We start from the raw sequence: 56,485 nt of genomic DNA, 5'->3' as shown, positions 1-56,485 counted from the left end.
CATCGCCGCCCTGTGCGCCCTCGCCGACGGCGAGTCCGAGCTCACCGGCATCGCCCATCTACGCGGCCACGAGACGGACCGCCTCGCCGCGCTCACCACCGAGATCACCCGTCTCGGCGGCATCTGCACCGAGACCGAGGACGGGCTGCGCATCACCGGGACCACGCTGCACGGCGGCACCTGGGAGTCCTACGCCGATCACCGGATGGCCACCGCCGGCGCGATCATCGGACTGGTGACCCCCGGCGTCGTGGTCGACGACATCGAGACGACGAGCAAGACGTTGCCGGACTTCCCCGGCATGTGGACAAAGATGATCGGACAGGAATGAGTTCGCCCGCCATGAGTCCACGGTTCGTTTCCCGCGGGGGTCGCCGTTGAGCCGGCGGGCCGACAACTACGACGAATCCGATGTCCGGGTCCGTCCGGGCAAGGGGACCCGACCCCGCACCAAACGCCGTCCCGCACACGACGACGCGGTCGAGGGCATGGTGGTCTCGAAGGACCGCGGGCGCTGGGGCGTCGTGCTCGGCGGCGATCCGTCACGACGCGTGGTCGCGATGCGGGCCCGCGAACTGGGCCGGACCCCGATCGTCGTCGGCGACGAGGTGGCGGTGGTCGGCGACCTGTCCGGCAAGCCGGACACCCTCGCCCGGATCGTGCGCGTGGCCGATCGCCGAACGGTGTTGCGCCGCACCGCCGATGACTCCGACCCGTACGAACGGATCGTGGTGGCCAACGCCGATCAGCTGCTCATCGTGACGGCGATGGCCGATCCGCCGCCGCGCACCGGCTTCGTCGAACGCGCGCTCGCCGCGGCCTACGCCGGCGGCCTGGAACCCATCCTGTGCCTGACCAAGTCCGACCTGGCCGACCCGACCGAGTTCACCGCGGCCTTCGCCGATCTCGACCTGCCGATCGTCCGGGCGGGACGAGACGATCCGCTCGACGAGATACTCGACGTCCTGCGCGGCCACATCACCGCACTCATCGGACACTCCGGCGTGGGCAAGTCGACCCTGGTGAATCGCCTTGTGCCCCAGGCAGATCGAGCGACCGGCGAGGTCTCCGGGGTCGGCAAGGGACGCCACACGTCGACGCAGTCGGTGGCGTTGCCACTACCGGGCGACGACGACGCACCGCTCGGCTGGGTGATCGACACCCCCGGCATCCGCTCGTTCGGCCTGGCCCACATGGGTCCCGACGACATCATCGCGGCGTTCGACGACCTCCGCGACGCCATCGAGGGATGCCCCAGGGGCTGTACGCATCTCGGTCCGCCCGCCGATCCCGAGTGCGCCCTCGACGAACTCGAGGGACACTCCTACCGGCGGGGCATGGCCGTACGCGGCCTGCTCGCCGCGGTCAGCGGCGGAACATCCGCCGACGACGCCGCTGCCGAGCCTGGCGAATCGCCGTCCTGAGACCACCCGTCCGCGGCATGCCCGCGAACCGCTTCTCCGACGCGGTCTCGGGCGCGTCGTCGGCGGTGGCCCACAGGAACCGGTCGGGCAACGCGAGCTTGTGGATGGTGCGCAGCGTCAGGAAGTACTGCTTCGCAAGCGATCCCGTGGTGTAGGGGATGTCGTACTTGTCGCACAGGGCGCGCACGCGCACCGCGATCTCGGCGTAGCGGTTGCTCGGAAGATCGGGGTACAGGTGGTGCTCGATCTGGTAGCAGAGGTTCCCGCTGAGGAAGGCGAGCGCGGGCCCGGCATCGAAGTTCGCCGTGCCCAGCATCTGGCGCAGGTACCACTGGCCCTGGGTCTCGTTCTCGATCGACTCCGAGGTGAACTTCTCCGCGCCGTCGGGGAAATGGCCGCAGAAGATGACCACGTACGCCCACAGGTTGCGGATGAGGTTCGCGGTCAGGTTCGCGGTCAGGGCGTGCCTGAAGTTCGGGCCGGACAGCGCCGGGAACAGCACGTAATCCTTCGCGACCTGCTTGGCGATCTTGCGGCCGAACTCCTTGATCTGCGGGATCGCTACCTCTTTGGGCTTCTCGCCCGCGATGACCTCTTTGAGCGCGAGGTCGTGCAGGCCGATGCCCCACTCGAAGGTCGCGGCCAGCATCACGTTGAAGAACGGCTGGAAGAGCCGGCGCGGCTCCCACGGCTCGTCGCGGGTCAGCCGCAGGATCTTGTAGCCCACGTCGTGATCCATCCCGACCACGTTCGTGTACTTGTGATGGATGTAGTTGTGGGAGTGCTTCCAGTGCGGCGAGGCGCACACCATGTCCCATTCCCAGGTGGTCGAGTGGACCTCCGGGTCGTTCATCCAGTCCCACTGCCCGTGCATCACATTGTGCCCGAGCTCCATGTTCTCGATGATCTTCGACAGGGCGAGGGCACCCGTGCCGAGAACCCAGAGCGGACGCGACCGGCTGCCGAGCAGCGCCAGACGCCCGGCCACCTCGAGCGCGCGGTGCGCGAGGATGGTGCGTCGCAGGTAGGTGACGTCGCGCATGCCGCGATCGGATTCGATCTCGCGGCGAAGTGCGTCGAGTTCGGCACCCAGCGCCTCCACGTCGGCGTCGGTCAGATGCGCGTACTCGTTGATGTCAGTGATCGCCATTGGGTTCCATTGTGCCGGACTGGTCGGATGAACGCCCGCGGACCGAGCACCGCCCGGCCCCGTCCGGGTCTGCGATCAGTGTAGTCCCGATCAGGCCGCGGCCTCGGTGTCGCGCGACGAGCGCAGCTCGGTGACCACGGCGCGACGGCCGCGGCTCGCCCGGCGTCGCTCGCGCAGGTTCGCCATCGCCGTGCGCAGGCCGCGGCGGCGGCCGGTGGCCTCGTCGATGGCCGACTGCAGGCGCGCGCCCTCCGGCAGGCCCTGCTTGAAGCGTCGCTCCGAGGCGGTCTCGGGCGCGTCGTCGGCGGTCGCCTTGAGGTACTTGTCCGGCAGCGACAGCTTGGCGATGGTGCGCCACGACTTGGCGTACTGCACGAGCAGCGGACCGGTGGTGTAGGGCAGGTCGTACTTGTCGCACAGGGCCCGCACGTGCTCGGAGATCTCGCGGTAACGATTGCTCGGCAGGTCCGGGTAGAGATGGTGCTCGATCTGGTACGACAGGTTACCGCTCAGGAAGGCGAGGATGAAGCCGCTGTTGAAGTTCGCGCTGCCGAGCATCTGACGCAGATACCACTCGGCCTGGGTCTCGTTGTCGACGTCCTGCTTGGTGAACTTCTCCGCGCCGTCGGGGAAATGCCCGCAGAAGATCACCGCGTTGGACCAGATGTTGCGGATGACGTTGCCGAGCATGTTGGCGGTGAACGTCTTGGCGAAGGCACGGCCGTAGCCCACCTTGTGGCCGGTGGTGGCCGCCACCAGCGTCGGGTACGCGAGGTAGTCCTTGGCCACCTGACGGCCGATCTTCGACAGAACCTGAGCCTTGTCGCGCTCGAACTCGGCCTGCTCCTCGGGGGTGCGGTTGCGCTTGAGAAGCTCGAGCTTCTGGATCGCCACACCGTACTGGAAGGCCAGCATCAGGATCGTGTTGTAGAGCAGGTTGCCGTAGTTGAACGGCCGCCACCGCTGGTCACGGGTGACGCGCAGCAGGCCGTACCCCACGTCGGCGTCCAGGCCCAGCACGTTGGTGTACTTGTGATGGATGTAGTTGTGGGTGTGCTTCCAGTGCGCCGACGGGTCGGTGTTGTCCCACTCCCACGTCGAGCTGTGCACCTCGGGATCGTTCATCCAGTCCCACTGGCCGTGCATCACGTTGTGGCCGAGTTCCATGTTCTCGACGATCTTTGCGAGCCCGAGCGCGGAGGCGCCCGCCCACCAGTACCTCTTCTTGGTCGAGCCGAAGAGCAGGGCACGGCCCAGGAGCTCCATGCCGCGCTGGAAGCGGATGGTGTTGCGCAGGTAACGGGCATCGCGCTCACCCCGGCTCGCCTCGATGTCGGCGCGGATGGCGTCGAGCTCGCGGCCGAGCTCCTCGATATCGGCGTCGGTCAGATGCGCGTACTCGGGGATGTCGGTGATCGCCATACGTGTATCCCTTCTGGCGGTGGTGTGGACTGCCGTGGGTGCCGGCCGTCATCAGGGGTGGAGACAAATCGGACGACCCGACGGCGCAGTGTCGGATTACTCACCCTTACGTCTGCGTAACTTACGCAAGCGTAGGTTACGTGGCGCGCGTGTGTCCAGCACCATCCCCCCGGTGAGGGCACGGAATTTCACGGGGATTTCACACGAACGGGCGAACCCCGGCGCGTCGATCTCGGTCAGCCGGCGTGGTCGGCCCGGTAGTCGTCGACGTACAGCTCGTAGCCGATGAGGTCCTCGTACACCCCGGCGGAACGGGCGGCGAGCTTCTGACGGCTCACCTCGCGGAAGCCCGCGGTCCGGGCCAGCTTCTTGCTACCGGTGTTGCTGTCGGCGGCGAACAGCGTCAGCCGCCGGAACCCGAACTTCTCGAAGGCGTACTGGACAGACGCCGGAAACGCTTCTCCCAGAACGCCTTTCCCGCGCGCGTCGGGATGGGTGTAGAAACCCGCCTCGGCGCCGGTCACCTCGTTGATGTGCAGCAGACTGATGTCACCGAGGTATTCGTCGGTCTCCCGGTCGGCGACGGCCCACGTGCAGCTGAGGCCCTGCGCTGCGGTCCACCACTTGCGCAGCCGTTCGGCGGCGGCGTGCTCGAGTTCCAGCGGATCGGGCCGGGCGAACAGGTACTTCCGCGAGATCGGGTCGTCGAGCGTCTCACGGATGCGCGGGTCGTCGTACTCGGCGAGCGGCCGCAACCGGAACCGCTCGGTCTCGAAGACGTCGGTGCGCCACCGAGTCCGTGGCTCACGCGGATCATCCGCCCGCAGCGACCCGACCCAGGCGTCCCGGATCTGCCCGCGCACCTCGACGCCGTCTGGCACCGCGGCGTCGAGCCGGAACCCGCAGGCGTGGGCGACGCGGAGTGCGTCGATGTTGCCCGCCACCGTCGTCCATCGGACGACCTCCTTGCCGGCCTCGGCAAAGGCGTGGTCGACGGCCAGCAGCACGGCTCGTTTCATCACGCCCCAACCACGGGCGTCGGGGTGGAGGTCGAAACTCAGCTGGGTCAGCGGGCCGGGCCCGGCGATGTCGACGGTTCCGACGAACCGACCGTCGAACTCGACGGCCCAGACCATCCGGTCACCGGCCGCCCAGGCCCGGGGCGCGTAGTCCAGGGCGAATCTCTCCGCTGCCGCGCGGCTGTAGGGTGCCGGGATCGGCGTCCACCGCATCATGGCCGGATCGGCCGCGAGTTCGACCATGCGGTCGAGGTCCCGGGGCTCGTGTGGCCGCAGTGTCACCCCGCCGTCGCTCAGGACGGGGATCTCGTCTGGGATCGGGACCGAGGCTTTCACGGGGTCAGGCCCTCACGCTCGGCCTCGACACCCGGCCGTGAGGCCGGTCGGACGGGTACCTGCGACTGTGACCACGCACGTATCCGAGCGTACCGGCTATGCCACGGGTGCGCCCTGGTCGCAGCGAAGTGGCAGGTCAGACGTCGAGGGTGCAGTCCCCGGCCGCCGCGCTGATGCACGTCTGGATGCGTTCGCCCTCGACGTGCTCAGCGCCGGTGCGCAGATCGCGGACGCAGCCCTTGTCGAGCATGACCACGCAGCTCTGGCAGATGCCCATGCGGCAGCCGAACGGCATGATCGCACCGGCCGCCTCCCCCGCCTCGAGAAGCGTGGTCGCACCGTCGACGGTGGCGGTCTTCTCCGACCGCTTGAAGGTCACGGTGCCGCCCTGGGCGCCGACCGCGCCGCGCTCGAGCGCGAAGCGCTCGATGTGCAGGCGGCCCTCGAGGCCCGCCTCGGAGTAGAGCTTGTTCAGTCCTTCGAGGAAACCGCCCGGACCGCAGGCCCACACCTCACGCTCACGCCAGTCCTCGCACAGGGTCGGCAGCACGTCCGGGGTGACCTTGCCCTGGGCCCGCGTGTACTGGACATGCAGGTCGATGAGGCCGGAGGCGGCCATCTCCTCGAGCTCCTGCGCGAACAGCAGGTCGGCGGGCGTCGGCGTCGAGTGGATCACCTTGATGTCGGTGCGCTGCCCGCGCTGACGGACCATGCGCAGCATCGAGATGATCGGGGTCAGGCCGCTGCCCGCTGTGGCGAACAGGATCTTCTCCGGCAACGGCTCGGGCAGCACGAACTCGCCCTGCGGCGCGGCGAGACGCACGACGGTCCCCGGCTTCAGGCCGTTGACGAGGTGCGTCGAGAGGAAGCCCTCGGGCATCGCCTTGACGGTGATCGCGATGGTCTTGTCATTGGCCGAGGTGTCGGGGGTCGAGGTCAGCGAATAGGAACGCCACGTCCAGCGGCCGTCCATGAGCACGCCGATGCCGACGTACTGGCCGGGCACGTAGTCGAAGGAGAAACCCCAGCCGGGACGGATCCGGATCGTCGCGGAGTCCTCGGTCTCCCGGGTGACCGAGATGACCTTGCCGCGCAGCTCGCGCGCCGACCACAGCGGGTTCGCCAGGTGCAGGTAGTCGTCGGGAAGCAACGGGGTGGTGATGCGGGTGAGCGCGGCACGTGCCCACTTCGCCCCGCGACTACGCGCCGCGACCCCGGCAACCGGTTCTTCGAATCGCTCGAGGAAACCCATCTGACAACCGCCTTCAACTCTGTTGTGTACTGCGGAGTCACCTTAACCTACGCAACCGTAGGTTAATGCCCGCAGTAATCCGGGTCACCTCCGCGCAGCACATTCGGGCACGGTTCGGTGCATCAGAGCAGTTCGAGCAGGAACGGCAGTTCCTGGGTGGCGTACCAGGCGAGGTCGAAGTCCTCGGCGTCGCCGACCGCGAGTTCGGCGTCGAGGTCGCCGAGATCGGCGGCGTCGATCACCACGACCGCGGCCCGCACCTTGTCCTCGGCTTCCTTGACGTCGACGTGCACCGACGCGATGGCCTTCAGCGGAACCGTCCCGGACACCTTCACCACGGCGTCGTCGAGATCGGGGCGCAGCGTCACCGCCGAGTCGTCGACGTCGGCGGCGATCACCACCCGGCGCGGCGGGAGGTCCGGCGTCAGGCCCGGCTTGGTGGTCTGCTCGTCGGCGGCGAGCTCCACCTCGGCGGCCTCGTCGCCGGGCTCGGGGGCCTCGCCGGCGAGCAACCGCAGCGATGCCCGCGCGGCCTCGCGCATGGCCACCTCCGAGAGCTCCTCGTCGTCGCCGGAGAGGAAGGACTCGCGCAGCGCCGGGGTCAATGCGAAGCCGGTCCCCCCGACCGGGCGGAACTCCCCGTCGGAGTTCAGCTGGATCAACATCGCCAACGTCGCCGGCAGATACACCCTCATTCGACTTCGCTCCCTTGCGCCTTCCACCGATACCCGCTCACCTTAGCCGCGCAACGCGGTCAATCGGAGGCGCGCAACTCCTCGTAGGACTCGACGGCGTAGTCGCCCAGGACCGGCAGGTCCGAGATGACGCCCCGGTCGGCGACGAAGGCGAAGTTCAACCGGTCGGCGTACTCGACGACGCTGACCGACAGCGCCCGCTGCGACACCAGGACGGGCACGTAGTACACCTCCCGCACCGGGACGCCGAGGACGAAGCGGTCGGCGACCGGCGCGGTGCTCATCGCCACCGGCACGTTGTAGGAACGGCTGTCGAGCGATCGGAAAGCGCGCGAGCTGATGTCGGCGAACGGGACGACGCCGAGTTCCGGGAACCACGGGCTCGGGCCGCTGCTCATCCGTCGCGACGACTGGGCGTAGCGGTCGGCCAGCCCGGCGACCTGCGCCAGGCGCACGGTCGGATTCGCCTCTCCCACCGGGAGATCGGTCACGAAGCTCGGTTTGGCGATGGGGATCCAGCTCGGCTCCGCCTCGGGATCGACCTCGACGCCCGGATCGCGCGCCGACAGGGGCACGACGACGCGCACGGTGTCCGCCGGGGTCGCAGCCACCGGGTCGACCGACAGCAGCCACCTGCGCATGACGCCGGTGATGATCGCGAGTTCCACGTCGATGACCGTGCAGTTGTGGTGTTCGGCGATCTTCGCGCACTCGCGGCGCGGCACCGACGCGGTGGTGAAACCACGAGTGGTGGTGCCCGCATTGTTGAGCGGACTGCGCGGCGCGGAATCGGTGAGCTGGCCGACCACGCCGCCGACCCGTCGCAGCGTGCCACCGACGACCGAACGCACCTCGGCGACCACGCCGTTGCCGTGCACCACCGTCTCCACCAGATCGCCGGGACGGGCCAGTGCCTCGGCGAGAGCCCCGATGACCAGGCTCGTGCCGCCCGGCGGGGACCCCGGCATCCACAGCTCCTCCGGCAGCACCTCCGGCTCCTCGGTGGTGTCGCAGATGACCTCGCTGATCTCCGGATGACCGTCGTGCTCGTCGATCAGGCAGCGGTGCGACTTGGTGAGGATCGCCAGACGGCCATCGGCCAGGCCCTCGATCAGATACATCTCCCACAGCGGCCGGGTCCGGTCCAGCGGACGCGACATCACGCGGGAGACCAGGTCGGCGAGGTCCGCGGGACCGCCGGGACGGGGCAACCCCGCGCGGCGGATGTGGAAGTTGATGTCGAAGTCGGGATCGTCGGTCCACACCGGCCGCGCGAGACCGAGGGTGACCTCCCGGACGAGTTGCCGGTATCGGGGCGCTCGCTGCAGCCGATTCTCGACCAGCGAGACCAGCGACGCGTAGTCCAGCGGCTTGCGGGAGCCCGGCCCCGCACCATTTCCCGACTGTTCACCTGCGTCCGGGCCGGTGCTCGCGGCCATGGCCGGATCGACGATCAGCAGCGCACCCAGGTGGGTCGTCGAGCGGGAATCGTCGAGGAAGTAGTACATCGCGTCGCGCGGCGACAAACGGGTGACCACGCCGCCGATCCTAGCGGGCCGGCCGAGTCGGGGTCGGCTGCGCGCCGATGGCGCGGCAGATCAGCTGAACTCGAGGGCGACCAGTTGCCACCGGTACTCGACGCGACCGAGCACGGGCCGGGCGGCGCCGGGCTCCACGACGGTTCGGGCGCGGCGAGGTGCGCGTTCGATCCGCCCAGCGAAGGCGCGGATGCGTCCGCCGCAACTGTAGGACCCGAAGACCTCGGCGGCGCTGGTGTCACACAGTTGCACGTGGACCCGCTGCAGAACGGTCCCCGGCGCGGCGGTGCTCGGTGACGGGCCGGCGGGTTCGGCGGGGCGGAAGGCGTCGTGCCGAACGAGTGCCGCCACCTGGTCGATCAAAGCGGGCGCCACGGAGTCGGCGAGGTGAGCGGTCCCGCGACGACGGTCGATGACCTCGAACAGCAGCCGGGACGTCGCGATGGCGAAGCGCCGGGCCTCCACCGCGGCCGCCAGGGTCTTGCGCGACGGCGGGGAACCCGCGTCCGCGAGCTCCCGCACCACGAGTGTCCCCGTCCCGGTCGTCCGGCGTGCCGTGTGGGTGACCGGCCCAAGACCGGCCGGTTCGTACGGCGGCGCGGGTCGGACGCGGACCCGCGGGGTCCGGACGCCGGCCTCGGCGACCGCGGCGACGAGATCGCTCGCGGACGCGGAGTCCGACTCGGGACGAGCGGTGATCAGCGGCTGCATGGGGATAGGACGCAGCCACTCCCCCGTCCGGTTCCATGTCCGGCGAAGAAAATTCTGTGATGTGCGCCTCAGGGCGTTGCCCGTCGGCGCTCACATCAGCGGCGCTTCTTCGACTTCGGCGGCTTGGCCTTGTTGCCCTTGGCGCCGGCCCGCGCCGCGGCCCGACGCTCGCGCCGGCTCGCGGACTCCGAGGCTCCGTTCTCCGGAGCACCCGAGAGCTCCTCCTCCTCGGAGTGCACCACGGTGCCGCCGCCCTCGCCGGGACCCGAGTAGGTCACCGCGGGCTCCTGCGCCGGTGCTCCGGTGCCGCGCAGCGCAGCGGGCACCTGTGCGCCCTCGGCCGCCGGCGCGGGTGCCGGGGTGCCACCGGCCACCGCCGCGCGGAGATCGGCGGCGGTCGGCAGCGGCGGCTGGGGCGCGGGCTGCTCGGTCTGGACGTGCGCGTTGAAGAGGATGCTCAGCGTCTCTTCCTTGAGGCCCTCGAGCATGCCCTGGAACATGTCGTAGCCCTCGCGCTGGTACTCGACCACCGGGTCGCGCTGTGCCATCGACCGCAGGTGGATGCCCTCGCGGAGGTAGTCCATCTCGTAGAGGTGGTCGCGCCACTTGCGGTCGAGGACGCTGAGCAGCACGCTGCGCTCGAGCTGGCGCATCGCGCCCTCGCCGGCCACATCGTCGATGGCCTTCTCGCGCTTGTCGTAGGCGGCGCGGGCGTCGGCGACGAGGATGTCGCGCAGTTCCTCGGCCGAGATGTCGTCGCGCTCACCGTATTCCGTCTCGCCGACGACCTCGCGGAGGTCGAGCTCCATCGGGTAGAGGGTGCGCAGCGCGGTCGTCAGCTCGTCGAGATCCCAGTCCTCGGCGTATCCCTCGGCGGTCGCGCCCTCGACATAGGCCGAGACCACGTCGTCGATCATCTGCTTGATCTGCTCGTGGTGGTCCTCGCCCTCGAGGATCTTGCGGCGCTCGGCGTAGATCACCTTGCGCTGCTGGTTCATGACCTCGTCGTACTTGAGGACGTTCTTGCGCATCTCGAAGTTCTGCTGCTCGACCTGCGTCTGAGCGCTGCGGATGGCCTTGGTGACCATCTTCGCCTCGATCGGCACGTCGTCGGGCAGGCGGCTCATGATGGCCTCGAGCGCGCCGCCGTTGAAGCGCCGCATCAGCTCGTCGGCGACCGACAGGTAGAACCGCGACTCGCCCGGGTCACCCTGACGACCGGAGCGACCGCGCAGCTGGTTGTCGATACGACGCGACTCGTGGCGTTCGGTGCCGAGCACGTAGAGGCCGCCGACCTTGCGGACCTCCTCGGCCTCCTCGGCCGCCTCCTTGCGCGCGATCTCGATGGCCTCGTTCCACGCGGCCTCGTACTCCTCGGGGGTGTTCACCGGGTCGAGGCCGGCCTTGCGCAGGCGGGTGTCGGCGATGATGTCGGGGTTGCCGCCGAGCACGATGTCGGTGCCGCGACCGGCCATGTTGGTGGCCACCGTGACCGCCCCGATGCGACCGGCCTCGGCGATGATCTGGGCTTCCTGCTCGTGGAACTTCGCGTTGAGCACGCTGTGCGGGATGCCCGCCTTCTTCAGCTGGCGCGACAGGTACTCCGAGCGCTCGACGCTGGTGGTGCCGACGAGCACCGGCTGGCCCTCGCGATGCCGTTCGACGATGTCGTCGACGACCGCGGCGAACTTGGCCTCCTCGGTCTTGTAGATCAGGTCGCCCTGGTCCTTGCGGATCATCGGGCGGTTGGTCGGGATCGGGATCACGCCGAGCTTGTAGATCTGGTCGAACTCGGCGGCCTCGGTCTCGGCCGTGCCGGTCATGCCGGCGAGCTTGTCGTACAGACGGAAGTAGTTCTGCAGGGTGATCGTGGCGAGGGTCTGGTTCTCCGCCTTGATCTCGACGCCTTCCTTGGCCTCGATCGCCTGGTGCAGGCCCTCGTTGAAGCGGCGTCCCTCCAGCACGCGGCCGGTGAACTCGTCGACGATGAGGACCTCGCCGTTGCGGACGATGTAGTCCTTGTCGCGGTGGAACAGCTCCTTGACCTTGATCGCGTTGTTCAGGTAGCTGACCAGCGGCGAGTTGGCGGCCTCGTAGAGGTTGTCGATGCCGAGGCGGTCCTCGACGAACTCCACGCCCGCCTCGTGGATGCCGACCGTCTTCTTCTTGATGTCCACCTCGTAGTGGACGTCCTTCTCGAGCAGCGGCGCGATGCGCGCGAACTCCACGTACCACTTGCTCGAGCCCTCGGCGGGGCCCGAGATGATCAGCGGGGTACGGGCCTCGTCGATGAGGATCGAGTCGACCTCGTCGACGATGGCGTAGTTGTGACCACGCTGGACCAGTTCGGCCAGCGAGTGCGCCATGTTGTCGCGGAGGTAGTCGAAGCCGAACTCGTTGTTGGTGCCGTAGGTGATGTCGGCGGCGTAGGCCTCGCGGCGCGCGGCCGGGGTCATGCCGGTGAGGATCACCGCGGTCTCGAGACCCAGGAAGCGGTGGACGCGGCCCATCCACTCCGAGTCGCGCTTGGCGAGGTAGTCGTTGACCGTGACGACGTGGACGCCGTCGCCGGTGAGTGCGTTCAGGTACGCCGGGAGCACACAGGTGAGGGTCTTGCCCTCACCGGTCTTCATCTCGGCGATGTTGCCGTAGTGCAGTGCCGCGCCGCCCATGATCTGCACGTGGAAGTGCTTCTGGTCGAGGACGCGCCAGGCCGCCTCGCGGGCGGTCGCGAAGGCCTCGGGCAGCAGCTCGTCGAGCGTCTCACCGTCGGCGAGCCGCTTCTTGAACTCGTCGGTCTTCGCACGCAGTTCCGCGTCGGAGAGCGCTTCGAACTCGTCGGAGAGCGCCTCGACGTGCGACGCGATCGCGTCGAGTCGCTTCACCATGCGGCCTTCGCCGACGCGCAACAGCTTGTTCAGCACCGTGGATCGAGTTCCTCACCTGTTGAAAACACACGGAATCCGGCCCGCGTAACGCACAGACCGGACCCCATGGTAGCGATGTGAGCTGAGTGGACCCTGATCGGACCGCGTTCCCGCCGCCGACCTGTCGCCGGTGTCGTCCGATCGCGGACGATCAGGGCCACCCGGTGTCGCCCGCCCCGCTCAGACGAGACGGATGAGGCCGTAGTCGAAGGCGTGCCTGCGGTACACCACCGACGGCTTGTCGGTCTCCTTGTCGTGGAACAGGAAGAAGTCGTGCCCGACGAGTTCCATCTCGTAGAGCGCGTCGTCGACGGTCATCGGCACCGCGGAGTGCTCCTTGATGCGGACGATCTGGCCGGGGGTGTGGTCCTCGACGTCGTCGTACGGATCCTTCGTCTCCGGCTTCTGATAGCCGTCGCCGACGAAGCCGTCGACCGACAACTGGTCCTCACGCAGCGGCGGCGCACCGATCTCGGTGGCCTCCGCGACCGACTGCGGCCGGCGGTTCCCGTGGTGGACCCGGCGGCGATCCTTCACGCGGCGCAGCCTGGACTCGAGCTTGTCGAGACAGTTCTCGAGCGCGGCGTAGAAGTTGTCGCCGTTCGCCTGGGCGCGGACGACGGGGCCCTTGCCCTTCGCGGTGATCTCCACCTTCTGACAGACCTTCGACAGCCTGCGGTTGCGATAGTGCTTCAGCTCGACGTCGAACTGGAAGATCGTCGGATCGAATCGCTCGAGACGCGCGAGCTTGTCGCCGACGTAGATGCGGTAGTGGTCGGGGATGACGACGTTGCGACCGCTGAACACGATTTTCGCTTGGGGCTCGGCGGGTTCCTCGGCGTCCACGGTTCCTGGCGGACGGACGAACGCGAACTCCGGGTCGAAGGAGTCGGTCTGGGTTGATTCGGTATCGGGCTCCTGGCCCTTCTCCACGGTCGGCCTCTGGTCCGCGATCTTGGGTTCGCGCTGGCCTTTGCGGTGGATGACTGAGGACATTCAACTACCTCCTGAATTGTTCCCGGCAGCGTTGGATCATCGTGATCTGTTGTCGCACTGATGATTTGCACGACACCGAGGAAAGTGTCCATGCCAGCCGGTGGCTGGCACACAACGACAGGGGCATCACCTCCCGAAGCACCGGCCGCCCTCACTACGAGGACCTCGCGGACCTCTCGGACAACCCGTTTGTACCCACGACCGTAGCCTCGAATTCAGACGGTGGCCACGTTTTCGACCACGGCGTGGCACAGGTCGGGACAAGAGGGGCCCCAAGTACTCCGCACGGATGATCAGAAGGTCCCGACCGGCGGGGTCCCGGTGCGGAATTGTCCACAATCTCCCGTCTCGGCCCGCCACGCGCCGGGCCGCGGCTCTAGGGTCGCCGGCATGCGTGAACCGCGATTCCTGACGGGCGGGGCGGCGGTGACGCGCGCGGCGGCCGACCTCGTGTGTCCACTCGTGTGCGGCGGGTGCGCGCGCCCGGGGACCGCGTGGTGCCGACGCTGCGACAGATCGTTGCATGACGCACCGATCTCGGTGCGTCCCCGGGTCTTTCCCGCCGCCCCGGTGTGGGCTCTGGGACGGTACCGGGGAGTGCACCGCCGCGCTGTCCTCGCGGTCAAGGAACACGACCGACGCGATCTCGTCGCCCCGCTGGGATCGGCCCTCGCGCACGGGATCCGCACGCTCGCCCGCTGGGGCGAGCTACCGGACGCCCCGACCCTTGTCCTGATCCCGGCCCCCACCCGACGCCTGGCCGCCCGGCGCCGCGGCGGTGACCGGGTGACCGCCTTCGCGCGCCATGCCGCCACCGCCCTCGGGCCGCGGGTGCGGGTGGTGCCGGTGCTGGCGACCGCCGCGACGGCGCGGGACTCGGCCGGGCTCGACGCACGCGCACGGGCCCGCAACCTCTCCGGTGCGATCCGGCCTCGTACTCGGAAAGTCGCTCTGCCGCACCGCGCGACGACGATCCTCGTCGACGACGTGATGACCACCGGCGCGACCGCGGCCGAGTCGGTCCGCGTCCTGCGCCGCGCGGGCGTCGGGGTCGATGCCGTCGTGGTGGTCGCGGCGGCGTAGACGCGCCGCAGAGGTCTTCGGGGCCGGCAGCATCAGTGCGGGACCGGATCGGGGCGGGACCGGATCAGGGCGAGAACGGATCAGGGCAGGACCGGGATCGCGCCGGGGATCATCGCCGGCTCGACCTCGGTCCAGTACTGATCGGGCTGGCCGTCGTCGCTGCCGAGCCTGAGCACGCCGCGCTGGTCGCCGACGTAGATCGTCGACGAGTTCGCGACCACCGCCCGCACGGGCGGCGACACGTTGCCGCTCAGCAGCCCGACGGCGGGCGTGCCGTCGATGGACAACTGCACCACCGGCGACTCGGGGGCCTCGCGCGCGATCACCAGCGTCGTCGGCGACGCCCAGTCCAGCGACACCGCCCGGTTGCCGATGTTGAAGGCCGCGATCCGCGGGCTCGTGAGCGAGACCTGCCCCTCGGCGTTGGTCGACAGGATCGCGAAGACGACCTGGCCGCCGACGACGAGCGCCGCACGGACCCCGTCGGGAGCGATCTGCATCTCGGTGATCGCGCCGCGCGCCACGGTCGGGATCGACGACGCCTCGACCGGGACCGTGCGCGTTCCGTCGTCGTCGCGCTGCCACTGCAACGGGCGACCGTCGACCACGACCCACACGGTGTTCTCGTCGGAGCCGAAGGACGGGCGGGTGATCGACGCGCCCTCGGCGATCGGGCCGACGTTGCCGCCGTAGTCGCCGATGACGCACTCGAGGCGCCGGTCGGAACCGCCCACGGCACGCACTGCGGCCACCCGGTCCCCGTTCTCGGAGATGGTCGCCGCCCGCACGTCGCGCGACGTGCCGAGGGGGCCGCGCACCGGCACGGCCGCGTTCTCGGTGACGGCACGCAGCGCGCCGCCGGTGACGATGTTGAGGCCGACGTCGGTCGACGGCACCGCGTCGGGATCGAACGAACGCACGTCGGCGGGCTGCCATCCCGATGCACGCTCGGCCGACAGCGGCGCGCCATCGGCGTCGATCACGTACGGACCGGAGATGTCGGCCCCGTCGAGGGTCCACACGAGTTGCGCGGCGAGCACCGTCCGATTCCGATTCGACGCGTTGCCGATCCCGCTGAGGTCGATGCGCACCCCTCCCCCCGGCAGGCCGACGACCGGGCCGCGCAGGGTGGCCCCGCTCGGGAAGCCGCTGTCGACGGCCGCGGCGAGATCGGTGGCCGGACCGGCGATGAGCCGGTTCACGAGCGCCGTCGGGTCGGTGGCCTGTCCGGCGTAGAACCAGCGAGGGTCGGGCACCAGATGCCGGCCGGTGCGGTCGCTGAAGTACAGCGACACCGGGCGGTAGGTGTTGGCGAACTGGTCGCGGTCGATCATCGTCCCGTTCGGGAGCGGGCCGTCGATACGCCACTGGTCGCCCTGGCGGGTCAGGCTGAGGGTCGTCTCCACCCGGCCCGAGGCGGGCAGCAGTTGGCCGTCGGACTTCAGGGTGCCCACGTTGTCGCCGATCAGTCGCATCCGGACCGAGTCCTCGTCGCGCTGGTCGACGAAGATGCTGATCTCGTCGAGGATCAGCGCGTCGCCGCGGTCGTCCCACTGCTGGGACGCGACCGGCGTGAGGAACGCCCGCGCGGCGTCGTGTCCGGCATCGGGGTCGACGGTCGACTTCAGAAACGCCCGGACGAGGGCTTCGGGGTCCATGTCGGCCTGCGGCGCCGGGGCCGCGTTGGTGGCGGCCTCACGCTGGAAGGACTTGATGGGCTGGGGTGACGAGTCGTCGGGGATCGACCCGCAGCCCGAGACCACCAGCAGCGCGGCGATGATCGTCGCCACGGCCGCCACGATTCCCCGCGCACCCCCGCGGGCGCGCACCGGTCGCCGGTTGCCACTCATTCGTCGTCCGCCTCCGTGGTCGACTGCCTCCGGCTCGCCGTCGCATCGGCCTCGGTCTCCTCCGTCGGTGCCGCGCCGGCCGGCGTCACGCCGGTCCATTCCGCGTCTGCCGCCGCGGTCGACGCGCCTGCGGCCGGGGCGGCCTGGGCGGCGAGGGTGACCGGCGCCGGGGTCTCGGCGGCCTCCGCGCCGTTCTGCGACGCACTCTGCGAGCGACTCGTCTTCGACGAACGCGGCGTCGTGCCGACCGGCTTCAGCGGCAGCGGCGACCCGAGCACCTTGTGGCCGCGGACCAGCGGCAGGGTCAGCCGGAAGCACGCCCCCTTGCCGGGCTCGCCCCACGCCTCGAGCCGGCCCTGGTGCAGGCGGGCGTCCTCGATGCTGATGGCCAGGCCGAGCCCGGTGCCGCCCGAGCGGCGGAACCGCGACGGGTCCGACCGCCAGAACCGGTTGAACACCAGCTTCTCCTCACCGGGCCGCAGGCCGATGCCCTGGTCGCGCACGGTGATCGCGACGGCGTCTCCGTCGGACCGCATCGTCAGTGTCACGGGTTTCCGTTCGCCGTGGTCGATCGCGTTCGCGAGCAGGTTCCGCAGGATGCGCTCGACGCGCCGCGGATCGATCTCGGCCATCACCGGTTCGGCGGGCAGGTCGAGGACGAGTTCGGTGCCCGTCTCCTCGGCGAGATGTCGGACGGTGTCGAGGGCGGCGTCGATCGGGATCGCCATGTCCATCCGCTCGGCGGCGAGTTCGGCCATGCCGGCGTCGTGGCGGGAGATCTCCAGCAGCTCGTTGAGCAGGGTCTCGAAGCGGTCGAGCTCCTTGTCGAGCAACTCGACCGAGCGCTTGCGCACCGGATCGAGTTCGTCGCGCCCCTCGTAGAGCACGTCGGAGGCCATGCGCACGGTGGTCAGCGGCGTCCGCAGCTCGTGGCTGACGTCGGAGGTGAACTGGCGCTGGAGGCTGCCGAACTCCTCGAGGTGGGTGATCTGCTTGGACAGGCTCTCGGCCATGTCGTTGAACGACATCGCCAGGCGGGCCATGTCGTCCTCGCCGCGGACCGGCATGCGTTCCTTGAGGCGGCCGTCGGCGAACCGGACGGCGATGCGCGAGGCCGACCGCACCGGTATCACCACCTGCCGAGAGATGATCCAGGCGATCGCCGCGAGCAGGCCGAGGAGCACGACGCTGCCGGTGAGCAGGGTTCCGCGGACCAGGTCGACGGTGTTCTGCTCGGCGGTCAGCGGGAAGACCAGATACAGCTCGAGTCCCGGCACCGACGCATTCGTCGGGGTGCCGACGATCAGTGCCGGCGCCTGACCGCCCGAGCCGTCGGGGACGCGGGTGTACTGATAGGCCACCTGGCCGCCCCGGACCATGTCGCGGAGGTTCTGCGGGATCTCGGCGATCGGGCCGACGCCGCCGGCGGTGCTGCCGTCCGTCCCGGGCACCAGCAACACGGTGTCGAAGGCGCCGACCGTGCCCGACGACTGTCCGGTGTCGGAGTCGCGGTCGGTCAACAACGACCGGGTCTGGCGGAGGCGGTTCTGGACCGACATGTTGCCCGCCTCGCTGGACAGGTCGCGCTCGACCGAGATCCGCGCGCGATCGATCTCCTCGGTCGCGGCGGCGAGCTTCACGTCGAGGAGACGATCGGTGATCTGCGAGATGAGCACGAACCCGAGGATGAGGAGGACGACGACCGACAGCAGCAGCGTCGACGCCACGACCCGTAACTGCAACGAGCGCCGCCAGAGATGCCCGAAGGCACCTCCGACAGCGCCGGCAGCACGGGTGATGCGCCCGAAGGTGCTGTTGACCCGCCGTCGGGAACGCCCGATCACGGCGGGCCGGCCTTGTAGCCGACCCCCCTCACCGTCAGCACGACCTCGGGGTTCTCCGGGTCTTTCTCGACCTTGGCGCGTAGCCGCTGGACATGCACGTTCACGAGTCTAGTGTCGGCCGGGTGCCGGTAGCCCCAGACCTGTTCGAGCAGGACGTCGCGGGTGAAGACCTGCCGCGGCTTGCGGGCCAGCGCCACCAGGAGGTCGAACTCGAGCGGGGTGAGCGAGATGGGCACGCCGTCGCGGGTGACCTTGTGGGCCGGCACGTCGATCTCGACCGGGCCGATCGACAGCAGCTCGGCGGGCTCCTCGTCGGTGCGGCGCAGCCGGGCCCGAATACGCGCGACGAGCTCCTTCGGCTTGAAGGGCTTGACCATGTAGTCGTCGGCCCCGGACTCCAGGCCGAGCACCACGTCGACGGTGTCCGACTTCGCGGTCAGCATGACGATCGGGACGCCTGAGTCGGCACGGAGCACGCGGCAGACGTCGATGCCGTTCATGCCCGGGAGCATGAGATCGAGGAGCACGAGATCGGGGCGGATCTCCCTCACCGCGGTCAGCGCCTGCGTTCCGTCACCGACCACGAAGGGTTCGAAACCCTCGCCGCGCAACACGATGGTCAGCATCTCGGCGAGAGCGGCGTCGTCGTCGACGACCAGGATGCGGGGCTTCATGTGTTCAATGGTGACATCATCGTGATGAAAGCGTCGTCATCGACGCGCCGGACCGGACGTTCTGTCCCGAACAGTCCCACCCCATAGACTCCCCCGCGTGGGTCAGTTGATTGCCGTCGAGGGACTCGACGGCGCGGGAAAGAACACGTTGGTCACCGGTCTGGTGGAACGCTGGACGAACGCCGGGATGCGCGTTGCGACATTCACTTTCCCGCGCTACGGACGTTCCACGACCGCCGACATCGCGTCCGAGGCCCTGCACGGTTCGCACGGCGACCTCCGGGACAGCGTGTACGCGATGGCCCTCCTGTTCGCCCTCGACCGCGCCGACGCGGCCGCCGAGATCCTCGCCGCACGCGGGGACAACGACATCGTCATCCTGGATCGTTACGTCGCCTCGAACGCCGCCTACAACGCGGCGCGCCTCGAGCAGGACGTCGACGGCGAGGTGGTGCGCTGGGTCCACGACCTGGAGTACGGGCGCTTCGGCCTGCCGGTCCCGGATCGTCACGTGCTGCTCGGGGTGCGGCCCGAGGTCGCGATGGAGCGCGCCCGGTCCCGCGCTGCCGGCGACGCGAGCCGGGCGCGGGACGCGTACGAGCGCGACAGCGACCTGCAACTCCGGGTCGACGCGGTCTACCGACGGCTCGCGGAGATCGGTTGGACGTCGCCGTGGCATCTCTACGACGGCGAGGACATCGACGCGCTGGCCGATCGCCTGACGAGGTGACGCCGACGCCGGCCGCGCCCCCGAGAATCCGGTGACCCCAGAACCTGAGTCGCGGTCATTCGGCCGATCGTCATGCCGACGCCCGGACACTGCCGGCGTCGTCGGGCTTCGATAGCCTTGCCCAATGATCGCGGAGGGGGGGCTCATGACATATCCACCACCTCCCGGCGGCCCCGGCTTCGGCCCGGCGCGACCGGGCCGCCCGGACCCAGACGCCGGGCAGGCCGTTCCGGGTGGGGTCTTCCCGCCCGGGCAGATGCCCCCGCGTCCCGCCACCCCGCAGCAACCCGCCGGGCCGTACGGCCCCTCTCCCCGCCCGTTCGGGTCGCCCGCTTCACCGGTGCGGTACGGGCCATCCGGTCCTCATGTGCCTCATGGCGCCGGGCCCTCGGGCACGCCGGGTGTGTACGGCGCCGGTCCGACGGGTCCCGGGGGTCCGGGCTTCGGGGGTCCTCCCGGTGGCCCCGGCGGCTTCCCCGGCCCCTACGGGCCCCCTCCACCGCGACGCCGCACCGGGGCGATCGTCGCGTGGGTGACCGGTGGAATCGCCGTGGTCGCCCTGATCGCGCTGGTGGCGACCCTGATCGTCGTGAACTCCGCGGAGTCGGACGACTCGGCCGTGGCGTCGGGTGCAAGCAGTTCCCCGGCCGCCGGGTCGAACGGTTCGGACCGCTCGACGAGCCGCACACCCAGCAGCATGCCGTCCAGCCGTTCCGGCGGCACCGACTATGTCGCGGTCGGGCAGATCCGCGCGGCGATGCAGAACTACGTGGCGGCCCACAACGCCCGCAACGTCGACCAGATGCGCGCCGCGGTCTGCACGCAGTCGCGCGAGCGCATCACCGAGGCGCCGCCGTCCGACGCCGGCACCATCGTCCTCGACGGGTTCCTCGAGACGATCTTCGACGGCAACGTCGCGCAGACCGAGGTCGTGGCGCATCTCGAGAAGGACGGGAAGCGAACGCGATCGGCGACGTCCAAGGAACGGTTCCTGAAGGAACGCGGATCCTGGATCTACTGCCCCGGCGCCGAGCCCGACATCGGCGCCTAGGCCGGAGTCGCCGCGGCGAACCTCACGGCACGCGGCCCGCCGGAACAGATCACCTCCGAACGCAGATCGCCGCCCGACGGAATGTCCGTCGGGCGGCGATCTGCGTCAGAGTCGTTCCGCGGGAAGCGAGGTCGCTCCGCAGGAGGCGATCCGGATCAGTAGCGGTAGTGCTCCGGCTTGTACGGGCCCTCCACATCGACACCGAGGTACTCGGCCTGATCCTTGGTGAGCTTGGTCAGCTTGCCGCCGAGGGCCTCGACGTGGATGCGCGCGACCTTCTCGTCGAGGTGCTTGGGCAGGCGGTAGACCTCGTTGTCGTACTCGTCGTTCTTGGTCCACAGCTCGATCTGGGCGATGACCTGGTTGGAGAAGCTGTTGCTCATCACGAACGACGGGTGGCCGGTCGCGTTGCCGAGGTTGAGCAGACGACCCTCGCTCAGCACGATGATCGTCTTGCCGTTCTCGAAGATCCACTGGTCGACCTGCGGCTTGACAGTGACGCGCTTGGCGCCCGACCGCTCGAGGCCGGCCATGTCGATCTCGTTGTCGAAGTGGCCGATGTTGCCCAGGATCGCCTGGTGCTTCATCTGCCGCATGTGATCGATGGTGATGATGTCCTTGTTGCCGGTGGCGGTGATGACGATGTCGGCGTCGCCGATCGCATCCTCGACGGTGACCACGTCGAAACCGTCCATCAGCGCCTGGAGCGCGTTGATCGGGTCGATCTCGGTGACCTGGACGCGCGCGCCCTGGCCGGCCAGCGACTCCGCGCAGCCCTTGCCGACGTCGCCGTAACCGCAGACGAGCACCTTCTTGCCGCCGATGAGGACGTCGGTGCCGCGGTTGATGCCGTCGATCAGCGAGTGGCGGGTGCCGTACTTGTTGTCGAACTTGGACTTGGTGACCGAGTCGTTGACGTTGATCGCCGGGAAGACGAGCTCACCCGCGGCGGCGAACTGGTAGAGCCGCAGCACACCGGTCGTGGTCTCCTCGGTGACGCCCTTGACCGACTCGGCGATCGTCGTCCACTTGGTCTTGTCGGTCTCGAATCGCTTGCGCAGCAACTCGAGGAAGACCTTGTACTCGGCGGGGTGATCGTCGTCGGCGGGCGGGACGAGGCCGGCCTTCTCGAACTCGGCGCCGCGCAGCACGAGCATGGTCGCGTCACCGCCGTCGTCGAGGATCATGTTGGCGGGCTTGTCGGCGTCCGGCCACGTGAGCATCTGCTCGGCGGCCCACCAGTACTCCTCCAGCGTCTCGCCCTTCCAGGCGAACACCGGGACGCCCTTGGGCTCCTCGGGGGTGCCGTGCGGTCCCACGACGACGGCCGCGGCCGCGTGGTCCTGGGTCGAGAAGATGTTGCACGACGCCCAGCGCACCTCGGCGCCGAGGGCGACGAGCGTCTCGATGAGAACCGCGGTCTGCACCGTCATGTGCAGCGAGCCCGAGATGCGAGCACCCTTGAGCGGCAGCACATCTGCGTACTCGCGGCGCAGAGCCATGAGTCCGGGCATCTCGTGCTCGGCGAGCTCGATCTCCTTGCGGCCGAAGTCCGCCAGGGACAAATCGGCCACCTTGTAGTCGATCCCGTTGCGGTTGTCGGCCTTCAGCTCGTCCTGAGCAGTGGTCATCTGATCCCCTTGTCGTTCGCGTCGGGCGCCACGGGGTGTGGCGCGGAATGCGTTCGATCCAGGCTATCGGACCTCGACCGCGGATCCCATGGTCAGGTGCCGGGGGCTGCCGAAACACGGCCCCGGCCCAGGTCAGGCGATCCCCGGGGTTCTAGGTGTCGCGGAACGGGTGAGGCTGGGCCGCGCGTTCCTCGTCCTCGCGCACCAGGTCCGGATTCTCGTACAGGTCCTCGACCTCGGGGCGTAGGCGCAGGAAGATGATGCTCGCGATCAACCCTCCCCACACGATGATGATGGAGACGAGAAGCATGACGATCGCGGTCGCGCTCATCGGACGGTCTCCTTTCGCGCGTGCGGGCCTGAGCCCCGCACGTCCTCGGGCAGTGGTGGCCACGGCAGGAAGGTGTCCGGATCGTCACGTCCCTTCCACGAGGGCAGGGTGAGCAGGACGGCGGCCACCGAAACCAGGATGACGCTGCCCCAGCCGAAGGTGGTCGTGTACCACGTCGGGTAACCCTCATACCCGTCGACGATCACCGAGTATGCGCGCTGGACCAGCATGATGATGAGGAAGACGGGAGCGACGACGCCGACCAGGCCGAGCCAGATCTTGCCCAGCTTGAACGTGGACACGGCGTTGAGGTGCCGGCGCAGCATGTCGCCGCGGCGCAGGACCCAGATGAGGATGACCGACATCAGGATGGCGGAGGTGACGACGCCGATGTTGTTGGCGTAGTTGTCGACGGTGTCCAGAGTGAACAGACCCGACGTCGTCGAGAACAGGGCGATCGAGATCAGGCCGCACACCAGGGACACGCTCACCGCCGCCGTGCGACGCGACAGCCCCCACTTGTCCTGGATCGCGCTCGAGACACCGATCATCAGCGAGATCAGCGACGTGAACCCGGCGATCACCAGCGACCCGAAGAACAGGGCGCCGAAGAAGGCGGAGCCCGGCATCTCGGAGATCACTGCGGGGAACGTGATGAACGACAGCGACGGACCGGTGAGTCCCTCGAGTTCGCCCACCGCGATCTGCTGCTGGTAGGCGAAGAAGCCCAGCGCGGAGAACACCCCGATGCCGGCAAGGATCTCGAAGGAGGAGTTCGCGAACGCGACGACGAGTCCCGAACTCGTCATGTTGGCCTTGCGTCGCTGGAACGAGGCGTAGGCGATCATGATGCCGAAGGCGATCGACAGCGAGAAGAAGATCTGGCTGTAGGCGGCGATCCAGACGTCGAGGTCTGTCAGCGCGTCCCAGTGCGGGGTGAACAGAGCGTTCAGTCCCTCGGCCGCACCGGGCAGGGTGACCGCCCGTATGACCAGCGCCGCGAAGGCCACGAAGAGCAACGGGATGAAGACGATGTTGACCTTCTCGATGCCCTTCGCGACACCGAGCGCGAGGACCACCAGCACGGCCAGCCACACCACGACCAGCGGGATCGCGACGCCGCCGACGAGCGTCGTCGACACCCCCGGCTCGTCGGCCTTGAGATAGTCCTCGACGAAGAAGGTGGCGGTGTCCTCGCCCCAGCTCTGCTTGAACGAGAAGAAGAAGTAGCTCAGCGCCCAGGCGATGACCGCCGCGTAGTAGACGCCGATGACGAACAGCAGCCCGGTCTGGAACCAGCCCAGCGACTCGACGGGCTTCTTGATGCGCCGGAACGACAACGGCGCGGTGCCGCGAAAGCGGTGCCCCACTGCGTAATCAAGGAAGAGGATCGGGATGCCGGCGGTCAGCAGCGCTACCAGGTACGGGATGAGGAACGCGCCGCCGCCGCTCTCGTAGGCGACGCCGGGGAAGCGCCAGATGTTCCCGAGTCCCACCGCGGAACCGATCGCAGCGAAGATGAAGCCGGAGTTCCGGGTGAATGTGTCCCGGTGTTCTCCGCCCGCTTTCGCAGATGTCACTGCTACCTCCTCGTCGAGCGATGGACCCTCGAGATCCCGGGCCGGGTGATCTCCGCTGCGACGCTATCGCAACCCGGAGGAGTCGTGGGCGGGTTCGGTTCGGCGTGGCGGAGCCATTCCGCATACGCGCAGGGAGCCGTCACGCACGCGCCACAGCGCACGTGACGGCTCCCCTGATTCCGACCGCGGTGTAGCAGCTCAGGCGCCGATGATTCCGTTGAAGGCGCGCCGGTTGCGCTCCTCCACGTCATTGAAGACGCGACTGACGTTCTGGACTCCGCCGTGCAGCGACTCGAGCGCGTGGTGGTTCTGCTGGAAGAACTGCGTGAACGCCTCGTGCGCACGGTAGAAGGCGTCCTTCGCCGGGTCGTTGCCCTGCCAGATCTGGGTGGAGATCTGGTCGACCTGGTTCTTGAGCTGCGTGTTGAGGGTGGCGAGTTCCTCGAACTCCCGCCGCAGATTCGACGCCAGTTGCGCGACGACTGCCTCGGTGTATGCGATTGTCACGGTTGTGTCCCTTCGGTGGAGGTCGGTGGAGGTCAGACGAGGGTGCCGGAGCCGGGCGCGCCGAACGCCGAACCGGCCGCGGCGTCCGCGTCGTCGCGATCGTCGAAGTTGAAGCCGAGTGCGTTCTTGATGTCTCCGAGGAGGTTGTTCATCCGGATCGCCGCCGAGTTCCAGTCGGCGTGCGTCTCGGTGAGCGCACCCACCCACCGGCCGGCGGACTCCTGCTTCGACGCGGTGGAGTTGTCGGTGGCCCGCGCGATGCGGTCGACGACCGCCTGCATGTCGCTGACGATGGTCTTGATGGAGGCGACCGACGCCTGGCCCCCGGCGGTGTCGACGCTCCACGCCGACCCTCCCGATGCGCCCGCAGCAGGCGATCCGATGATGGACTCCGCCCCCGGCAAGTTCAGTGATGTCACTATGAATCCTCCTGGTGTGTGATGGCATCGATGGCGATACCGGTGTGGGTGTCCGCGACGCGGAAACCGCCTGACAATTGCCTGCCGCGGCAGTGCCGACCGCAGGCTCCGGTGCGGATCACATCGACCACGTCCCGTCCGGGAGGGTCTCGATCAGCAGGCGCACTGCCTGCGCGATCCGATGACCCGACCCGGGAGAGAGGGTGGTCCACACCCGACCGTCCGGAGACTTGCTGGGACTCGACACGACCCGTCCCCTACTGGTGTCGAAAACGGCTACGGCCCCAGAAGATTGCGAGAATCGCCCGTCCTCGTCGGAGGTGGCGACGATCTCGGTTCGCGCCCGGCACGATGCGAGGGCGGCGGCGATGGTCACGGCGTCGGACATCGGCGTACCGAGCGTGAACAGCGCGTCGGTGATCTCGGTTCCCGAACGGCACTCGCCGAGTCGCTCGACGAGTTCGTCGGCCGGAGCAGAGAACGCGGTGAACCCGCACGGGTCCGCGTTCGGGAACCGACCCCGGATCGTCTCGGCGACGGCGTCGTGGTCGGCGATGTCCGGGACCGTGAGCTCGATGTGGTCTCCGGAACGCGCTGCCAGCACGTGTTCGTATCCCCTGCGCGCCAGGCATATCCGCCGCGTTCCGCCGTCGGCGAAGGTCCGCATCTCGATCTCGCGGTCGGGGCTCGACAGCACCCGCAGGACAGTCGCCAGCCACGGGGCCGGTTCGCCGTGGTCGATCAGATCCGAACCCGCGAGCGCCGTCTCGGGGCCGGCGTCGCAGCCGTACTCGCCGAAGCTCATGTCGAGAACGACCGGCCAGGTCTGCACACCGAATCGCGCACCGAGGCTGCGCAGTTCCCCGACGTGAAGGGAGTAGGCGGAGTCGTTCGTCATCGAGATCATGCGCGATCCCCCGGGGTGCCGAGCAGGAACTTCTCCTCGAGGTACCGCGAGTCGACGGCCGGCGCACGGTGGATCACGGGCTGTTCGGCGACCTCGATGTCCGCCCAGGTCAGCGGCGCGTCGAGCTGTTCGGTGGCGCGCGAGGCGGGAATGTCCTCGATCGCCGGGTTCTCGTCGGTCGACACCGATCGGACGGAGGCCGACCGGTCACCCGCGGCCCCGCCGACACCGGGCGCGATGGGCTGCGGGACGCCCGGACCCGCCGGCGCGTTGCCGGCGGATGCGGCGGCCGACGCCGAAGCCTGCGGCATTCCGGAGGCCATGACCGGGGCGACGCGGATCTTCTCCGTGGGCGGTGCGGACACCGGCCCGGGAACGCCGCCGAGCATCGGCGGGACGGCAGGCGCGGACGCGGTGACCGGCGTCGGCGTCGACGTCGACGCGGAACGATCCGCCGCCTCCTTCTCTGCTGCGAGCGCCTGCCCGGACACAAGGTCGGGAGCCCGGCGCGACGACGGCCACGGTTTGCCCACCGGCTCGCTGGCGGTCTCGTACGACTGCATGACGCGGGCTGCGCGCATGCGTTGCCGGACCATGGCACGCTCCGCCTCGGCCGCCGCACCCGCCATGACCGGCGCGACAGCCGTTGCGGTGGTGGCGATCTCGCGCAACGTCTCGACGATGCCGACCTCCGCGAGATCGGGCATGGCGAGGCGTGCCACCGTCGCCGCCGCCGCTTGCGCCTCGGCGCGCGCGGCGTTCCGGGCCGCTTCGGAGGCGGTCTCGGCGAACCACGGGGCGAGGTGCGTGAGCCGCTCGAAGACCGAGTCGGCGTGGGCGGACTGCCAATTGAGTCCCAGCCTCGCCAGCACCGCGGCGTAGTCGACTCCGGCCTCGCCGATCTCGGCGGCCAGCTTCGCCCACGCCAGGCCCGCCTCGGCCAGCGGCGCCGGTCCCGGCCCGGCGCCCAGATCGGTGGCCAGTTGCTCGCTGGTGCGCAGCTCCCAGTTGACACCGGTGAATCCGGCGCCGGGTGGCTGTGTGGTCGTCATGGGTCCTCCTTCCGGGCGGATCAGTGGTGAACGGGCGAGAGACGGAGCGGGAGAGAAACGTTCGGGTCAGACCCTTAGTGCGGCCGACGCTTCGGCGTCGCCGTCCATCAGTCCGGCGGCCTGGGCGCGCAGCGTCGCCGCGATCTTGCGCATCTCCAGGACGCCGGATGCGGTGTCCTGGCCGAACTTCTCGGCCACGGTCGTGAAGCTCGCAGCGGCTGCGAGGGACACCTCGTCGCGCCCCTGGGCCGGGACGGACAGGGCGTCGCGCGTGCCGACCAGGGTCGACTCGAGCCGATCCGCGATCTTGTCGAGATCCGCCGCCGCCGTCACGAGTTCGGCGGGTTCGACGCGGATATGGTTGTCGCTCATACTTCCTCGATTCGGTTCGTGGTGGGCGGGGTCCCCAGTCGCAGCTGGACGTAGGGGTCCGGCTTGTCTACTTCCGGTTCGACGTGTCCGATCACCGCGGGCGCCATCTCGTGCACATCTCCGACCACGGCGCGTCCGTTGTCCTCGGTGACGAGATAGTCGGGCACGGAATGCTGTCCCTCCCCTGCGCCGGCACCTCGAGCGCCCGCCCCGGCGGCACCGATCGGCGCGCCGCCCATCGGCATCGCCGCGGGGGTCATCGCGGCAGGTCGCGCGGTCGCGGCACCCGCCACGGGTTCGGTCACGGAGATGCCGGTCGGCACCGTGGGCCGCGAGGCGCCCAGCGGGGCCATGACACCGCCGATGCCGCCGCCTCCCCCGACGCCGCCACCTCCGCCACGGCCGCCGCCCTTTGCCTTCGTCGCCGAAGCAGCGGTGAGCGGCGCGCCGCCTGCACCGGTGACCACCGGGTCGCTGGCGCTGGCGTCGACGTTGAGCATCTTGCTGATCGGTTGCATCAGCGAGCTCGGCAGTTCCATCGCGGTGCCCACCACCGGCGAGATGGTGTCGAGAACCGTGCTCGCCAGCGCGAACGGAGACTGACCGGCGACACCGGCGGGCGCACCCGTCACGGCGACGGGGGCGCCGTTGACGGTCATCGCCGTCGTGGGCGCGAGTAGTTCGGCACGGGTCATCGCGACGACGGCGAGCGACTCGGACAGGCCGGTCGAGGCCGCGGTGGACATGGCGACCAGTGCGCCCGCGAACCCGGGTGTCGCCAGGAACGGGACAGCCAGCCCGATCTCGGCGATCGTCTTCGCGATGATCCCCTGCACCAGGGCGAGTCCCTTGGCGACGATCGCGGCCGCGGTCTTGGTGTCCATGGAGATCCCGGAACCCTGCGCCGCCAGTGCGGTGCTGTTGGCCCCCGCCTCCGTGGTCTTGACCGTCGCGCTGGTCGCCGCTTCACCGACCCACAGCTGATCGGCGAGCTTGAGCGCCCCCTGCGACATCGACATCGTCGTCTCGAGCACCTTGGTGAGACTGTCGAAGATGATCGTCGGATCGAAGCCCGCGCCGCTGAGGTCACCGGTGCCGAAACCGCCGAGCAGGTCGGTCATGGGCTTGATGAACACGTCGAGGTTCGGCAGCTCGATCGGCGGCAGGCCGGGCATCGGCGGGATCGGGGGCAGCACCGGCAGGGGCGGAAGACCAAGTCCGGCAAGGACATCGGTCACTGTTCGATCCAGGATCGGCCCGAGAGGGGTGGCCTCGATCATCTCCTGCACTGTCATGTGTGTCAGTGCGGGCACATCGGGAACGCCGGGCACCGGGCCGGGCGGGGGTACGGGCGGGGTCACAGCGCCGAGCGCACGCCCGCGGCACCGGTGGCGTCGGCGTCTTCGTAGGCGACCAGGCTCTGCGACGTCGTCGCCGCGGTGGCGGCGTGCACGGCCGCCAACTGTCCCACCGACATCAGGTGGTTTGCCTGGGCGACGATGAAGGCGGCGAGGAACTCCTGGCCGATCAGTCCGAACACCGGGACCATGGCCGCGGTGTTGGCCGCTGCGTCGATCGACCCTGCCGTCCCGATCGCGGTCGCCACTGCGGCATTGGCGGCGGCGAACCCCTCGAGTGCCTCCGGTGTGACCTTCACCTGATCCATCACAACCCCCTCCTGCGGTCGGATCCCGTCGCGCTGACGACGTCGAGTCGATTCATGTCAGTCCCCTGCCGGCCGTGCGGCGAGCAGGTCCCCGAACGACTCGTTGAATTCTTCGGTCACGGCGGCGACCTTCGCGTAGGCCTTTTGCGCGGCGAGGGCGGCCGTCGTCACGATCTGGTCGGCGAGCCGGCCCGCGCCGAGTTCATTGGCCCCGTGTTCGAGTCGGAGGTCCACCAGCGCACCCTTGGCGTCCACCTCGGCGGTCACCAGCCCGTCCGACGACGTGGCGCGCACCGAAATGGCCCTCAGCTTCTCCTCGAAGTCGCGCAGTCCGTCGAGCTGGCGCTGTGCGCGGGCCTCGAGTTCGTCCATCGCCCAGCTCATCGGCGCAACCACGACGTCGTCGCGTCGTCTTCCGCGTCGGCTCGCTCTTCCTCGGCGGCGAGGTCATCGGGATGCGGCAACTTCATCGTCGCGAGGAGGTCACGGTCGATTCCGGATGCCAAGAGGTTCTCGCGCAAGCGGATTCCCGCCGACATCGCCGCCTGCCTGCACAGTCGCAGGATGTCGGCGGCAAGGAGATCGGGATGCTTCTCGAGTTCGGTGGAGTCGATGCGAATCGCCACCGGCAGCCCTTGTGCCGTGGTCTGGACGGCGAGCGCGCCGGACCGCGACCGCGCCTGCGAGTACTGCCGTAGCGGCGTCCATGGATCGTCGCCGTCGTGCGCATCGTCGCGGTGCGTTGATGCGTCGTCGGTGTAGCTCATCGAAGCCGAACCCCCCTTCACGCCGAATTAGACGCAGACAGGGCCCCTCCCGGTTCCATCGAAATTTCCCCGTTCGATGGAATGGCGTCCCCGGGCACCGGATGCCTCGTCGTGACCTGGTCACGCCTTTGGCTCCGCCCCGCCTCGTACCTGGGGTTCGGATGCCCGATCCTGCCACACGGCGGTGGACGCGACCACACGGCCGACCCCCGGATGTCGATCGTCGACCGGCGAGACGGGGTGTGAGATCTCGTCCGGAACCCTTCCCCACCCTTCGGTAGACTCCCGCAGACGCTGCCGGAGTTGGCGAGGTGCGCGACTGTCGTTGCGCCGCCGATCGATCCCCTGGGTCGTCGCAAGCTGCCGGTGATCTCGCAGTTCGCGGATCATGATCGAGGAACACGGTCGATCGGGTCGGCCCCGGCAGCACGACCAGAGGAACCGGTGATGACGCACGAGAACCCGACGACGCCGAACGGCGCTGCCCCCGACGCTCCCGCGCCGCCGCCCTGGCTGCAGTTCCCGCCTCCGCAGGCCACGTCCGACCCGGGCACGCCACCCGCACAACCGGGTCCCGCCGTCCACCGGACACCGCCGCCGGCGCAGGCACCCACCGACGTCAGGAGCGCAGACGACGATCTGCCGGCCTGGTTCACCGGCGGTCCGGCTCCGTCCGACACCGGCGCCGCCCCACGCCCGGACCAGCACCTCGGTGCCCCGGGTGAGGGGCCCCGGCCCCAACCGGGTGGCGAGCCGATGGCCGGGGCACCCGGTTTCCCGGCCGAGCACCCCGGCGCCCGGCCACCTTCGGTCCCCGGCCCGTTCCCACCGCCGCCCGGGCCCGGCGGACCCCACCCCGACCAGATCCAGGCGGGTGCGCCCCAGCCCGGACCGCCGCCGTTCCCGCCGCACGGTCCGGCTCGAGCGCATCCGGTCCCCGAGTTCCAGAACGGGGCATCGCAGCCGGTGTCCGGGCCTCCCGTCCCACCTGTGCAGGGGCCGTCGGCGCCCTTTTCACCCGCCGGGCCGACGCCCGCGTACCCGGGTCAACAGATGCCGGGCCCCGGACCTCAGGCCGGGCCGTCGCTCGACGAGGTCGCCCTCATCCGCAAAGCACGGCGCGCGCCCAGCCGCGGCTGGCGTCGAGCGGTCCACACGCTGTCGGCCGGCGCCATCAACCCCGGTGAATCGCAGAGCGACATCGCCTATCAGCAACTGCTGGAACGGGTGAACCGTCCGGTGCGCGGCGACTACCGGATCGCGGTGCTCTCGCTCAAGGGTGGCGTCGGGAAGACGACCACCACCGTCGGACTCGGTTCGACCTTCGCGTCGCTGCGGGGCGACCGCGTCATCGCCGTCGATGCCAACCCCGACCTCGGAACCCTCGCGCAGCGCATCCCGCAGCAGACCCGCTCGACGGTCCGCGACCTGCTCGCCGACCAGAACGTCTACCGCTACTCCGATGTGCGAGCCCACACCTCCCAGGCCCCGAGCCGCCTCGAGGTGCTGGCCTCCGAACGCGATCCGGCGATGGCCGAGGCGTTCAACGAGGAGGAATACCGCGGGGTCATCGCCATCCTCCAGCGCTTCTACAACATCATCATCACCGACTGCGGAACCGGACTGAGCCACTCGGCGATGAACGGCGTGCTCGCGCTGGCCAACACGATCATTCTGGTCAGCTCCCCGGCTCTCGACGGCGCCCGCAGCGCCGGCGCAACCCTCGACTGGCTCGAGGCCCACGGCTTCGGACACCTGGTCTCGCGGGCCGTGGTGGTTCTGAGCTCGTCGCGACCCGGCTCGTCGACCATCGACACCGATCAACTCGCCCAGCATTTCCTGACGAGGTGCCGGGCGGTGCACAAGATCCCGTTCGACGACCATCTCGCCGAGGGCGCCGACGTGGACCTGGACCTGATGTCGAAGTCCGCGCGCCGCGCCTTCGTCGAACTCGCGGCAACCATCGCCGACGACTTCTCCGGCACCACGCTCCCGCGCGAAGAGCCGTACTTCGGCCGACAGTGAAGAAGCCCGGACCGGGCCCTCGGGTCTCGTCGCCCCGGGGGCCGCGTCGTCTCGGTTTCCGGGGTGGCGCTCACTGCCGCGACGATGTTCGGTGGTTGCGCCACAATCTCGTTCTGCGGTTCGCCTTCCGGCCCGGGGCCCCGGCCCGAGGTCCGGTAGTCGACCCGGGGGTCCGCCGCAGACGGGATCGATGTGCGATCCCGTCCTGGTGAACTCGTCCGGGTCACTGTCGACGCTGCCCGGATGGCCGCGTGGTCCGGGGTCGGCCAGTCGTTTCCGGGCGTCGCCGCCGCGTGCGAACGCCTGAGGGGGATCGCCCGCTCAGGGCCCGCTCGTCGACGATGCCGGCGGCACCTCGATTTCCGTTCCCGGCCGCCGAGTCCGACAATGGCATCACCGGCCAACAGGCGAAGTCCCTGGACATGGGGTTTACTTCACCTTGACCTGAAATGCCGTTCATCTGAACAAAGGGGGAAGCGCAGTGCCGTCCCAGGCCCCCGCTCCGACGAAGAACCCGGGATTGCGCCCGGTCTCAGACACGGACGTGCGCGTCGAGTACCGCATGATCCACGGCTACCGCCGCGCCTTTCGCATCGCGGGAAGCGGCCCGGCACTGCTGCTCATCCACGGCATCGGCGACAACTCCTCGACCTGGGACGAGGTCATCCCGATCCTCGCTCAGCACTACACCGTCATCGCCCCTGACCTGCTCGGTCACGGCGAGTCGGACAAGCCGCGCGCGGACTATTCGGTGCCGGCGTTCGCCAACGGCATGCGTGACCTGCTCGTCGTCCTCGGCCACCCCAAGGTCACCGTCGTGGGGCATTCCCTGGGCGGCGGCGTGGCCATGCAGTTCTGCTACCAGTTCCCCCGCTTCGTCGAGCGGCTCGTCCTCGTGGCAGCGGGCGGCGTCACGCGCGACGTCAACCCCGGCCTGCGGCTGATCTCGCTGCCTCTCGTCAACCAGGCGTTATCGGCGCTCCGGGTGCCGGGCGTGCTCCCCGGTCTGAAGACCGCGGCAAAGATCCTCGCCTCGGCCCCGACGCCGCCGCTGGTCCCGGCGCCGCTGACCCCGAAGCGCCTCCTCGCCGATCACGAGGACCTCATGCGCGTCCTGGGTGGTTTGGCCGACCCCACCGCGTTCGCCGCGTTCCTCCGCACCCTGCGTGCGGTGATCGACTGGCGCGGCCAGTGTGTGACGATGCTCGACCGTTGTTACCTGACGGCGTATCTCCCTGTGCTCCTCGTCTGGGGCGATGAGGACATCGTCATCCCCTACCAGCACGCCGAGATCGCCCACACCGCGATCCCGCATTCGGAACTCGAGACCTTCACCGGCTCCGGGCACTTCCCGTTCCACGACGACCCCGAGCGGTTCTGCCGCGTGGTCATCGACTTCATCTCTCGACACCAGCCGCTCGAGTTCGATCCGCTGGTGTGGCGGCAACTGCTCTCCGAGGGCGCGCATCCCGAGCAGTTCACCGGTGACGCGGAAACCGTCGAGATGACGCGCGAGGCGTTCGACGAGGAGCGCAACGCCACCTGATGTCGAAGCGCGTTGGTCGGTGGCGTGTGCCACGATATGGTCCATGACCTATCCGGGGGAAGGGCAGGACGGAACCACGCCGTTCCCGCCGCACGCATCCGATTACGACTCGAGTCCGGGTTTCGCCGTGCCGGGATTTGCTGCCGGGCAGCCGAATCCCGGGCAGTTCCCGCAGGCCCACCACCCCGGCGGCGCACCGGTCCCCGAGCAGCCGCTCGTGGTCATCGGTGACATCACTTGCACCCAGAACTTCGTCATCACGCCCTCGGGCACCTGCCCCATCGCCGGTACCCAGTGGGCGGTCAACGACATGTCCGTGACCACCGAGCGCATGTCGCAGACCGGGCTCGTCCTCGCCCTGGTGGGGTTCTTCCTGGTCTGCTTCCTCAGCCTGCTGTTCCTGCTCATGAAGGAACGCACCACCACCGGCCACATCCAGGTCGTGGTCCGCGGGCCGAACGGCTTCATGCACGTGGCCAACATCCCGGCACATTCCCCGATGACCATGAACGACGTCACGGGTCGGGTGAACTACGCACGCACGTTGGCCGCCACCGCCTGAGCCGACGAATCTTCTGTCAGAGAGAACGACCAGAGCGCACGACGGGGCGACTCAGCCGCCGCAGCAACCGGTCGACCCGCGCACGTCGCGGGTCACCGCGTTGCGTGCGGCAAGCTCGTCGTCGGAGGGATAGTCGACGCCGACCAGGCACAGGCCCCGGGCCTCGGCGACGGGCACCTGCGGGCTGCGCTCCTTCTCCTGCAGCAGTCCACGGCACCATTCGACATCGCGCCGGCCGTCACCGACGGTGGCCACGGCGCCCACGAGCGAACGCACCATCGACCAGCAGAACGCGTCGGCGCTCACCTCTCCGACCAGGACGCCGTCGTCGTCACGCGTCCACGCGAAGCGCTGCAGATCGCGGATCGTCGTGGCCCCCTCGCGGCGCCGGCAGAAGGCCGCGAAGTCGTTGAGGCCCAGCAACTGTGCCGACGCCTCGTTCATCGCGTCGACGTCGAGCGGACGTCGCCACGACGCTGTGGTCCGGGCCACGATGGGCTCCGGTCCCCACTTCCGGTCGTCGAGCCGGTAGCGGTAATGGCGTCGTAGCGCGGAGAAGCGCGCATCGAAGTCGTCCGGCACGATGCGGACGGACTTCACCCGGATGTCGTCCGGGCACATCTTCGCCAGTCGGCCGACGAGCGTCGAAGGGTCGCCGGCGATCGACCGGGTCTGCAACGCCGATTCCGGCACGTCGGCGTGGGCGACCTGGCCCGTCGCATGGACCCCGGCGTCGGTCCGTCCGGCCACCGTCAGGCGGACCGGGACGCGCAGGATCGTCGACAGGCGGTTCTCGAGTTCCTCGCACACGCTGCGCTGTCCGACCTGCCGCGCCCAGCCGGCGAAGTCGGTGCCGTCGTATCCGAGGTCGAAGCGGAGACGAACGAACCCGCCGGCACCGGAATCCGGGCCGACGGGTTCGTTACGTTGTTCGCGACTCAGTCGACTACTTCTCGTCGTCGGACGAAGCGTCGTCTGCGGTCGCCTCCTCCGCCTCGAGGGCGGTGGCGGCGGTCGACTCGTCGTCGACTGCCTCGGCGACGGCGTCGGCGTTCTCGACCTCGGCCTCGGTGGCCTCGGCCTCGACAGCCTCGACGACGTTCTGCTCGTCGGTCACATCGGCCCCGCTCGCTTCGCTTCCGGCGGCGGCCTTCTTGGAAGCGGCGACGCGGGTGGCGCGGGTGGCCTCGCTCGACGCGGTGGACTCACGCACCAGCTCGATCACTGCCATCGGGGCGTTGTCGCCCTTGCGCGGCAGGGTCTTGATGATGCGGGTGTAACCACCGTTGCGATCGGCGAAGAACGGGCCGATCTCGTCGAACAGCGTGTGCACGACGTCCTTGTCGCGGATGACCTTCATGACCTCACGACGGTTGGCCAGCTTGCCGGCCTTGGCGTGGGTGATGAGCTTCTCCGCGTACGGGCGCAGGCGCTTGGCCTTCGCTTCGGTGGTGGTGATGCGGCCGTGCTCGAAGAGCGAGGTGGCGAGGTTCGCCAGCATCGCTTTCTGGTGGCTGGCCGACCCGCCGAGGCGGGCACCCTTGGTGGGCTTGGGCATTGTCTTCTCCTAGGAGGACTCCCGATCACTCGATACGGAAGTCAGGGTTTGGGCGAGCGTGACAGCTGCCGCGACGAGCGACTACAGCTGTTCGGTTTCGGCGAAATCCTCACCGGAATCGGCGTCGAACGACGCCTCTTCCGACCACGTACCGGTGGCGGGGTCGTAGCCGGCGACCTGCGACGGATCGAAGCTGGCCGGGCTGTCCTTGAGCGACAGACCGAGCGCGTGCAGCTTGACCTTCACCTCGTCGATCGACTTCTGGCCGAAGTTGCGGATGTCGAGCAGATCCGACTCCGTGCGCGCAACCAGCTCGCCGACGGTGTGAACACCCTCGCGCTTGAGGCAGTTGTACGAACGGACGGTCAGCTCGAGATCCTCGATCGGCAGGCTGAACGACGCGATGTGGTCAGCCTCCGCCGGAGACGGTCCGATCTCGATGCCCTCGGCCTCGACGTTGAGCTCCCGGGCGAGCCCGAACAGCTCGACCAGGGTCTTGCCGGCCGACGCGAGCGCGTCGCGCGGGCTGATCGAGTTCTTGGTCTCCACGTCGAGAACGAGCCGATCGAAGTCGGTGCGCTGCTCGACACGGGTGGCCTCGACCTTGTACGTCACCTTGAGCACCGGCGAGTAGATCGAGTCGACCGGGATACGGCCGATCTCGGCACCCGACGCCTTGTTCTGCACGGCCGGCACGTAGCCGCGGCCCCGCTCGACGACGAGCTCGATCTCGAGCTTGCCCTTGTCGTTCAGGGTGGCGATGTGCAAGTCGGGGTTGTGCACGGTGACACCGGCCGGGGGCACGATGTCGGCGCCGGTGACGGTGCCCGGACCCTGCTTGCGCACGTACATGGTGACCGGCTCGTCCTCGTCAGAGCTGACGACCAGGCCCTTGAGGTTCAGGATGATGTCGGTGACGTCTTCCTTGACCCCGGGGACGGTGGTGAACTCGTGGAGGACACCGTCGATCCGGATGCTGGTGATCGCAGCACCCGGGATCGAGCTGAGCAGGGTACGACGCAGCGAGTTACCGAGGGTGTAGCCGAAGCCCGGCTCGAGCGGCTCGATGACGAACTTCGAGCGGTTCTCGGCGATGACTTCCTCGGTGAGGGTGGGTCGCTGTGAGATGAGCATTTCTTGTTTCTCTCCTTTGGCCGACCGCTATATGACGGCCTCGAGGGTGAACCGAACAGCCAGGTGGCTGACGGGCGGTGTCGTGACGCGAATGACTACTTCGAGTAGAACTCGACGATGAGCTGTTCCTGCAGCGGGACCTCGATCTGGGCACGCTCGGGCACGTTGTGCACGAGGATGCGCAGGGTCGACGGCACGACCTGCAGCCAGCCCGGGACCGGACGATCGCCGATGAGCTCCTTGGCGATCTGGAACGGGACGGTCTGCAGCGACTTCGGGCGGACGTCGATGATGTCGTACTGGCTGACGCGGTAGCTGGGGACGTCGACCTTCACGCCGTTGACGGTGAAGTGGCCGTGGCTTACCAGCTGGCGGGCCTGACGACGGGTCCGGGCGATGCCCGCGCGGTACACGACGTTGTCGAGACGGGTCTCGAGGATCTTCAGCAGCTCGTCGCCGGTCTTGCCGGAACGACGGTTGGCCTCTTCGTAGTAGCGGCGGAACTGCTTCTCGAGCACGCCGTAGGTGAAACGGGCCTTCTGCTTCTCCTGCAGCTGGAGCAGGTACTCGCTCTCCTTGATCCGCGAGCGGCCGTGCTGGCCGGGCGGGTAGGGGCGACGCTCGAACGCTGCGTCTCCGCCGATCAGATCGACGCGAAGACGACGAGACTTCTTGGTTGCGGGGCCGGTATAACGAGCCATGTTTCTCTGTTCCTCCCTTTCCCGCTAGACCCGACGCCGCTTGGGCGGACGGCAACCGTTGTGCGGCTGCGGGGTGACATCGGAGATGGTGCCGACCTCGAGGCCGGCTGCCTGCAGGGAGCGGATCGCGGTCTCACGACCCGAGCCCGGTCCCTTGACGAACACGTCGACCTTCTTGACGCCGTGCTCCTGGGCCTTGCGGGCAGCGTTCTCGGCCGCGAGCTGAGCCGCGAACGGGGTGCTCTTGCGCGAGCCCTTGAAACCGACGTGGCCGGACGACGCCCAGGAGATGACATTTCCGTTGGGGTCGCTGATCGACACGATGGTGTTGTTGAACGTCGACTTGATGTGTGCGTGGCCGTGCGGGACGTTCTTCTTATCGCGACGGCGGGTGCCCTTCTTCGGGCCTGCGCTACGTGACTTCGGAGGCATTACTTCTTCTTCCCGGCGATGGTCTTCTTCGGGCCCTTACGAGTGCGGGCATTGGTCTTGGTGCGCTGTCCACGGACGGGCAGGCCACGACGGTGGCGCAGACCCTGGTAGCAACCGATCTCGATCTTGCGACGAATGTCGGCCTGCACCTCGCGCCGCAGGTCACCCTCGACCTTCACCGAGGATTCGATGTACTCACGCAGCTTCGAGACGTCTGCGTCGGTCAGATCCTTCGCGCGAAGGTCGGGGCTCAGGCCCGTCGCCTCGAGGATCTGCTTGGAGGTGGTGCGTCCAACTCCGTAGATGTAGGTCAGTGCGATCTCCAGCCGCTTCTCGCGGGGAAGATCCACACCAGCAACACGTGCCATGTGGCGTTTCCTTTTCGGTTCTCAGAGGTCTGCTCCCAGTCCGTCCCCCGAGTTGCGTGCGAACCGTGTGTCCGCACCTCGCGGGCTCCGGCCTCTGATCCGGAGGTAGGCGGCGACGCGTCTGTCACCGCTGGTGCTGGGAGGTCTTCTCCAACTATTCAGTTGTCTGTGATTCAAGCGACCCGGATGGGTGCGTGATCAGCCCTGACGCTGCTTGTGACGCAGGTTCTCGCAGATCACCATGACCCGGCCGTTGCGGCGGATCACCTTGCACTTCTCGCAGATCGGCTTGACGCTCGGCTGAACCTTCACGTCAACATCTCCTGATCGGCTCGCCCTCGCGCACGCCTGTACACGGCACGTGGGTGTCGTTCTCCTCCCAGACGGACGTCCGGGAAGTCTTGTCCCGGCAAGGCCGGGAAAGTCTCACTTGTAGCGGTACACGATCCGCCCACGACCGAGGTCGTAGGGCGAGAGTTCCACGACGACCCGGTCCTCGGGCAGGATGCGGATGTAGTGCTGCCGCATCTTGCCGCTGATGTGGGCGAGAACCTTGTGTCCGTTCTCCAGCTCAATGCGAAACATCGCATTGGGCAGGGGTTCGATCACTCGACCCTCGACCTCGATGGCCCCGTCTTTCTTCGCCATGTCCTCCGCGATCCTGGTCGTGTCCGCGACACCCGGTTGGTGTGGCGGCATTGACCCGGTTGAATCCGTGTTTGTCCGTTATCGTGTGTGCACCGGTCCGGCGAGGACCGGCACACGGTGCGTGCGTTAGGGACCTGCGTGGCGACACGCCGAAACCCGCACGCGATGCGCACCGACGATCTATGTTACGCGAACCCGCAGGCCAGGCCAAATCCCTGCAGCTCGGAGCCCTTCACACACCCCCGCGGGCGTCGTGGTCCGAGGCCGCGAATCCCGGGCCGTTGTCCGCGGCAAACACTCTCAGGGCTCGCCCGCGCTGGCAGACTGGTCACATGGTGGCATTTCTGGTCCGCACCGCGAGTGCCGCGGTGGCGTTGTGGGTGGCAACGCTGATCGTCCCCGGGATCGACTTCGTCGGCGGCTCCAACACCGCCGAGAAGATCGGGATCGCGCTGGTGGTCGCGGTGGTCTTCGGCCTGGTGAACGCCTTCGTGAAGCCCATCGTCCAGTTCATCTCCATCCCTTTCTACATCCTCACGCTGGGCCTGGTGCACATCGTCATCAACGCGCTGATGCTGGAGCTCACCGCGTGGATCACCCGCAACACCACCCACTGGGGCCTGGAGGTCGAGAGCTTCTGGTGGTCGGCGATCTTCGGCGCGATCGTCGTGTCGGTCGTCAGCTGGCTGCTGGCGCTCGTGATGCGCGAACCGACGGACCGATGAGCACGCGCGCCGACGTTCGCCCGCGCCCGGCGCGACGGCGCCTCGGGCTCGTCGCCGCCCTCTCCGCGATCGCCCTCGTGCTCTCCGCGTGCGGCAGCGACGAACCGGTCGACGAGCAGCGGTCGGTCACCGTGGTCGGCACCGGCCAGGTCAGCGGCGTCCCCGACACACTGCGCGCCGACATCGGCGTGGAGTCCACAGCGCGCGACGTGACCACCGCCCTGAACGAGACGAGCGCCAAGGTCACGGCCGTCACCGACGCGGTCGTCGCCGCGGGCGTGGAGCGCAAGGACATCGCCACCCGACAGGTATCGGTGAGCCCGCAGCACTCCAGCCCCGCCCCGGGCGGAAGCAGTCAGATCAGCGGCTACGTCGCCACCAACTCCGTGCGCATCACCATCCGCGACATCTCCAAGGCCTCGCAGGTCCTGGCGGCGGCAGCCACCGCCGGCGGGGACGCCACCCGCATCAGCAACGTGTCGTTTGCCATCGACGACAACTCCGAGCTGCTAGACCAGGCCCGAGAGGAGGCCTTCGACGATGCCCGGAGCAGCGCCTCGCAGTACGCCTCGCTCGCCGGCGACTCCCTGGGCAAGGTGCTGACCATCAAGGAGACGACCAGCGGCCAGGAGCAGCCCGCCTCCCCCGGCGCCTACGATCGCGGCGTCGCCGCGGCGCCGGTCCCCCTCGAACCCGGCGAGCAGGAACTGACGTTCACCGTGACCGTCACCTTCGCACTCGACTGAGGCGTCGAACGGGCCGTCGAAGGCCGAGAGCGACCATCCAGCAGACGATGTTCCGGGGGCCGTCCGGCTTGCCGGGTACGCGAAGCCGCTACGCCACAGACCGACAACGACTGGGTGACAACTCCTCATCGACGCCGCATTCCGGTTTCACCGTGGTCCCGCGGGGTGATGAGTGGACAGGGAAACGATCGAAGGAGTTGTCATGTCAGGTACCCGTGCACGCGCATTGACGGCAATCGGACTCGCGGCTGCGGCCGCATTCGCAGGTCTGGGTGTCTCCGCGCCTGCCGACGCGGCAGAGCCCAGGTCACTGAGCATCGAGGGCGAACTCGAGATCGCCCCGGATCTCGAACTCCTCGCGATCAAGGCCGAGGGCACCACCGACGAGAACGGCAAGACCACCGGCACCTACGAGGCCACGCTTCTGGCAGGCGACGACGATTACCCCCTGCCCTTCACGGTGAAGGGCCCGATCACCTGCATCCACGCAGGCAAAGACGTCGCGTCCCTGGTGTACCCGATCGCTGCGACCACCCCCGACCTCGTGCCCGCGGCCCTGAAGAACGCACTGGCCATACAGATCACCGTCCGAAAGGGCACGCAGGACAAGGTCGGCGTGAACGGACCGGCACCGACCGGCTCGTTCTCCGGCTGCGCCCCGGCCGCAACGCCCTTCGACTTCGACGGTGACATCGACATCAAGTGACGCGCAGTTCCCCCGGACGAATCACAAGACCGAAACCCGTTGTCGCCTACGGAGTACCACCAGCACGCGCGTAACCGTTCGGTTGGCGGCGTGTCGGTGACAGCGTGCGAACACCACGCCGATCATCTCCTCCGTACCGGTGTCCTCGGCCTCGATGCCGGACATCTGCCGATGGCCGAGCCACGGATCGACCTGTCGGCGGTTCGAGTCGAACGTCCTGGCATCCTGGATCGGTGCGAGCCGTCATCCAGCGAGTCAGCCAAGCCCGCGTGACCGTCGACGGCGAGGTCGTCGGCGAACTCGACATCCGCGACGGAGGAAAGGGGATCGTCGCTCTCGTCGGGGTCACCCACGACGACACCTCCGAACACGCGGCGAAACTCGCCGACAAGATCTGGCGCCTGCGGATCTTGGACGGAGACGGCGGACCGGAGCGGGCCGCATCCGACATCGACGCACCGATCCTCGTCATCAGCCAGTTCACCCTGTACGCGAACACCGCCAAGGGCCGCCGGCCGTCCTGGAACGCCGCGGCGCCCGGGCCCGTCGCCGAACCGCTCGTCGCAGCGGTCGTCGACTCGTTGCGCGCGTCCGGGGCCACCGTGGCGACCGGACGCTTCGGCGCGCACATGCACGTGGAGCTCGTCAACGACGGTCCGGTGACCTTGATCCTCGACGTCTGAGGACTTTCTCATCACGACCGCAGACGGACCGACGACTAAGGTCATCTGACGTGGGACGAATCACCGCTCGACGCCGCGTCACCCGCATCCGCCGCGATGCGGACACCACGCAGCGCGCCGACACCCTGGCCGTCGAGGAGCCGCTGGAGATGCGGGTCGGCGGGCAGCCACTGGCGGTCACCATGCGCACCCCCGGCAACGACTTCGAGCTGGTCGCCGGCTACCTGGTCTCAGAGGGCGTGATCACCCGCGGCGCCGACTACACGACCGCCCGCTACTGCGCCGGCACCGATTCGACCGGCGCCAACACCTACAACGTCGTCGACGTCTCCCTGGCCGCCCACGTGCCGCCGCCGGAACCGGCTCTCGTCCGCCGGAACGCCACGACCAGCGCATGCGGGGTCTGCGGCAAAGACTCGATCGACTCGGTCCACACGGCGTCGATCTACGAGCCGGAGACCGATCCGCTGATGGTCGACGTCGACACCCTGCTCGATCTCCCGGACCGGCTCCGCGCCGAGCAGAACGTCTTCGACAAGACCGGCGGCCTGCACGCCGCGGGCCTCTTCGCCGCCGACGGCACGCCGCTCGTGATCCGCGAGGACGTCGGCCGGCACAACGCCGTCGACAAGGTCGTCGGCTGGGCGGCCCTCGCCGATCGCCTCCCCCTGCGCGGGACAGTGCTGCAGGTGTCCGGCCGAGCGAGCTTCGAGCTGGTGCAGAAGGCCGCGATGGCCGGTATCCCGATGCTCAGCGCGGTGTCGGCGCCGTCGTCGCTGGCCGCCGACCTCGCCGAAGACCTCGGCATCACGCTGATCGGGTTCTCCCGCGGAGAGTCGATGGTCGTCTACAGCAGGCCCGATCGCATCCGGATGCCGATCACCGCCGGGTGAGGCCCCTGTCGGTCCCGGTCGCCCGGTCCCGAACCGTCCGGCCCGGCCCGTTCGGCCGGCCCATCGGGCCCGACGCAACTCCACCCGGCGCATTCGGCGGCCGATGCCCAGCACATTCGGCGGCGCGACCTACTCCGTGCCCGACGCCGCGAGCTTGAGCAGTTGGCCCGCGGTGGCGTCGGGCAGGTACGCGCGTGAGATCGCCAGCCCGATCCGCGGCAGGTCCGACTCGTCGCGGAAGGCCAGGAACACCGGCTCATAACGAGGGTTGAACTTCTTCTTGAACGTGTGCAGCGACCGGAACCCGTAATACGGCTCCAGTGCGGCGCCGAGCGCGTCGAGCAGTTTGTCCAGCGGCTCGGGGTCGAAGTCCCCGGTGCGTGCCAGCGGCGCCCCCGACAGCGAGATGAATTGCGCACCTTCGTCTTTGAACGCCACCGCGGACGACGCGATGAGGTACTCGACGACGGGACCGAATCCGTCGGTCCGTCGACGCATGATGTCCAACGTCCAGCCCGCCACCTCACCGCCGGGCGCGTACACCGGCAGCCAGGACAGCACGCCGTGGACATTGCCGTCCGGGTCGACGGCCAGCGCGACCCGCACCTCCGGGTCCATCGCCTCCTCGACGCTTCCCAGGGTGAAGCCCATCTCCGGAAGACCCTTGTCCCCCACCCACTCCTCGGAGATGGCGCGCACCTGGGTACGTACCGCGAAGGACTCGTCCGCGAGGGTGACCATCCGCATCGAGATGTCCTGTTTGCCGGCCTTGTTCAGCGCCGACCGCACGTGCTGCCACGGCTTGCCCTTGAACTCCAGGCCGGGCAGGTCGACGATCGTGTCCTCGGCGATCTGCACGCTGCGCCAGCCACGGTCGACGAGGACCTGCGAGGTCGCGGTGCCGATGGAGAACAGACACGGTGTGGCCCCGGCGGATTCGGCAAGGTCGATGAACGCGTCCACCGCGGCGGGCAGGCGCTCGGGTGCGCAGATCGGGTCGGCGAGGGCCAGGTGGGTTCCCACGTGATGCTGATAGGCGACGACCGAGGTGCCCTGATCGGTGAACTGGTAGGAGTTGCCCGGCCAGGTCGTCATCCACGACATCGTCCCGCCGCCGTGTGCTCGCAGCAGCTGCTTGACCCGATCCGCCGGGTCGGTGGCGGGGTCGGAACCCAGTGTCCCGACCTTGCGGACCCGCCACGGCACCGCGAACGCGAACCGCCCCGGGATGAGGATCGCGAGGAGCAGCGCCCACAACAGCGTCGTGCCGAGCGTGACCGCGCCCTCGGTGCTGACGTCGGTGAACGCCACCAGGACCACCGCAAGCACGGTGAGCACGACGTTGAGTACGCCGAAGACGACAGCGACCCACCACGCCCACCGCTTGCCGCGACGGAGCTGGTCGGCGATGGCCACATTGATGACCAGACCGATGAGCATGGTGAAAACCGAGTTATCGTCGGAGTCGGTCGGGCCGAGCGGGCCGCTGCTCGGGAACAGGAACACCATCAGGTTCGCCGCCGCGATCACCAGCAGCGCGGCGCAACCGAGCAGGCGCACCTCCCGCCGGGTCCGCGGGGTGTAACCGTGCTCGTTGGTGGCGAAGTATCGCTCCCCCACCACCAGCATGATCGCCGTGGCCAGAACGTATTCGACGGATGCGAGCGTGCCCTGGAAGAGGAAGGTGATCGCGACGATCGCCCCCAGGAGAAGCCGGACGCGTAGTCGCCAGGGCGAGCGCACGGTCGCCGAGGCGACCGCCACCGCCGACACCACCAGGGCTCCCACCCCGGTCGCGCGCGATTCGGACAGTTCTTCCGCCCAGCGCCACGAGGTCAGCTCGGTGGAGGCCAGCCAGAGCAGGCCCGCGGTGAGCAGACAAGCGATCAGGTGGCCGCCGACACCCACGAGCACCGCCTTCACGGTGCCGAGTTGCCATTCGGCCCAACCCATTCCGACGAGGACGACGATGAGCGAGATGGCGTACAGCCACGGCCCGGGTTCGACGAAGGCCGAGCTGATCGGCGTCCACCACTTGCCCTCGCGCAATGCCGGCAGGCCGAACGCCACCTCGTGGTACCAGGATTTGTCGTTGGCGCGGCTCCACAGGGAGCCGGTGACGATACCGACGACCAGCAGGGAGACGAAGAGTGCTGCGGTGAACGGCAACCGCCGGGCAGCAGCGGACCACGACACGTCGAAGTGCATGATCAACGGTACGACGATCCGAGCCGTTGCACCGCCCGAGCCGGACAATCGGTGCGAAGAGCGCCGTGCGGGAGACGAATGTGACGAGGCGGGACCGCGCCCGGCCGGTTCACCGGGGCGCCCCCGGGCCTACTCCGGGCGCGGGGTCAGGATTCGCGGGCCGTCGGCGGTGACGGCGACGGTGTGTTCCCAGTGGGCGGCGCGCGATCCGTCGTCGGTGACGACGGTCCAGTCGTCGTCGAGGACGGTCGTGTCCTCGGTGCCCAGGGTCAGCATCGGCTCGATGGCGAGAACCGAACCGATCACCAGCCACGGCCCCTTGCCGGGTGCGCCCTCGTTGGGAAGGAACGGATCCATGTGCATCTCACGGCCGATGCCGTGGCCGCCGTAGCCGTCGACGATGCCGAAGTGACGGTCGAACTTCTTCTCCGCCGCGCGGGTGCCGAGCTCGATGGCGTGCGAGATGTCGGTGAGACGGTTGCCCTCGATCATGGCGGCGATGCCGGCCTCCATCGACAGGCGCGTGGCCTCGGAGAGCTCGGCGTCGGGCCGCGACAGCTCTCCGACCCCGAAGGTCCAGGCCGAGTCGCCGTGCCAGCCGTCGAGAATGGCGCCGCAGTCGATGGACACCAGGTCACCCTCGGCGAGAACGACGTCGGCGGAGGGGATTCCGTGGACGACCACGTCGTTGACGGAGCTGCAGATCGATCCCGGGAAGCCGTGGTAGCCCTTGAACGAGGGCACGGCCCCGGCTTCCCGGATCACGGTCTCGGCGACCTCGTCGAGTTCGAGTGTGCTCACACCCGGCTTCGACGCGTCGCGCACGGCCACGAGGGCCTTGCCCACGACCGCGCCCGCCGCGGCCATGGCGTCCAGCTCACCGGCGGACCGGAACGGGACGCGCTTGCGCTTGCGAAAACTCATCGGCGGACGCTGGTCTTCGGGATCAGGCTGCGCCGAGGGCGCTCAGCACGCGCTGGTGGACATCCTGGATGTCGCCCACCGCGTCGATGGTCTTGACCTGGTCGCCGTAGTACTCGAGGAGAGGCGCGGTCTCCTTGGTGTAGACGTCCATGCGGTTGCGGATGACCTCTTCGGTGTCGTCGGCCCGACCGCGGGCGAGCATGCGCTCGACCACGACGTCGGTGTCGACGACGAACGAGAGCACCGCGTCGAGCGAGGCGTCGAGGTTCGCGAGGATGTCGTTCAGCGCATCGGCCTGCTCGGTCGAGCGCGGGAAGCCGTCGAGGATGAAGCCCTTGGCGGCGTCGGGCTCGCCGACACGCGCACGCACCATGTCGACGGTGATCTCAGACGGGACCAGGTTGCCGGCGTCGAGGTACTTCTTGGCCTCGATGCCGATCGGGGTGCCCTGAGAGATGTTGGCGCGGAAGAGGTCACCGGTGGAGATGTGCGGGATGCCGAGTGCTTCGCTCAGCAGCTCCGCCTGGGTGCCTTTGCCTGCTCCGGGGGGCCCGAGAATAACTAGTCTCACTTCAGGAATCCTTCGTACTTGCGTTGCATCAACTGACTGTTGATCTGTTTCATCGTGTCCAGACCCACGCCGACCATGATCAGCACGGCCGTGCCCCCAAATGGCAGGTTCTGGATGTTGCTGCTGTTACCGATCTCGAGGAACAGGTTCGGCAGTACCGCGATGATACCGAGGTAGATCGAGCCGGGAAGAGTGATGCGGCTCAGCACGTACCCGAGGTATTCGGCGGTCGGGGCGCCCGGTCGGATGCCCGGGATGAAGCCACCATACTTCTTCATCTCGTCGGCACGTTCCTCCGGATTGAACGTCACCGCGACGTAGAAGTACGTGAAGAAGATGATCATCAGGAAGTACACCGCGATGTAGACCCCGTTGCTGGGATCGGTCAGGTACTTCGTGACGTAGTCCTGCCACGTCGACTGCGTGCCGTCGGGGTTACGCGTGAGCTCGACGATCAACTGGGGCAGATAGAGCAGCGACGACGCGAAGATCACCGGGATGACGCCGGCCTGGTTGACCTTCAGCGGCAGGTAGGTCGACGACCCGCCGTACATCTTGCGGCCGACCATGCGCTTGGCGTACTGGACCGGGATGCGACGCTGGCCCTGCTCGATGAAGACGACGCCGGCGACGATCAGCAGCGCGGCGACGCAGACGAGGGCGAAGACGAGCCCGCCGCGGGTGTTGAGGATGGTGCGACCCTCGGCCGGGATGCGGGCGGCGATACCGGCGAAGATCAGCAGCGACATGCCGTTGCCGATGCCGCGCTCGGTGATGAGCTCGCCGAACCACATGACGAGCGAGGCGCCGGCGGTCATGACGAGCACGATGATCGCCAGACCGAAGATGCTGGAGTCGTGGATGACCTCGCCGCTGGTCGAGCACGACGCGGGAAGGAGCTGGCCGCGGTCGGCGAGGGCGACGATGCCCGTGGACTGCAGGAGCGCCAGGGCCACGGCGAGATAACGCGTGTACTGCGTCATCTTGGCCTGGCCGGCCTGGCCTTCCTTGCGCAGCTGCTCGAACCGGGGGATGACCACGGTGAGCAGCTGGACGATGATGGACGCCGTGATGTACGGCATGATGCCGATCGCGAACACCGACAGCTGCAGCAGCGCGCCGCCGGAGAACAGGTTGATCAGCGAGTAGACGGAGCTCGACTCACCGGCAGAGACCTCGTCGAGACACTGCCGCACGGCCTGGTAGTCCACGCCGGGCGACGGAACGGTCGCACCGAGGCGATACAGGATGATGATGCCGAGAACGAAGAGGATCTTCTTCCTCAGGTCCGGCGTCCGTATGGCCGCGAAGAGGGGGGAAAGCACTAACTCCTCCTAGAAACGACCACGCGAGGCGTACGTTTCGGGTCGGTCCCGACCCGATCCCCGTGTGCTCGGCAATCGACAGTGTTCGGTATGCGGCGATCCCGTGCGGGTGCGGCAGACAACGTCTGAAACTCTACAGTGATGCCGAAACAACCCGGCCGGGCGGCAGCGGTGCTGCCGCCCGACCGGCTGTTTCACTCCGTCAGAGCTCGGTGACGCTGCCACCGGCAGCGGCGATCTTCTCCTTGGCGGAGGCGGTGAACTTGTTGGCGGTGATGTCGACCTTGACGGTCAGCTCGCCGTCGCCGAGCACCTTCACCAGCTTGTTCTTGCGGACCGCACCGGCGGCGACGAGCTCGTCGACGCCGATGGTGCCGCCCTGCGGGAAGAGACGCTCGATGTCGCCCACGTTGACGACCTGGTACTCGACCCGGTTGCGGTTGGTGAAGCCCTTGAGCTTCGGCAGCCGCATGTGGATCGGCATCTGGCCGCCCTCGAAGCCGGCGGGCACGTTCTTGCGTGCCTTGGTGCCCTTGGTACCGCGACCGGCGGTCTTGCCCTTGGACCCCTCACCGCGACCCACGCGGGTCTTGTCGGTCTTCGCGCCCGGAGCGGGGCGAAGGTGGTGGAGTTTGATGGTCATTGCTTAAACCTCTTCGACTGTCACGAGGTGGCGAACCGCGTTGATGAGGCCGCGGTTGATCGGTGTGTCCTCGCGGGTGACGGTCTGGCGGATGCCCTTCAGTCCGAGGGTCCGCAGGCTGTCACGCTGGTTCTTCTTGGTACCGATGGTGCCCTTGACCTGAGTGATCTTCAGCTGAGCCATGATCAGACCCCCTGTCCCGCGCGAGCGCGCAGCATACCGGCCGGGGCAACGTCCTCGAGGGGCAGACCACGACGGGCCGCGACCTCTTCCGGGCGCTGCAGCATCTTCAGTGCCGCCACGGTGGCGTGGACGACGTTGATGGCGTTGTCGGAGCCCAGGCTCTTGGCGAGGACGTCGCGGACGCCTGCGCACTCGAGCACGGCACGCACCGCGCCACCGGCGATCACACCGGTACCGGGGCTGGCCGGGCGGAGCATGACGACACCGGCAGCGGCCTCACCCTGAACCGGGTGGGTGATGGTGCCACCGATGAGCGGCACGCGGAAGAAGTTCTTGCGAGCCTCTTCGACGCCCTTCTGGATCGCGGCCGGGACTTCCTTGGCCTTGCCGTAGCCGACACCGACCATGCCCTGGCCGTCGCCGACCACCACGAGAGCGGTGAACGAGAAACGACGTCCACCCTTGACCACCTTCGAGACGCGGTTGATGGTTACGACGCGCTCGAGCTGGTTGCGGTCCTGGTCGCGGCCACCGCGGTCGCGGCGGTCGCGGCCACCACGACGGTCGTTGCCGCCACCTGCGTTGTTCTGGTTGTTGTCGCCGGCGGGTCCGTTTCCGCCGTCACGCTGACGTCCGGGCATCAGAGGTTCCCTCCGGTCGTATGGGTGTAGCTGGTGAAGATGGTCATCAGAAGTTCAGGCCTCCCTCACGGGCGGCGTCGGCGAGCGCCGCGATACGGCCGTGGTAGTCCTTGCCACCACGGTCGAACACGACGGTGTCGATGCCGGCAGCCTTGGCGCGCTGCGCGATCAGTTCACCGACCTTGCGGGCCTGAGCGGTCTTGTCGCCACCAGCGGCACGCACGTCGGCCTCGATCGACGAGGCGGCGGCCAGGGTGTGGCCGGCCAGGTCGTCGATGAGCTGGACGTGGATGTGGCGCGAACTGCGCTTGACCGCGAGACGCGGACGAGCCGGGGTTCCGTTGACCTTCTTGCGGAGACGGAAGTGACGGTTGGCGGTCGCCTTGCGACGACGCGTCGACACGTCCTTGCCGAGGGGCTTGCGGCTGGTCTTGGTAGCTGTGTCACTCATGGCTTACTTACCCGTCTTTCCGACCTTGCGACGGATCTGCTCACCCTCGTAGCGAATGCCCTTGCCCTTGTACGGGTCCGGACGACGCAGGCGGCGGATGTTCGCCGAGATCTGGCCGACTTTCTGCTTGTCGATACCCGAGACCGAGAACTTGGTCGGGGACTCCACGGCGAAGGTGATGCCTTCGGGGGCCTCGATCGGCACGGGATGGCTGTAACCGAGGGCGAACTCGAGGTCCTTGCCCTTCGCCTGGACGCGGTAGCCGACACCGAAGATCTCCATCTTCGTGGTGTAGCCCTGCGTGACGCCGATGACCAGGTTGTTGATCAGCGAGCGGCTCAGGCCGTGCAGCGCGCGGCTGCGGCGCTCGTCGTCGGGACGGGTGACGACGATGGTGTTGTCTTCCTTGGCCACCTTGATGGGCTCGGAAACGGTGAGCGACAGCTCACCCTTGGGGCCCTTGACCTTGACGTTCTGGCCGTCGACGGTGACGTCGACACCGGCCGGGATCTCGATGGGGTTCTTACCGATACGCGACATGTCGTGTTCCCTCCCCTACCAGACGTAGGCGAGGACTTCGCCGCCCACGCCCTGGTTGGCTGCCTGGCGATCGGTGAGCAGGCCCGACGACGTGGAGATGATGGCCACGCCGAGGCCGCCCAGCACCTTGGGCAGGTTGGTGGACTTTGCATAAACCCGGAGACCCGGCTTCGACACGCGGCGCAGTCCGGCGATGGAGCGCTCACGGCTGGGGCCGTACTTCAGGGTGACGACGAGGTTCTTGCCGACCTCCGCGTCCTCGACGCGGTAGTCGGTGATGTAGCCCTCGCGCTTGAGGATCTCGGCGATGTTCACCTTGATCTTCGACGACGGGAGTGTGACCTCGTCGTGGTACGCCGAGTTGGCGTTACGCAGACGCGTCAAGAAGTCTGCGATCGGGTCAGTCATGGTCATGGTTGACCGTCAACCTTTCTCGTGGCGGTTCCCATGCAGCGCTGAGCAGAGGAAGAATCCTCTGACCTGCGGTGGGCCTTCCACGAAGTGGATAGTTTCTGAAGGTTCTCGCCGCCGATGCCCTTGGCTTTTCGCCGGCACCGGAGACTATTCAGTTGTGTCCCAGGCACCTGAGGTGCACAGGCAACCGCTCTAGTGTAGGGAATCTGCTGCTCAGACCCAAATCGGCCCTGCTGGGACCCTCACCGGAGGTCGAAGTCGCGACGCGACGTGGGCACGACGTCGAGGTTGCGATCGGCACCGAAACGCCCGACGCTCATCAGCATCCGATTCATCCGACGCTCGAGCTCGCCCTGGTCTCCCCCGCTGCCGTAGAACGTGTGGTAATCGGTGACCGCGGCCATCGGGAACAGCTCCTCGACGATCGCGTCCACCCGCGGGGTATCCGGCGTCAGGGCCTGTTCGACGACGTTCTGGAAGTAGCCGAAGGTCGCCTGGGTCTCGATGGCGACGGTCGTGTGCTCGTCGAGCCAGAGGCGCAGCCACTCCTCGCGCGGCAGATCGGCAGGCCTGCGCAGGAAAGCGATGTTCGCCAGGGCGTCGACGCGGGATCCGTCGGCGGGCAGGTCCGGATCGAGCGGCGCACGCTGCGCGGCCGACCAGGCACCAACCACGGTGGCCACCGACTCCAACGCGTCGAGGACGGGTCCGATGTCGAGTGCCTCCGCGCCCAGTTCACCATGCAGGGTCACCACCGCCTCGATCGGCGGGTCGAGTTCGCTGATCCGCATCGCGCCGGCGACCTGGTCGTCGGAGATGTTCACCTGCACCCGGCCGGCTCCCGACCGGCGGCAGACGTCGAGGAACTTCGCACTCGACAACGTGTCGAGTACCTCACCGGCATCCGGTAGGCAGGTCAGGGCGACGATCGTCGTGGACATGAGGGCACGCTAACGAATGGGCGGGCCTCACCACCGGTGATTCGACGATGAACGTGGTGGTCATCCCGCCGGGTGGCGCCTCCAGAGGACGGGGTTTCGGCCGCCGCCGGGAGAACGTCACGGCTCGCCGCCGACCGAAGGGATGCCCGCCACCCGCACCGAGTGCGGGCAGGAACCCGCCGTCTCTCCGGCGGAGACGAGCGGATCCCCACCGGCTGGGCCGCTCAGTGACCGGCGGCGCGACGTCCCCGACGAGGGCGGCAGCGGTCCGGACCGGATTCGGTCGTGATGACGTGCGCCGGCCTGCCCGCATGCGTCGCGAGGTCTGGGAAACCCTTGACCGGCTGATGCATCGGGAGCAGGACGTAGTCGGCATCCCAGGGATAACGGCCGAAGTCATCGGGCCAGACCACCTGAAGGGTCGGGTAGTCGGGGAACAGCAGATTCGTGAGGACGAGCTCGTCCTTGTCGACCTGCTCGATGAGCCGGACCGGGACGTCGATCGACCCGAGCCGGATACCGACACCGGTGGCGACGAGTTCACGCCAGTCCTCGCGATGGAGGAGGTCTCCGAGTTCGTCCAGCACGGGTCGTGCCGTGGTGGCGTCGAGCCCGTAGATCGCGAGTTCCGGGATGGAGTGCAGCGACAGGCCTGCGGTGTAGGAATAGGCGCAGTCCGCGCCCGGGATCGCGTCTGATGCCCCTTCGTCCACGGAGGTCACCTGCCATCCGTTGCGGCGGATGGTGTCGATGGTCGAGCGGATGACGGGATTGGGATGCCACCGGGGCAGACCTCGGATCGCGGCAGCGTGGTCTGACATGGATCGCTCCTTTGTTCGAAGGGTGCGGCCATGACACCACGAGGGTCCGACAAACCGCTGCCGCGCGCATCGGAGCCGACACTCCCCACGACACCGGCGCGGACCCGGACGGCGCGGACCCGCACTACCTGGACCGACGACTTCTCACGGCCCACCCCGCACCCGGGCACGCACGGCGGCGTTCGTCTGCCCGTCGACTCGTGTCTGGTCAGAGTTCGGGATGTCGGGTGTCGTACGCCGCCCGGTACGGCACGCGGCGCTTGCCGTCGCGTGCGACGACCACGAACGTTCGGGCCGCGGTCGCGAGCAGCGCCAGGCCGCCCACGATTCCCAGAACCACCGCGGTCATCGCGATTCCTCTCCTGTCACCCAACGTCGAACAGCCCAGCGACGATGGCGATCAGCGACCGCACTCATTCCCGCCCAGGCGTCGCCCACGGTTTTCGTTGTCGCAGAACATGGTGCGCGGACAGAACGCATGGGCGCCACTCATTTTTCGGCGACAGAGGAACCTCGGATGACCGGACGTCGAAAACCCGGCTTCCTCGCGCACCCGCTTCCGTTCCCGCCCACCCACAGCCCTCCCTGACGCCCGGCCATGACACGGGTCGCCGCCTACCGACAGTGGCTGAGCGGGAACGGAATTGGCGCACCCCACACCTTCCACACTGTGAAGTTCTCAATGAACGCAGGTGAACTCTCAAGTCCACGACAAATGGGCCGACGGTCACCCGATCCAGCCTGCCGCGAGGCCTCGGATGAGAGATCAGGTCATGCTGCGACGCCGTCGAGCCGCATGGTCCGACGGTTGTAGGCGGGCCTCGGGGTCCGCATCGGATCGACATCCGCGGGCGGGATCAGCCACGGGTGGCGGTCGTGGCCCAGGACCACGTCCCAGCCGTTGTGGTGGACACGGGTGTGACAGCGCTGACACAGCAGGCATCCGTTGTCGAGGCTGGTCTCGCCCTCGTGCTCGGTCCAGTGCTCGATGTGGTGCACCTGCGTATGAGAAGGCGGCGCCCCGCATGCGACGCAACATTCATCCCGAACGATGACGGCTTTGCGGATATGCGGCGGAAACAACCTACGCTCGCGGCCCATCTCCAACGGCACGGTCTCGCCGTCGATGACGATCTCGGTGATCGTGCCGTCACACGACAGACGTCTGGCGGTGGCCTGCGTGACCGAACCGGTCCACGGCATCCTCGCGGGATCTCCGCCGTCGGCGGGGATCAGCAGCAGCGTCTGTGAGCGCGGTGCACCGATGACATCCCGGGCCGCAGCGTCGGCGGCCTGATCCAGCAGCACCTCGAGAGCGTCCGCGCGCCGTTGCTCGGCCGAACGCGGGTCGGGGGAACCGTCGGGCTCGGGGCGAGGAACGGAACGCTCGTCGATCATCGCCATGAACTTCTCGCCGACGGACTGGGTGACGTTCACCCGCACGTCGACCCTGGATTCGTCGGTGACGGTGAATGAGAGCGAGTCCAGGGACCGGTCGTCGCAGGCAGGGACGCCACCTTCGTCGTCGGCGATGGTGTTGCCGATCGCCGCCGCGCGGTCTCGGATCTCCGACGGAGAGGCACCCGACAGGGCCTGCGCGAGCAACTCGACCTCGACCTTCTGCCGGTCATCGTCGGACAACGCTGCGGGAGAACGCTTCTCGATGGTGTCCAGTCCGCGTGCGATCGCGTCGACGACCTCCCCGGCGAGTCGACCGTCGCGGGAATGCGCGCCGACCCTGCTGATCCTCCCCAGGCTGCTCGCGATCCGGACTATCCGGGCTGCGACCGCCGGCGGAAACCCGACTCCGATCAGCAGCTGCCTGGTCGTCGAACCCGCTCTCCGCGCAACCCCGAAGGACTCGAGACGCGCTGCGTGAGTGGCCAACTGATGCCCGACAGCGTTGTGGATCAGACGGAGCACCCCGAGCCGACTGAGAGTGCTCGCGCCGGTGGGATCGTCGTCGGGAGGGGCGATCTCGACGAGGCGGAGGAGGATCTCGTCGAGCACGGCCGCGGCATCAAACAGGACCGGGGAATCGAGCAGGACCGGGGAATCAGGCAGGACTGGGGAGGAGTCGGGCATGGCGGCAACTTTCACGCTTGGAGAGACCGGGAATGCGTCATGGAACAAGCGGTGTCGTCGGCTGCATCGACATCTGGAAAACCTGTGCCATCGGTTCTACACGAGACCTCTGACAAACCCTTCCGCCCGATACCGACGCGACCCGGCTCCGACATCCGGCGGGCTCAGCCCGGACACACCGGCAACGCACCACTCCGGCCTGCTGTCCACCGGCCGCTTGGCACAATGGTCGGCGTGGTTTCCCTGTCACCCGGAGAGAATCGTCCGCTGCCGGCGTCGGCCGTGACGGCGTCGGTGCGCTCGGCGTCGCCGGTCAACACCTCGGCGATCCTGCTCACGGATGCCGGCCGGGTCCGCTCCGACGCCGACCTCGTCTTCTACAACCAGCCCAGCGGACCAGGTGTCGCCTACCGCTCGCAGGGGTCAGTCGACCTGGTCACAGTCGACACCGCGGCGCTCCCCCGCGAGATCACCACGGTCGTCGTCGCGGCGAGCCTCGACGGGACCGGGCCGACGACCTTCGCCACCGCGGGAGCGATCACGGCGACGCTGACCGGCGGCGGCGAAGAACTCACCTTCACACCGACCAACCTCACCAGCGAGGCCGCCGTCGTGTGCATGGAGATCTACCGCCGCAACGACATCTGGAAGGTGCGGGCGGTCGGGCAGGGCTACGACTCCGGACTGGTCGGCCTGGTCACCGCGTTCGGGATCGAGGTCGAGGACGATCCGGCTCCGCCGGCCGCGCCCGACGAACCACCTCGGATGACCGATCCGCAACCCTGGCCACCCACGAACACCGTTGTGCCTCAGGTGCAAACGCCACCGCCGACATCTCCGGTCACACCGGATCACCCGGCACCCAGGCCACACGTCACCCAACCCCGACCTCCGGTCACCACCCAACCCGCGGGAGCCCACATGCACTCCGACCTCTTCGCCCCCGACCACGCCGAGGTCAACGGTCTCGGCATCCAGAAACAGGGCAGCAAGATGTGCCGCGTCGGACTCGACGGCGAGATCACGGCCCGCGCCGGTTCGATGGTCGCCTACCAGGGCGATCTGCGGTTCGAGGCCCTCGGTTCCGGCGGATTCGGCCGGATGATGCGGCAGGCGATGACCGGCGAGGGCGTCCCGCTGATGAAGGTCAGCGGCCGCGGCGACCTGTTCCTCGCCAACGCCGCGTCAGAGGTCCACCTCATCGACCTCGACGGCACCGACGGCCTCACCATCAACGGCGCCAACGTGCTCGCCTTCGACCCGACGCTCTCCTACGACGTCAAGCGGGTGCAGGGCGCCGGCGCGCTGGGCAACGCCGGCATGTTCAACTGCGTCTTCACCGGCCGGGGGCGCATCGCGATCACCACCGACGGCTCACCCGTGGTCCTCAACGTCGATGCCGCGACCTACGCCGATCCGCAGGCCGCGGTCGCCTGGTCGTCGAGCCTGCGCACCTCGATCAAGACCAACGACTCGTTCAACCTGGGCACACTGATCGGCCGCAGCACGGGCGAACGATTCACCCTCGCCTTCTCCGGCCAGGGCTTCGTCGTCGTCCAACCGTCGGAACTGCCGCCGGGCGGCTTCATCGGAGGCACCGGAGGAGGCGGCGACGCCGGCGTCGGCGGGATGCTGGGCGGGTTCCTGGGGCGGTGAGACAGAGCGCCGACGGTGATGCCCTAACACCGCCCACAGAAACTCCTGCGAAATGCGTACTTCTGGCCTCGCCGGAATCCGCTCACGTAGACTGGGAACACGCTGGCCGCCGTCAGGACTTCCAGTTCGGATCGCTCGCCTCAACGGAACCCGGTCGTGTAGACCGGGAACACGCGGTCCACGATCGGCACCGTCATGTACTCGGTCAGTTCGTCGGCGCCTCAATGGAACCCGGTCGCGAAGACCGGGAGCACAAGTACAGGTCGGATGGTTCTCAGTGGACGTTCGATCTGCCTCAATGGAACCCGGTCGCGAAGACCGGGAGCACCAGTAGACGCCACCGTCGAGCGACTGCGCCACGTAGGCGCCTCAATGGAACCCGGTCGCGAAGACCGGGAGCACCGGTCACGTCGGTGTCTAA

General features: G+C 68.4%; 60 protein-coding genes (1 of these 60 cut by a window edge). 14 read left to right on the top strand and 46 right to left on the bottom strand.

Going from position 1 to position 56,485, the window contains the following annotated elements:
- Both aroA and rsgA read left to right on the top strand, forming a co-directional pair.
- Positions 1–331, top strand: the 3' end of a protein-coding gene (aroA, locus tag GP2_RS06510) for a 3-phosphoshikimate 1-carboxyvinyltransferase (RefSeq protein WP_006899687.1). Its footprint begins 935 nt before the window's first position; 331 of the gene's 1,266 nt are visible here — the last part of the coding sequence; its start codon lies beyond the left edge, outside the window; it ends in the stop codon at positions 329–331.
- Positions 332–377: 46 nt separating this feature from the next.
- Positions 378–1,424, top strand: coding sequence for a ribosome small subunit-dependent GTPase A (gene rsgA / locus GP2_RS06505; protein ID WP_006899686.1), 1,047 nt, complete (start codon positions 378–380; stop codon positions 1,422–1,424).
- Here rsgA and GP2_RS06500 read toward each other — a convergent pair.
- The 9 genes from GP2_RS06500 to hpf all read right to left on the bottom strand — a co-directional run bounded on the left by GP2_RS06500 (position 1,366) and on the right by hpf (position 13,470).
- Positions 1,366–2,574 (bottom strand): fatty acid desaturase family protein, encoded by a 1,209-nt coding sequence (locus tag GP2_RS06500; RefSeq protein ID WP_006899685.1) that lies wholly within the window; start codon positions 2,572–2,574, stop codon positions 1,366–1,368. The genes rsgA and GP2_RS06500 overlap by 59 nt on opposite strands.
- A 90-nt stretch (positions 2,575–2,664) precedes the next feature.
- Positions 2,665–3,996, bottom strand: a complete 1,332-nt coding sequence (locus GP2_RS06495; RefSeq protein ID WP_006899684.1) for a fatty acid desaturase family protein — start codon at positions 3,994–3,996, stop codon at positions 2,665–2,667.
- A gap of 236 nt (positions 3,997–4,232) precedes the next feature.
- On the bottom strand, positions 4,233–5,351 hold the full coding sequence (locus GP2_RS06490) for a GNAT family N-acetyltransferase (protein ID WP_006899683.1): 1,119 nt from the start codon (positions 5,349–5,351) through the stop codon (positions 4,233–4,235).
- Between the two features lie 136 nt (positions 5,352–5,487).
- Positions 5,488–6,603: a ferredoxin reductase gene (locus GP2_RS06485; RefSeq protein ID WP_006899682.1), complete on the bottom strand. Its 1,116-nt coding sequence runs from the start codon at positions 6,601–6,603 to the stop codon at positions 5,488–5,490.
- Positions 6,604–6,725: 122 nt separating this feature from the next.
- The gene (locus GP2_RS06480) at positions 6,726–7,298 is read right to left on the bottom strand and encodes a DUF6912 family protein (RefSeq protein ID WP_006899681.1); all 573 of its coding nucleotides are present in this window, start codon (positions 7,296–7,298) and stop codon (positions 6,726–6,728) included.
- A gap of 59 nt (positions 7,299–7,357) precedes the next feature.
- Entirely contained in the window at positions 7,358–8,836 is a 1,479-nt protein-coding gene (locus GP2_RS06475) for a wax ester/triacylglycerol synthase domain-containing protein (protein ID WP_006899680.1), read from the bottom strand.
- A 60-nt stretch (positions 8,837–8,896) separates the two neighbouring features.
- Positions 8,897–9,547, bottom strand: coding sequence for an Rv3235 family protein (locus tag GP2_RS06470; RefSeq protein WP_006899679.1), 651 nt, complete (start codon positions 9,545–9,547; stop codon positions 8,897–8,899).
- A gap of 95 nt (positions 9,548–9,642) precedes the next feature.
- Complete coding sequence (secA, locus tag GP2_RS06465) at positions 9,643–12,471, bottom strand: preprotein translocase subunit SecA (protein ID WP_006899678.1); 2,829 nt, start codon at positions 12,469–12,471, stop codon at positions 9,643–9,645.
- A gap of 183 nt (positions 12,472–12,654) precedes the next feature.
- On the bottom strand, positions 12,655–13,470 hold the full coding sequence (gene hpf / locus GP2_RS06460; protein WP_006899677.1) for a ribosome hibernation-promoting factor, HPF/YfiA family: 816 nt from the start codon (positions 13,468–13,470) through the stop codon (positions 12,655–12,657).
- 390 nt (positions 13,471–13,860) lie between these two features.
- On the opposite strand from hpf, the gene GP2_RS06455 reads away from it, so the two are divergent.
- Complete coding sequence (locus tag GP2_RS06455; RefSeq protein WP_006899676.1) at positions 13,861–14,553, top strand: ComF family protein; 693 nt, start codon at positions 13,861–13,863, stop codon at positions 14,551–14,553.
- Positions 14,554–14,633: 80 nt separating this feature from the next.
- Here the strand turns inward: GP2_RS06455 and lpqB are convergent, their stop codons facing one another.
- From lpqB to mtrA, 3 genes are read right to left on the bottom strand one after another with little or no spacing between them, the layout of a single operon-like run.
- A complete protein-coding gene (gene lpqB, locus GP2_RS06450) occupies positions 14,634–16,403 on the bottom strand; it encodes an MtrAB system accessory lipoprotein LpqB (RefSeq protein ID WP_040526544.1) in 1,770 nt (589 codons plus the stop codon).
- Positions 16,400–18,247, bottom strand: coding sequence for an MtrAB system histidine kinase MtrB (mtrB, locus tag GP2_RS06445; RefSeq protein ID WP_006899674.1), 1,848 nt, complete (start codon positions 18,245–18,247; stop codon positions 16,400–16,402). The genes lpqB and mtrB overlap by 4 nt, the downstream gene beginning before the upstream one ends.
- A complete protein-coding gene (gene mtrA / locus GP2_RS06440; RefSeq protein WP_006899673.1) occupies positions 18,244–18,921 on the bottom strand; it encodes an MtrAB system response regulator MtrA in 678 nt (225 codons plus the stop codon). The genes mtrB and mtrA overlap by 4 nt, the downstream gene beginning before the upstream one ends.
- Positions 18,922–19,018: 97 nt before the next feature.
- Between mtrA and GP2_RS06435 the strand changes: the two genes are divergently transcribed.
- Both GP2_RS06435 and GP2_RS22065 read left to right on the top strand, forming a co-directional pair.
- Complete coding sequence (locus GP2_RS06435) at positions 19,019–19,651, top strand: dTMP kinase (protein ID WP_006899672.1); 633 nt, start codon at positions 19,019–19,021, stop codon at positions 19,649–19,651.
- A gap of 532 nt (positions 19,652–20,183) precedes the next feature.
- Positions 20,184–20,702, top strand: coding sequence for a hypothetical protein (locus GP2_RS22065; protein ID WP_255218590.1), 519 nt, complete (start codon positions 20,184–20,186; stop codon positions 20,700–20,702).
- A 155-nt stretch (positions 20,703–20,857) separates the two neighbouring features.
- Here GP2_RS22065 and ahcY read toward each other — a convergent pair whose 3' ends face one another.
- From ahcY to GP2_RS06370, 12 genes are all read right to left on the bottom strand, one after another.
- Positions 20,858–22,333: an adenosylhomocysteinase gene (gene ahcY / locus GP2_RS06425; protein ID WP_006899670.1), complete on the bottom strand. Its 1,476-nt coding sequence runs from the start codon at positions 22,331–22,333 to the stop codon at positions 20,858–20,860.
- A 151-nt stretch (positions 22,334–22,484) separates the two neighbouring features.
- Positions 22,485–22,664: a methionine/alanine import family NSS transporter small subunit gene (locus tag GP2_RS06420; protein ID WP_006899669.1), complete on the bottom strand. Its 180-nt coding sequence runs from the start codon at positions 22,662–22,664 to the stop codon at positions 22,485–22,487.
- Complete coding sequence (locus GP2_RS06415) at positions 22,661–24,244, bottom strand: sodium-dependent transporter (protein WP_006899668.1); 1,584 nt, start codon at positions 24,242–24,244, stop codon at positions 22,661–22,663. Before GP2_RS06415 ends, GP2_RS06420 begins: the two co-directional genes overlap by 4 nt.
- A 198-nt stretch (positions 24,245–24,442) precedes the next feature.
- Positions 24,443–24,751: a WXG100 family type VII secretion target gene (locus GP2_RS21615; RefSeq protein ID WP_006899667.1), complete on the bottom strand. Its 309-nt coding sequence runs from the start codon at positions 24,749–24,751 to the stop codon at positions 24,443–24,445.
- Positions 24,752–24,783: 32 nt separating this feature from the next.
- A complete protein-coding gene (locus GP2_RS21610; protein ID WP_006899666.1) occupies positions 24,784–25,170 on the bottom strand; it encodes a hypothetical protein in 387 nt (128 codons plus the stop codon).
- Between the two features lie 118 nt (positions 25,171–25,288).
- Positions 25,289–26,077, bottom strand: a complete 789-nt coding sequence (locus GP2_RS06400) for an ESX secretion-associated protein EspG (protein ID WP_006899665.1) — start codon at positions 26,075–26,077, stop codon at positions 25,289–25,291.
- Positions 26,074–27,129 (bottom strand): PPE domain-containing protein, encoded by a 1,056-nt coding sequence (locus GP2_RS06395; protein ID WP_006899664.1) that lies wholly within the window; start codon positions 27,127–27,129, stop codon positions 26,074–26,076. Before GP2_RS06395 ends, GP2_RS06400 begins: the two co-directional genes overlap by 4 nt.
- Before the next feature lie 66 nt (positions 27,130–27,195).
- Complete coding sequence (locus GP2_RS06390) at positions 27,196–27,501, bottom strand: PE family protein (RefSeq protein ID WP_006899663.1); 306 nt, start codon at positions 27,499–27,501, stop codon at positions 27,196–27,198.
- A complete protein-coding gene (locus GP2_RS06385) occupies positions 27,498–28,862 on the bottom strand; it encodes a hypothetical protein (protein WP_006899662.1) in 1,365 nt (454 codons plus the stop codon). The genes GP2_RS06390 and GP2_RS06385 overlap by 4 nt, the downstream gene beginning before the upstream one ends.
- Positions 28,859–29,167: a type VII secretion target gene (locus GP2_RS06380; protein WP_006899661.1), complete on the bottom strand. Its 309-nt coding sequence runs from the start codon at positions 29,165–29,167 to the stop codon at positions 28,859–28,861. The genes GP2_RS06385 and GP2_RS06380 overlap by 4 nt, the downstream gene beginning before the upstream one ends.
- Positions 29,168–29,224: 57 nt before the next feature.
- Positions 29,225–29,539: a YbaB/EbfC family nucleoid-associated protein gene (locus GP2_RS06375; RefSeq protein ID WP_006899660.1), complete on the bottom strand. Its 315-nt coding sequence runs from the start codon at positions 29,537–29,539 to the stop codon at positions 29,225–29,227.
- 8 nt (positions 29,540–29,547) lie between these two features.
- The gene (locus tag GP2_RS06370; RefSeq protein WP_006899659.1) at positions 29,548–29,934 is read right to left on the bottom strand and encodes a hypothetical protein; all 387 of its coding nucleotides are present in this window, start codon (positions 29,932–29,934) and stop codon (positions 29,548–29,550) included.
- A 447-nt stretch (positions 29,935–30,381) separates the two neighbouring features.
- Between GP2_RS06370 and GP2_RS06365 the strand changes: the two genes are divergently transcribed.
- The 3 genes from GP2_RS06365 to GP2_RS06355 all read left to right on the top strand — a co-directional run bounded on the left by GP2_RS06365 (position 30,382) and on the right by GP2_RS06355 (position 34,067).
- Complete coding sequence (locus GP2_RS06365; protein ID WP_006899658.1) at positions 30,382–31,959, top strand: AAA family ATPase; 1,578 nt, start codon at positions 30,382–30,384, stop codon at positions 31,957–31,959.
- A gap of 481 nt (positions 31,960–32,440) precedes the next feature.
- The gene (locus GP2_RS06360; RefSeq protein WP_006899657.1) at positions 32,441–33,505 is read left to right on the top strand and encodes an alpha/beta fold hydrolase; all 1,065 of its coding nucleotides are present in this window, start codon (positions 32,441–32,443) and stop codon (positions 33,503–33,505) included.
- Between the two features lie 43 nt (positions 33,506–33,548).
- Entirely contained in the window at positions 33,549–34,067 is a 519-nt protein-coding gene (locus GP2_RS06355) for a hypothetical protein (protein WP_006899656.1), read from the top strand.
- A gap of 51 nt (positions 34,068–34,118) precedes the next feature.
- Here the strand turns inward: GP2_RS06355 and truA are convergent, their stop codons facing one another.
- The 8 genes from truA to infA form a co-directional block, all read right to left on the bottom strand.
- Complete coding sequence (gene truA / locus GP2_RS06350; protein ID WP_083900203.1) at positions 34,119–35,009, bottom strand: tRNA pseudouridine(38-40) synthase TruA; 891 nt, start codon at positions 35,007–35,009, stop codon at positions 34,119–34,121.
- A 4-nt stretch (positions 35,010–35,013) separates the two neighbouring features.
- A complete protein-coding gene (rplQ, locus tag GP2_RS06345; RefSeq protein WP_006899654.1) occupies positions 35,014–35,625 on the bottom strand; it encodes a 50S ribosomal protein L17 in 612 nt (203 codons plus the stop codon).
- Between the two features lie 81 nt (positions 35,626–35,706).
- A complete protein-coding gene (locus tag GP2_RS06340; RefSeq protein WP_006899653.1) occupies positions 35,707–36,759 on the bottom strand; it encodes a DNA-directed RNA polymerase subunit alpha in 1,053 nt (350 codons plus the stop codon).
- 95 nt (positions 36,760–36,854) lie between these two features.
- Positions 36,855–37,460 carry a 30S ribosomal protein S4 gene (gene rpsD / locus GP2_RS06335; RefSeq protein WP_006899652.1) on the bottom strand — a complete coding sequence of 202 codons (606 nt, stop codon included), beginning with the start codon at positions 37,458–37,460 and terminating at the stop codon, positions 36,855–36,857.
- Between the two features lie 24 nt (positions 37,461–37,484).
- A complete protein-coding gene (gene rpsK, locus GP2_RS06330) occupies positions 37,485–37,892 on the bottom strand; it encodes a 30S ribosomal protein S11 (protein WP_006899651.1) in 408 nt (135 codons plus the stop codon).
- The gene (rpsM, locus tag GP2_RS06325) at positions 37,892–38,260 is read right to left on the bottom strand and encodes a 30S ribosomal protein S13 (RefSeq protein WP_006899650.1); all 369 of its coding nucleotides are present in this window, start codon (positions 38,258–38,260) and stop codon (positions 37,892–37,894) included. The genes rpsK and rpsM overlap by 1 nt, the downstream gene beginning before the upstream one ends.
- Positions 38,261–38,458: 198 nt before the next feature.
- A complete protein-coding gene (rpmJ, locus tag GP2_RS06320; RefSeq protein ID WP_005207978.1) occupies positions 38,459–38,572 on the bottom strand; it encodes a 50S ribosomal protein L36 in 114 nt (37 codons plus the stop codon).
- A 114-nt stretch (positions 38,573–38,686) separates the two neighbouring features.
- Entirely contained in the window at positions 38,687–38,908 is a 222-nt protein-coding gene (gene infA, locus GP2_RS06315; RefSeq protein WP_005170487.1) for a translation initiation factor IF-1, read from the bottom strand.
- Between the two features lie 332 nt (positions 38,909–39,240).
- On the opposite strand from infA, the gene GP2_RS06310 reads away from it, so the two are divergent.
- The 5 genes from GP2_RS06310 (at position 39,241) to fdhD (ending at position 42,661) form a co-directional block, all read left to right on the top strand.
- Positions 39,241–39,633 (top strand): phage holin family protein, encoded by a 393-nt coding sequence (locus GP2_RS06310; RefSeq protein WP_006899649.1) that lies wholly within the window; start codon positions 39,241–39,243, stop codon positions 39,631–39,633.
- Entirely contained in the window at positions 39,630–40,379 is a 750-nt protein-coding gene (locus GP2_RS06305) for an SIMPL domain-containing protein (protein ID WP_006899648.1), read from the top strand. The genes GP2_RS06310 and GP2_RS06305 overlap by 4 nt, the downstream gene beginning before the upstream one ends.
- Before the next feature lie 202 nt (positions 40,380–40,581).
- Positions 40,582–41,085, top strand: coding sequence for a hypothetical protein (locus GP2_RS06300; protein WP_006899647.1), 504 nt, complete (start codon positions 40,582–40,584; stop codon positions 41,083–41,085).
- Between the two features lie 233 nt (positions 41,086–41,318).
- Positions 41,319–41,768 (top strand): D-aminoacyl-tRNA deacylase, encoded by a 450-nt coding sequence (dtd, locus tag GP2_RS06295; RefSeq protein ID WP_040526541.1) that lies wholly within the window; start codon positions 41,319–41,321, stop codon positions 41,766–41,768.
- A gap of 50 nt (positions 41,769–41,818) precedes the next feature.
- Complete coding sequence (gene fdhD, locus GP2_RS06290) at positions 41,819–42,661, top strand: formate dehydrogenase accessory sulfurtransferase FdhD (protein WP_006899645.1); 843 nt, start codon at positions 41,819–41,821, stop codon at positions 42,659–42,661.
- 129 nt (positions 42,662–42,790) lie between these two features.
- Here fdhD and GP2_RS06285 read toward each other — a convergent pair whose 3' ends face one another.
- The 14 genes from GP2_RS06285 to GP2_RS06225 all read right to left on the bottom strand — a co-directional run bounded on the left by GP2_RS06285 (position 42,791) and on the right by GP2_RS06225 (position 54,408).
- The gene (locus tag GP2_RS06285; protein ID WP_006899644.1) at positions 42,791–44,869 is read right to left on the bottom strand and encodes a bifunctional lysylphosphatidylglycerol flippase/synthetase MprF; all 2,079 of its coding nucleotides are present in this window, start codon (positions 44,867–44,869) and stop codon (positions 42,791–42,793) included.
- A 129-nt stretch (positions 44,870–44,998) separates the two neighbouring features.
- On the bottom strand, positions 44,999–45,793 hold the full coding sequence (gene map / locus GP2_RS06280) for a type I methionyl aminopeptidase (protein ID WP_006899643.1): 795 nt from the start codon (positions 45,791–45,793) through the stop codon (positions 44,999–45,001).
- Between the two features lie 22 nt (positions 45,794–45,815).
- Positions 45,816–46,364: an adenylate kinase gene (locus GP2_RS06275; protein ID WP_006899642.1), complete on the bottom strand. Its 549-nt coding sequence runs from the start codon at positions 46,362–46,364 to the stop codon at positions 45,816–45,818.
- Entirely contained in the window at positions 46,361–47,689 is a 1,329-nt protein-coding gene (secY, locus tag GP2_RS06270; protein ID WP_006899641.1) for a preprotein translocase subunit SecY, read from the bottom strand. Before secY ends, GP2_RS06275 begins: the two co-directional genes overlap by 4 nt.
- A 202-nt stretch (positions 47,690–47,891) precedes the next feature.
- A complete protein-coding gene (gene rplO / locus GP2_RS06265; RefSeq protein WP_006899640.1) occupies positions 47,892–48,332 on the bottom strand; it encodes a 50S ribosomal protein L15 in 441 nt (146 codons plus the stop codon).
- A 3-nt stretch (positions 48,333–48,335) separates the two neighbouring features.
- A complete protein-coding gene (gene rpmD / locus GP2_RS06260; protein WP_006899639.1) occupies positions 48,336–48,515 on the bottom strand; it encodes a 50S ribosomal protein L30 in 180 nt (59 codons plus the stop codon).
- A gap of 2 nt (positions 48,516–48,517) precedes the next feature.
- The gene (rpsE, locus tag GP2_RS06255; RefSeq protein WP_006899638.1) at positions 48,518–49,156 is read right to left on the bottom strand and encodes a 30S ribosomal protein S5; all 639 of its coding nucleotides are present in this window, start codon (positions 49,154–49,156) and stop codon (positions 48,518–48,520) included.
- A 46-nt stretch (positions 49,157–49,202) separates the two neighbouring features.
- A complete protein-coding gene (gene rplR, locus GP2_RS06250; protein ID WP_006899637.1) occupies positions 49,203–49,607 on the bottom strand; it encodes a 50S ribosomal protein L18 in 405 nt (134 codons plus the stop codon).
- A 3-nt stretch (positions 49,608–49,610) separates the two neighbouring features.
- Positions 49,611–50,147, bottom strand: coding sequence for a 50S ribosomal protein L6 (gene rplF / locus GP2_RS06245; protein ID WP_006899636.1), 537 nt, complete (start codon positions 50,145–50,147; stop codon positions 49,611–49,613).
- Between the two features lie 15 nt (positions 50,148–50,162).
- Positions 50,163–50,561: a 30S ribosomal protein S8 gene (gene rpsH / locus GP2_RS06240; RefSeq protein WP_006899635.1), complete on the bottom strand. Its 399-nt coding sequence runs from the start codon at positions 50,559–50,561 to the stop codon at positions 50,163–50,165.
- A 242-nt stretch (positions 50,562–50,803) separates the two neighbouring features.
- Entirely contained in the window at positions 50,804–51,502 is a 699-nt protein-coding gene (locus GP2_RS06235; protein ID WP_006899634.1) for an EthD domain-containing protein, read from the bottom strand.
- A gap of 224 nt (positions 51,503–51,726) precedes the next feature.
- A complete protein-coding gene (locus GP2_RS06230; RefSeq protein ID WP_006899633.1) occupies positions 51,727–52,323 on the bottom strand; it encodes a DUF4262 domain-containing protein in 597 nt (198 codons plus the stop codon).
- A gap of 208 nt (positions 52,324–52,531) precedes the next feature.
- Entirely contained in the window at positions 52,532–52,672 is a 141-nt protein-coding gene (locus tag GP2_RS21815) for a hypothetical protein (RefSeq protein ID WP_169333994.1), read from the bottom strand.
- Positions 52,673–53,094: 422 nt separating this feature from the next.
- Complete coding sequence (locus GP2_RS06225; RefSeq protein WP_006899632.1) at positions 53,095–54,408, bottom strand: HNH endonuclease; 1,314 nt, start codon at positions 54,406–54,408, stop codon at positions 53,095–53,097.
- A gap of 225 nt (positions 54,409–54,633) precedes the next feature.
- On the opposite strand from GP2_RS06225, the gene GP2_RS06220 reads away from it, so the two are divergent.
- On the top strand, positions 54,634–56,064 hold the full coding sequence (locus tag GP2_RS06220; protein ID WP_006899631.1) for an AIM24 family protein: 1,431 nt from the start codon (positions 54,634–54,636) through the stop codon (positions 56,062–56,064).
- Positions 56,065–56,485 lie beyond the last annotated feature (421 nt).

Origin of the sequence: Gordonia paraffinivorans NBRC 108238 (assembly GCF_000344155.1) — a bacterium.
In the GTDB taxonomy this organism is placed as follows: domain Bacteria; phylum Actinomycetota; class Actinomycetes; order Mycobacteriales; family Mycobacteriaceae; genus Gordonia; species Gordonia paraffinivorans.
The sequence above is the reverse complement of the archived record's forward strand: the minus strand, read 5'-3'. Positions and strand labels throughout refer to the sequence as shown.

What these genes read in the sequence shown, in the direction of transcription:
- GP2_RS06500 (WP_006899685.1), bottom strand. Translation starts at nt 2,574, where the DNA reads ATGGCGATCACTGACATCAACGAGTACGCGCATCTGACCGACGCCGAC.
- GP2_RS06495 (WP_006899684.1), bottom strand. Translation starts at nt 3,996, where the DNA reads ATGGCGATCACCGACATCCCCGAGTACGCGCATCTGACCGACGCCGAT.
- GP2_RS06485 (WP_006899682.1), bottom strand. Translation starts at nt 6,603, where the DNA reads ATGGGTTTCCTCGAGCGATTCGAAGAACCGGTTGCCGGGGTCGCGGCG.
- GP2_RS06480 (WP_006899681.1), bottom strand. Translation starts at nt 7,298, where the DNA reads ATGAGGGTGTATCTGCCGGCGACGTTGGCGATGTTGATCCAGCTGAAC.
- GP2_RS06470 (WP_006899679.1), bottom strand. Translation starts at nt 9,547, where the DNA reads ATGCAGCCGCTGATCACCGCTCGTCCCGAGTCGGACTCCGCGTCCGCG.
- hpf (WP_006899677.1), bottom strand. Translation starts at nt 13,470, where the DNA reads ATGTCCTCAGTCATCCACCGCAAAGGCCAGCGCGAACCCAAGATCGCG.
- GP2_RS06455 (WP_006899676.1), top strand. Translation starts at nt 13,861, where the DNA reads ATGCGTGAACCGCGATTCCTGACGGGCGGGGCGGCGGTGACGCGCGCG.
- lpqB (WP_040526544.1), bottom strand. Translation starts at nt 16,403, where the DNA reads ATGAGTGGCAACCGGCGACCGGTGCGCGCCCGCGGGGGTGCGCGGGGA.
- mtrA (WP_006899673.1), bottom strand. Translation starts at nt 18,921, where the DNA reads ATGAAGCCCCGCATCCTGGTCGTCGACGACGACGCCGCTCTCGCCGAG.
- ahcY (WP_006899670.1), bottom strand. Translation starts at nt 22,333, where the DNA reads ATGACCACTGCTCAGGACGAGCTGAAGGCCGACAACCGCAACGGGATC.
- GP2_RS06420 (WP_006899669.1), bottom strand. Translation starts at nt 22,664, where the DNA reads ATGAGCGCGACCGCGATCGTCATGCTTCTCGTCTCCATCATCATCGTG.
- GP2_RS06400 (WP_006899665.1), bottom strand. Translation starts at nt 26,077, where the DNA reads ATGATCTCGATGACGAACGACTCCGCCTACTCCCTTCACGTCGGGGAA.
- GP2_RS06395 (WP_006899664.1), bottom strand. Translation starts at nt 27,129, where the DNA reads ATGACGACCACACAGCCACCCGGCGCCGGATTCACCGGTGTCAACTGG.
- GP2_RS06390 (WP_006899663.1), bottom strand. Translation starts at nt 27,501, where the DNA reads ATGAGCGACAACCATATCCGCGTCGAACCCGCCGAACTCGTGACGGCG.
- GP2_RS06380 (WP_006899661.1), bottom strand. Translation starts at nt 29,167, where the DNA reads ATGGATCAGGTGAAGGTCACACCGGAGGCACTCGAGGGGTTCGCCGCC.
- GP2_RS06375 (WP_006899660.1), bottom strand. Translation starts at nt 29,539, where the DNA reads ATGGACGAACTCGAGGCCCGCGCACAGCGCCAGCTCGACGGACTGCGC.
- GP2_RS06370 (WP_006899659.1), bottom strand. Translation starts at nt 29,934, where the DNA reads ATGAGCTACACCGACGACGCATCAACGCACCGCGACGATGCGCACGAC.
- GP2_RS06365 (WP_006899658.1), top strand. Translation starts at nt 30,382, where the DNA reads ATGACGCACGAGAACCCGACGACGCCGAACGGCGCTGCCCCCGACGCT.
- GP2_RS06355 (WP_006899656.1), top strand. Translation starts at nt 33,549, where the DNA reads ATGACCTATCCGGGGGAAGGGCAGGACGGAACCACGCCGTTCCCGCCG.
- rplQ (WP_006899654.1), bottom strand. Translation starts at nt 35,625, where the DNA reads ATGCCCAAGCCCACCAAGGGTGCCCGCCTCGGCGGGTCGGCCAGCCAC.
- GP2_RS06340 (WP_006899653.1), bottom strand. Translation starts at nt 36,759, where the DNA reads ATGCTCATCTCACAGCGACCCACCCTCACCGAGGAAGTCATCGCCGAG.
- rpsD (WP_006899652.1), bottom strand. Translation starts at nt 37,460, where the DNA reads ATGGCTCGTTATACCGGCCCCGCAACCAAGAAGTCTCGTCGTCTTCGC.
- rpsK (WP_006899651.1), bottom strand. Translation starts at nt 37,892, where the DNA reads ATGCCTCCGAAGTCACGTAGCGCAGGCCCGAAGAAGGGCACCCGCCGT.
- rpsM (WP_006899650.1), bottom strand. Translation starts at nt 38,260, where the DNA reads ATGGCACGTGTTGCTGGTGTGGATCTTCCCCGCGAGAAGCGGCTGGAG.
- infA (WP_005170487.1), bottom strand. Translation starts at nt 38,908, where the DNA reads ATGGCGAAGAAAGACGGGGCCATCGAGGTCGAGGGTCGAGTGATCGAA.
- GP2_RS06310 (WP_006899649.1), top strand. Translation starts at nt 39,241, where the DNA reads ATGGTGGCATTTCTGGTCCGCACCGCGAGTGCCGCGGTGGCGTTGTGG.
- GP2_RS06305 (WP_006899648.1), top strand. Translation starts at nt 39,630, where the DNA reads ATGAGCACGCGCGCCGACGTTCGCCCGCGCCCGGCGCGACGGCGCCTC.
- GP2_RS06300 (WP_006899647.1), top strand. Translation starts at nt 40,582, where the DNA reads ATGTCAGGTACCCGTGCACGCGCATTGACGGCAATCGGACTCGCGGCT.
- GP2_RS06285 (WP_006899644.1), bottom strand. Translation starts at nt 44,869, where the DNA reads ATGCACTTCGACGTGTCGTGGTCCGCTGCTGCCCGGCGGTTGCCGTTC.
- map (WP_006899643.1), bottom strand. Translation starts at nt 45,793, where the DNA reads ATGAGTTTTCGCAAGCGCAAGCGCGTCCCGTTCCGGTCCGCCGGTGAG.
- rplO (WP_006899640.1), bottom strand. Translation starts at nt 48,332, where the DNA reads ATGACCATCAAACTCCACCACCTTCGCCCCGCTCCGGGCGCGAAGACC.
- rpmD (WP_006899639.1), bottom strand. Translation starts at nt 48,515, where the DNA reads ATGGCTCAGCTGAAGATCACTCAGGTCAAGGGCACCATCGGTACCAAG.
- rpsE (WP_006899638.1), bottom strand. Translation starts at nt 49,156, where the DNA reads ATGCCCGGACGTCAGCGTGACGGCGGAAACGGACCCGCCGGCGACAAC.
- rplR (WP_006899637.1), bottom strand. Translation starts at nt 49,607, where the DNA reads ATGAGTGACACAGCTACCAAGACCAGCCGCAAGCCCCTCGGCAAGGAC.
- rplF (WP_006899636.1), bottom strand. Translation starts at nt 50,147, where the DNA reads ATGTCGCGTATCGGTAAGAACCCCATCGAGATCCCGGCCGGTGTCGAC.
- rpsH (WP_006899635.1), bottom strand. Translation starts at nt 50,561, where the DNA reads ATGACCATGACTGACCCGATCGCAGACTTCTTGACGCGTCTGCGTAAC.
- GP2_RS06235 (WP_006899634.1), bottom strand. Translation starts at nt 51,502, where the DNA reads ATGTCCACGACGATCGTCGCCCTGACCTGCCTACCGGATGCCGGTGAG.
- GP2_RS06230 (WP_006899633.1), bottom strand. Translation starts at nt 52,323, where the DNA reads ATGTCAGACCACGCTGCCGCGATCCGAGGTCTGCCCCGGTGGCATCCC.
- GP2_RS21815 (WP_169333994.1), bottom strand. Translation starts at nt 52,672, where the DNA reads ATGACCGCGGTGGTTCTGGGAATCGTGGGCGGCCTGGCGCTGCTCGCG.
- GP2_RS06225 (WP_006899632.1), bottom strand. Translation starts at nt 54,408, where the DNA reads ATGCCCGACTCCTCCCCAGTCCTGCCTGATTCCCCGGTCCTGCTCGAT.
- GP2_RS06220 (WP_006899631.1), top strand. Translation starts at nt 54,634, where the DNA reads ATGGTCGGCGTGGTTTCCCTGTCACCCGGAGAGAATCGTCCGCTGCCG.